Annotated in this window: 53 protein-coding genes and 1 riboswitch (2 of these 54 cut by a window edge); of the genes, 33 read left to right on the top strand and 20 right to left on the bottom strand. The window is 42.3% G+C overall.

All coding sequences use genetic code 11. The features are described from left to right. Positions 1-4, top strand: partial view of a polynucleotide adenylyltransferase PcnB gene (gene pcnB / locus FTU72_RS03740; protein ID WP_180033785.1) — the 3' portion only. The gene continues 1,472 nt to the left of window position 1, outside the view; only the last 4 of its 1,476 coding nucleotides appear in the window; the start codon falls outside the window, past its left edge; its stop codon occupies positions 2-4. Continuing rightward, entirely contained in the window at positions 1-486 is a 486-nt protein-coding gene (gene folK / locus FTU72_RS03745) for a 2-amino-4-hydroxy-6-hydroxymethyldihydropteridine diphosphokinase (RefSeq protein ID WP_159124103.1), read from the top strand. Before pcnB ends, folK begins: the two co-directional genes overlap by 4 nt. A 52-nt stretch (positions 487-538) precedes the next feature. After that, on the top strand, positions 539-1,348 hold the full coding sequence (panB, locus tag FTU72_RS03750; protein WP_180052466.1) for a 3-methyl-2-oxobutanoate hydroxymethyltransferase: 810 nt from the start codon (positions 539-541) through the stop codon (positions 1,346-1,348). Between the two features lies 1 nt (position 1,349). Beyond that, the gene (gene panC, locus FTU72_RS03755) at positions 1,350-2,198 is read left to right on the top strand and encodes a pantoate--beta-alanine ligase (RefSeq protein ID WP_005232104.1); all 849 of its coding nucleotides are present in this window, start codon (positions 1,350-1,352) and stop codon (positions 2,196-2,198) included. 18 nt (positions 2,199-2,216) lie between these two features. Then, the gene (rapZ, locus tag FTU72_RS03760) at positions 2,217-3,068 is read left to right on the top strand and encodes an RNase adapter RapZ (protein ID WP_004782131.1); all 852 of its coding nucleotides are present in this window, start codon (positions 2,217-2,219) and stop codon (positions 3,066-3,068) included. After that, a complete protein-coding gene (locus FTU72_RS03765; protein WP_034169914.1) occupies positions 3,065-3,334 on the top strand; it encodes an HPr family phosphocarrier protein in 270 nt (89 codons plus the stop codon). Before rapZ ends, FTU72_RS03765 begins: the two co-directional genes overlap by 4 nt. A 2-nt stretch (positions 3,335-3,336) precedes the next feature. Next, entirely contained in the window at positions 3,337-3,870 is a 534-nt protein-coding gene (yjgA, locus tag FTU72_RS03770) for a ribosome biogenesis factor YjgA (RefSeq protein WP_005232100.1), read from the top strand. Between the two features lie 649 nt (positions 3,871-4,519). Then, positions 4,520-5,788, top strand: coding sequence for a sensor histidine kinase KdpD (locus FTU72_RS03775; RefSeq protein ID WP_159124100.1), 1,269 nt, complete (start codon positions 4,520-4,522; stop codon positions 5,786-5,788). An 86-nt stretch (positions 5,789-5,874) separates the two neighbouring features. Continuing rightward, a complete protein-coding gene (gene glnE / locus FTU72_RS03780) occupies positions 5,875-8,625 on the top strand; it encodes a bifunctional [glutamate--ammonia ligase]-adenylyl-L-tyrosine phosphorylase/[glutamate--ammonia-ligase] adenylyltransferase (RefSeq protein WP_180052467.1) in 2,751 nt (916 codons plus the stop codon). Between the two features lie 24 nt (positions 8,626-8,649). After that, a complete protein-coding gene (locus FTU72_RS03785) occupies positions 8,650-9,576 on the top strand; it encodes a branched-chain amino acid transaminase (protein ID WP_005232095.1) in 927 nt (308 codons plus the stop codon). A gap of 397 nt (positions 9,577-9,973) precedes the next feature. Continuing rightward, complete coding sequence (locus tag FTU72_RS03790; protein ID WP_180048131.1) at positions 9,974-10,744, top strand: glycosyltransferase; 771 nt, start codon at positions 9,974-9,976, stop codon at positions 10,742-10,744. Between the two features lie 41 nt (positions 10,745-10,785). After that, positions 10,786-11,760, top strand: a complete 975-nt coding sequence (locus FTU72_RS03795) for a Stealth CR1 domain-containing protein (protein WP_180052468.1) — start codon at positions 10,786-10,788, stop codon at positions 11,758-11,760. 9 nt (positions 11,761-11,769) lie between these two features. Then, positions 11,770-12,543 carry a glycosyltransferase family 25 protein gene (locus FTU72_RS03800; protein ID WP_180052469.1) on the top strand — a complete coding sequence of 258 codons (774 nt, stop codon included), beginning with the start codon at positions 11,770-11,772 and terminating at the stop codon, positions 12,541-12,543. Position 12,544: 1 nt separating this feature from the next. Then, positions 12,545-13,333: a glycosyltransferase family 25 protein gene (locus FTU72_RS03805; protein WP_180002346.1), complete on the top strand. Its 789-nt coding sequence runs from the start codon at positions 12,545-12,547 to the stop codon at positions 13,331-13,333. Positions 13,334-13,349: 16 nt separating this feature from the next. Here the strand turns inward: FTU72_RS03805 and FTU72_RS03810 are convergent, their stop codons facing one another. The 4 genes from FTU72_RS03810 to FTU72_RS03825 form a co-directional block, all read right to left on the bottom strand. After that, a complete protein-coding gene (locus tag FTU72_RS03810; RefSeq protein WP_180052470.1) occupies positions 13,350-14,210 on the bottom strand; it encodes a lysophospholipid acyltransferase family protein in 861 nt (286 codons plus the stop codon). 18 nt (positions 14,211-14,228) lie between these two features. Next, a complete protein-coding gene (locus FTU72_RS03815) occupies positions 14,229-14,450 on the bottom strand; it encodes a hypothetical protein (protein WP_005232078.1) in 222 nt (73 codons plus the stop codon). 115 nt (positions 14,451-14,565) lie between these two features. Next, positions 14,566-16,350, bottom strand: a complete 1,785-nt coding sequence (gene aspS, locus FTU72_RS03820; protein ID WP_034704264.1) for an aspartate--tRNA ligase — start codon at positions 16,348-16,350, stop codon at positions 14,566-14,568. Between the two features lie 161 nt (positions 16,351-16,511). Next, entirely contained in the window at positions 16,512-17,276 is a 765-nt protein-coding gene (locus FTU72_RS03825; protein WP_180052471.1) for a DUF4184 family protein, read from the bottom strand. 141 nt (positions 17,277-17,417) lie between these two features. On the opposite strand from FTU72_RS03825, the gene znuD reads away from it, so the two are divergent. Beyond that, complete coding sequence (gene znuD / locus FTU72_RS03830) at positions 17,418-19,544, top strand: zinc piracy TonB-dependent receptor ZnuD (protein WP_180052472.1); 2,127 nt, start codon at positions 17,418-17,420, stop codon at positions 19,542-19,544. Between the two features lie 105 nt (positions 19,545-19,649). Then, a complete protein-coding gene (locus FTU72_RS03835) occupies positions 19,650-21,113 on the top strand; it encodes a phospholipase D family protein (RefSeq protein WP_180052473.1) in 1,464 nt (487 codons plus the stop codon). Positions 21,114-21,189: 76 nt separating this feature from the next. On the opposite strand, the gene FTU72_RS03840 is transcribed toward FTU72_RS03835, so the two are convergent. Then, a complete protein-coding gene (locus FTU72_RS03840; RefSeq protein WP_180052474.1) occupies positions 21,190-21,642 on the bottom strand; it encodes a hypothetical protein in 453 nt (150 codons plus the stop codon). 178 nt (positions 21,643-21,820) lie between these two features. On the opposite strand from FTU72_RS03840, the gene FTU72_RS03845 reads away from it, so the two are divergent. Next, positions 21,821-22,261, top strand: coding sequence for an RcnB family protein (locus FTU72_RS03845; RefSeq protein WP_180052475.1), 441 nt, complete (start codon positions 21,821-21,823; stop codon positions 22,259-22,261). 92 nt (positions 22,262-22,353) lie between these two features. Here the strand turns inward: FTU72_RS03845 and FTU72_RS03850 are convergent, their stop codons facing one another. Continuing rightward, the gene (locus FTU72_RS03850) at positions 22,354-22,851 is read right to left on the bottom strand and encodes a phosphate-starvation-inducible protein PsiE (protein ID WP_005232065.1); all 498 of its coding nucleotides are present in this window, start codon (positions 22,849-22,851) and stop codon (positions 22,354-22,356) included. A gap of 173 nt (positions 22,852-23,024) precedes the next feature. Between FTU72_RS03850 and FTU72_RS03855 the strand changes: the two genes are divergently transcribed. Beyond that, positions 23,025-23,231: a hypothetical protein gene (locus tag FTU72_RS03855; protein ID WP_125279369.1), complete on the top strand. Its 207-nt coding sequence runs from the start codon at positions 23,025-23,027 to the stop codon at positions 23,229-23,231. A gap of 52 nt (positions 23,232-23,283) precedes the next feature. On the opposite strand, the gene FTU72_RS03860 is transcribed toward FTU72_RS03855, so the two are convergent. From FTU72_RS03860 to FTU72_RS03870, 3 genes are all read right to left on the bottom strand, one after another. Beyond that, positions 23,284-25,065, bottom strand: coding sequence for an acyl-CoA dehydrogenase C-terminal domain-containing protein (locus tag FTU72_RS03860; protein WP_005232064.1), 1,782 nt, complete (start codon positions 25,063-25,065; stop codon positions 23,284-23,286). A gap of 169 nt (positions 25,066-25,234) precedes the next feature. Then, on the bottom strand, positions 25,235-27,037 hold the full coding sequence (locus FTU72_RS03865; protein WP_159124145.1) for an acyl-CoA dehydrogenase C-terminal domain-containing protein: 1,803 nt from the start codon (positions 27,035-27,037) through the stop codon (positions 25,235-25,237). A 310-nt stretch (positions 27,038-27,347) separates the two neighbouring features. Further along, complete coding sequence (locus FTU72_RS03870; protein ID WP_180052476.1) at positions 27,348-27,977, bottom strand: hypothetical protein; 630 nt, start codon at positions 27,975-27,977, stop codon at positions 27,348-27,350. 137 nt (positions 27,978-28,114) lie between these two features. Here FTU72_RS03870 and baeS point away from each other — a divergent pair, with 137 nt between their 5' ends. From baeS to FTU72_RS03890, 4 genes are all read left to right on the top strand, one after another. Beyond that, complete coding sequence (baeS, locus tag FTU72_RS03875) at positions 28,115-29,779, top strand: sensor histidine kinase efflux regulator BaeS (RefSeq protein ID WP_180052477.1); 1,665 nt, start codon at positions 28,115-28,117, stop codon at positions 29,777-29,779. Positions 29,780-29,793: 14 nt separating this feature from the next. Continuing rightward, on the top strand, positions 29,794-30,480 hold the full coding sequence (locus FTU72_RS03880) for a response regulator (RefSeq protein ID WP_034704234.1): 687 nt from the start codon (positions 29,794-29,796) through the stop codon (positions 30,478-30,480). Between the two features lie 90 nt (positions 30,481-30,570). Then, positions 30,571-31,077 carry a GNAT family N-acetyltransferase gene (locus FTU72_RS03885; RefSeq protein WP_180052478.1) on the top strand — a complete coding sequence of 169 codons (507 nt, stop codon included), beginning with the start codon at positions 30,571-30,573 and terminating at the stop codon, positions 31,075-31,077. Positions 31,078-31,297: 220 nt separating this feature from the next. Next, positions 31,298-32,650 carry an amino acid permease gene (locus tag FTU72_RS03890; protein ID WP_180052479.1) on the top strand — a complete coding sequence of 451 codons (1,353 nt, stop codon included), beginning with the start codon at positions 31,298-31,300 and terminating at the stop codon, positions 32,648-32,650. A gap of 51 nt (positions 32,651-32,701) precedes the next feature. On the opposite strand, the gene FTU72_RS03895 is transcribed toward FTU72_RS03890, so the two are convergent. The 7 genes from FTU72_RS03895 to FTU72_RS03925 form a co-directional block, all read right to left on the bottom strand. Beyond that, a complete protein-coding gene (locus tag FTU72_RS03895) occupies positions 32,702-33,484 on the bottom strand; it encodes a hypothetical protein (protein WP_227607427.1) in 783 nt (260 codons plus the stop codon). A 93-nt stretch (positions 33,485-33,577) separates the two neighbouring features. Beyond that, positions 33,578-33,952: an MmcQ/YjbR family DNA-binding protein gene (locus tag FTU72_RS03900; protein ID WP_179993264.1), complete on the bottom strand. Its 375-nt coding sequence runs from the start codon at positions 33,950-33,952 to the stop codon at positions 33,578-33,580. 76 nt (positions 33,953-34,028) lie between these two features. Continuing rightward, complete coding sequence (locus FTU72_RS03905) at positions 34,029-35,474, bottom strand: YdiU family protein (protein WP_180052480.1); 1,446 nt, start codon at positions 35,472-35,474, stop codon at positions 34,029-34,031. A 138-nt stretch (positions 35,475-35,612) separates the two neighbouring features. Beyond that, positions 35,613-36,779, bottom strand: a complete 1,167-nt coding sequence (locus FTU72_RS03910; RefSeq protein WP_104495369.1) for an acyl-CoA desaturase — start codon at positions 36,777-36,779, stop codon at positions 35,613-35,615. Between the two features lie 424 nt (positions 36,780-37,203). Beyond that, complete coding sequence (locus tag FTU72_RS03915) at positions 37,204-37,917, bottom strand: glycerophosphodiester phosphodiesterase (RefSeq protein WP_104495371.1); 714 nt, start codon at positions 37,915-37,917, stop codon at positions 37,204-37,206. A 145-nt stretch (positions 37,918-38,062) separates the two neighbouring features. Then, positions 38,063-38,647, bottom strand: coding sequence for a cob(I)yrinic acid a,c-diamide adenosyltransferase (locus FTU72_RS03920; RefSeq protein ID WP_159124153.1), 585 nt, complete (start codon positions 38,645-38,647; stop codon positions 38,063-38,065). A 92-nt stretch (positions 38,648-38,739) separates the two neighbouring features. Then, on the bottom strand, positions 38,740-40,623 hold the full coding sequence (locus FTU72_RS03925) for a TonB-dependent siderophore receptor (RefSeq protein WP_180052481.1): 1,884 nt from the start codon (positions 40,621-40,623) through the stop codon (positions 38,740-38,742). Between the two features lie 37 nt (positions 40,624-40,660). Continuing rightward, positions 40,661-40,871, bottom strand: a riboswitch (cobalamin riboswitch). Positions 40,872-41,014: 143 nt separating this feature from the next. Here FTU72_RS03925 and FTU72_RS03930 point away from each other — a divergent pair. The 3 genes from FTU72_RS03930 to FTU72_RS03940 all read left to right on the top strand — a co-directional run bounded on the left by FTU72_RS03930 (position 41,015) and on the right by FTU72_RS03940 (position 44,238). Further along, positions 41,015-41,659, top strand: a complete 645-nt coding sequence (locus FTU72_RS03930; protein WP_166139520.1) for a phosphoribosylanthranilate isomerase — start codon at positions 41,015-41,017, stop codon at positions 41,657-41,659. After that, positions 41,640-42,884, top strand: coding sequence for a tryptophan synthase subunit beta (gene trpB / locus FTU72_RS03935; protein WP_004782182.1), 1,245 nt, complete (start codon positions 41,640-41,642; stop codon positions 42,882-42,884). Before FTU72_RS03930 ends, trpB begins: the two co-directional genes overlap by 20 nt. Before the next feature lie 361 nt (positions 42,885-43,245). After that, positions 43,246-44,238: a DUF2804 domain-containing protein gene (locus tag FTU72_RS03940; RefSeq protein ID WP_180052482.1), complete on the top strand. Its 993-nt coding sequence runs from the start codon at positions 43,246-43,248 to the stop codon at positions 44,236-44,238. Between the two features lie 63 nt (positions 44,239-44,301). Here FTU72_RS03940 and FTU72_RS03945 read toward each other — a convergent pair whose 3' ends face one another. Beyond that, the gene (locus FTU72_RS03945; RefSeq protein ID WP_180033773.1) at positions 44,302-45,180 is read right to left on the bottom strand and encodes a metal-dependent hydrolase; all 879 of its coding nucleotides are present in this window, start codon (positions 45,178-45,180) and stop codon (positions 44,302-44,304) included. 140 nt (positions 45,181-45,320) lie between these two features. Here FTU72_RS03945 and FTU72_RS03950 point away from each other — a divergent pair, with 140 nt between their 5' ends. Then, a complete protein-coding gene (locus tag FTU72_RS03950; protein WP_180052483.1) occupies positions 45,321-46,358 on the top strand; it encodes an AraC family transcriptional regulator in 1,038 nt (345 codons plus the stop codon). Between the two features lie 40 nt (positions 46,359-46,398). Here FTU72_RS03950 and FTU72_RS03955 read toward each other — a convergent pair whose 3' ends face one another. After that, on the bottom strand, positions 46,399-47,730 hold the full coding sequence (locus FTU72_RS03955) for a Na+/H+ antiporter NhaC family protein (protein ID WP_159124158.1): 1,332 nt from the start codon (positions 47,728-47,730) through the stop codon (positions 46,399-46,401). A gap of 365 nt (positions 47,731-48,095) precedes the next feature. Here FTU72_RS03955 and trpA point away from each other — a divergent pair, with 365 nt between their 5' ends. The 4 genes from trpA to FTU72_RS03975 are packed head-to-tail and all read left to right on the top strand — an operon-like array spanning position 48,096 to position 52,111. After that, positions 48,096-48,896, top strand: coding sequence for a tryptophan synthase subunit alpha (gene trpA, locus FTU72_RS03960; RefSeq protein ID WP_004782187.1), 801 nt, complete (start codon positions 48,096-48,098; stop codon positions 48,894-48,896). A gap of 1 nt (position 48,897) precedes the next feature. Then, positions 48,898-49,794 (top strand): acetyl-CoA carboxylase, carboxyltransferase subunit beta, encoded by an 897-nt coding sequence (gene accD, locus FTU72_RS03965; protein ID WP_166139531.1) that lies wholly within the window; start codon positions 48,898-48,900, stop codon positions 49,792-49,794. Then, entirely contained in the window at positions 49,791-51,074 is a 1,284-nt protein-coding gene (gene folC / locus FTU72_RS03970; RefSeq protein ID WP_180052484.1) for a bifunctional tetrahydrofolate synthase/dihydrofolate synthase, read from the top strand. The genes accD and folC overlap by 4 nt, the downstream gene beginning before the upstream one ends. After that, the gene (locus tag FTU72_RS03975; protein ID WP_373685614.1) at positions 51,065-52,111 is read left to right on the top strand and encodes an SPOR domain-containing protein; all 1,047 of its coding nucleotides are present in this window, start codon (positions 51,065-51,067) and stop codon (positions 52,109-52,111) included. The genes folC and FTU72_RS03975 overlap by 10 nt, the downstream gene beginning before the upstream one ends. Positions 52,112-52,116: 5 nt before the next feature. On the opposite strand, the gene FTU72_RS03980 is transcribed toward FTU72_RS03975, so the two are convergent. Together FTU72_RS03980 and FTU72_RS03985 are read right to left on the bottom strand one after the other, a co-directional pair. Next, the gene (locus FTU72_RS03980; protein ID WP_180052486.1) at positions 52,117-52,707 is read right to left on the bottom strand and encodes a dual specificity protein phosphatase family protein; all 591 of its coding nucleotides are present in this window, start codon (positions 52,705-52,707) and stop codon (positions 52,117-52,119) included. A gap of 585 nt (positions 52,708-53,292) precedes the next feature. After that, positions 53,293-53,934 carry a peroxiredoxin gene (locus tag FTU72_RS03985; RefSeq protein ID WP_159124162.1) on the bottom strand — a complete coding sequence of 214 codons (642 nt, stop codon included), beginning with the start codon at positions 53,932-53,934 and terminating at the stop codon, positions 53,293-53,295. Positions 53,935-54,265: 331 nt separating this feature from the next. Between FTU72_RS03985 and secA the strand changes: the two genes are divergently transcribed. From secA to argJ, 3 genes are all read left to right on the top strand, one after another. Then, positions 54,266-56,992, top strand: a complete 2,727-nt coding sequence (secA, locus tag FTU72_RS03990) for a preprotein translocase subunit SecA (protein ID WP_180031926.1) — start codon at positions 54,266-54,268, stop codon at positions 56,990-56,992. Between the two features lie 153 nt (positions 56,993-57,145). After that, positions 57,146-57,499, top strand: a complete 354-nt coding sequence (locus tag FTU72_RS03995) for a hypothetical protein (protein ID WP_159124164.1) — start codon at positions 57,146-57,148, stop codon at positions 57,497-57,499. A gap of 154 nt (positions 57,500-57,653) precedes the next feature. Beyond that, positions 57,654-57,671, top strand: the 5' end (the start) of a protein-coding gene (argJ, locus tag FTU72_RS04000; RefSeq protein WP_179993244.1) for a bifunctional glutamate N-acetyltransferase/amino-acid acetyltransferase ArgJ. 1,203 nt of this gene lie beyond the right edge of the window; the window shows 18 of its 1,221 coding nt (coding positions 1-18); the start codon lies at positions 57,654-57,656; its stop codon lies off the right edge, out of view.

The raw sequence follows: 57,671 nt of genomic DNA on the forward strand, positions 1-57,671 counted from the left end.
ATGACAGTGACCTATATCGGTTTAGGAAGTAACCTGGGCGATTCACGCCAGATTCTGGCTGAAGCCGTGCAAAAGCTGGCAAGTTTGGGACAGATAAAAACCTCGCATCTATATCAAAGCCCACCTATGGGGCCACAAGATCAGCCGAATTATTTTAATGCTGTCGTACAGTTAATTACGGATCTGGCACCGCTGGATCTGCTGGATCGGTTGCAAGCCTTCGAACAGGAGGCTGGGCGTGTGCGTCTACGTCATTGGGGTGAACGTACCTTGGATCTGGATCTGCTTATTTATGGTGATGAACAGATTCAAAATGAACGGTTAACCGTACCGCATGTGGGCGTGCTGGAACGTGACTTTGTATTGGTGCCATTACTGGATATTGATGCCAACTTGCAGCTGAATGGAAACACATTAAAAGACCTGGACATCGTCAAGCAATCAACCTTAACGGTTTTTGACCGCACGAATTGGGCAAATATTTAATTTTTAATTATTGGCATGTTCGAGAGAACTTCAATAATAGAGGAACATCTTCATGATCAGTCTCAGTGATTTAAGACGATATAAAGCGGAAGGACGCAAATTTTCTTGCCTGACTTGCTATGATGCCAGTATGGCCAAAGCCATGGAAATTGCTGAAGTTGACAGTATTTTGATAGGCGACTCTTTGGGTATGTCGATTCAAGGTCGTGATTCAACCTTGCCTGTGACTGTAGAAGATATGGCTTACCATACCGCAGCGGTACGCCGTGGCAATCAGCATGCACTGATTATGACTGATCTGCCATTTATGAGTTATGCCACTCTGAATGATGCATTACAAAGCTCAAAAACGGTGATGCAGGCCGGTGCACAAATGGTCAAGATGGAAGGTGGTGCCTGGTTGGCGGAAACCGTTCAGGTTCTAACCCGTAACGGGATCCCAGTCTGTGTTCACTTGGGTCTCACACCGCAGTCGGTGCATGTCTTTGGTGGCTATAAGCTACAGGCCCGTACCCGTGAAGCGGCCGATCAACTGATTGCTGACTGTAAGGCAGTGGTTGAAGCCGGTGCAGCAGTGCTGTTGCTGGAATGCGTGCCTGCACAATTGGGTCGGGAAATTACTGAACTTTTCCCACATATTCCAGTGATTGGTATTGGAGCAGGGGCAGCCACTGATGGCCAGGTATTGGTCGTTCAAGACATGCTTGGTCTAACCTTTGGCCATACCGCGAAATTTGTACGTAACTTTATGAAAGAACAGTCTGGTGCGACTGCAATTCTGGATGCATTTAAAGCCTATCATGCGGCTGTTTTAGATGGTTCATTCCCAGCACCTGAACAAACATTCCAAGTCGAGTTGTAACATGAAAACAGAAACAACCATCCAAGGATTATCTGCTTCGCTCAATCCTGCACGTTCTGCGCGTAAAATTATTGGTTTTGTCCCGACCATGGGCAACCTGCATCAGGGGCATCTGAATCTGGTGCGTGAGGCGCGTAAACTGTGTGATGTCGTTGTTGTGAGTATTTTCGTTAATCCGATCCAGTTCGGACCTAATGAGGATTTTGATAATTATCCACGTACTTTAGAGCAGGATCAGCAGTTACTGGCAGATGTAGGTTGTGACATTGTCTTTGCCCCAACGGTAGAGCAGATGTATGGTAACAAGCCACGTCTGACCAATATCAGTGTGTCTGGTATTACTAATGATCTATGTGGCTTACAGCGTCCAGGTCATTTTGATGGTGTAGCGGTCGTGGTGACCAAATTATTTAATATTGTTCAGCCCAACTATGCCTTCTTCGGTCAGAAAGACTATCAGCAACTGGCTGTGATTCGTCAGTTTGTTCAAGACTTGAATATTCCGCTGGAAGTGATTGGTGTGCCGATTGCTCGTGCTGAAGATGGTCTGGCACTTAGTTCGCGTAATGGCTATCTAAGCGAGCAGGAACGTGCAACAGCACCAGTCATTTTCCAGAGTCTGAAAACTGCTGAGCAGCAGTTACATGCAGGTAAAACTTTGGAGGAAGCACTGGCAGGTATCCGTCAAACTTTGACAGATGCAGGTCTGGTAGTGGACTATGTAGAAGCCCGTACACCGGAATTGCAGAAAATTGATGAATTTAATCAGGATGTCGTGATTCTGATCGCGGCGAAATTAGGAAAAACTCGTCTGATTGATAATCTGCAGATCAAATACGCAGCTGGATAGGTAAAAGGATCGTAAGGCATGAAGCGCATTTTAATTGTGACAGGACAATCTGGCTCAGGTAAATCTTCTGCATTGCAGGTACTTGAAGACTTGGGTTATTACTGTATTGATAATCTGCCTTTGGCCTTACTTCCTGAAATTGTGGCGAAGCTGGACTGTGAAAATAATCTGGAACAGTTGGCGCTTGGGGTGGATGTACGTAGTACCCGTGCAGATTTGCAGGAATTCGACCATGTGTTTGAACAGCTGCAACAGCATGGTACGGTGGATGTCATCTATCTGACCACGCAGGATCAGGAGCTGATTGCCCGTTTTAGTGCGTCACGCCGTCCGCATCCTTTGGCTGCCCGTTTCAAGAGCCTGCATCAGTGTATTCAGGAAGAAAAAGTCCTGCTGATGCCAATCCAGCTCCGCTCTACAGTGCATATCGATACCACCGATAAAAGCGTGCATGATCTAAAACATACCTTGCTGTACAAGCTGGGGCAGACCGATAACCTGATTGTGATTCTGCAATCTTTTGGCTATAAGCATGGCATTCCTTTAGATGCTGACTATGTTTTTGATGTCCGTCATTTGCCGAATCCGCATTGGGAACTGGAACTGCGTAAATATTCAGGCCTGGATCAGCCGGTACAGGAATTCCTGGAAAAAAGTGATCAGGTCGAAGACATGTTCCAGGATATTTATCATTTTTTAGACAAATGGCTGCCGACCTTTGCTGAGGGTCATCGTCATTATATGACCATCTCGATTGGTTGTACTGGCGGCCAGCATCGTTCTGTTTATATTGTGGATAGACTAAAAAAAGCGCTTGAGGCAAAATGGTCTATTCAAGTCCTCCACCGAGAAATGAAGCACTGGTCATGATTGATACGACTGTTGACGTAATTAATAAACTAGGTTTACATGCGCGTGCATCAGGTAAACTCATTGAAGTTACCACCAAATTTCGTTCCAGTATCCAGATTGGCAAGTCGGACAAATTGGTTGATGCCAAAAATATTATGTCCTTGCTGATGCTTGGTGCGGGCAAAGGAACAACTTTACGCTTAGTGATTGAAGGTGCAGATGAGGAAAAGGCCTTATCTGAAATTCAGGCACTGTTTGCGGCAAAATTTTATGAGGCAGATTAATCGTGGCACGTCGACCGAGCAGTTTAACTGAAGAAGACTTTGAATCTTTAGAGGGACGCGCAAGTAAAACCGAACAGAAAAAAGCAGTTCAGCGTATGGCTGCTTTAGGCGCACAGTTGGCAGAACTGAGTGCGAAACAAATTAAAAATTTACCCGTTGAAGAACGTCTGATTGAAGCTTTGCTGGATGTCCAGCAAATCAGTTCACATGAAGCACGCCGTCGTCAATTTTCACGTATTGGTAAATTACTTCGTAATGAAAATGAAACCGTGATTCTGTCTTATCTGACTCCGAAACAGGGTTTGAAAAAGACAGCACAATTGCAGCGTTGGGTTGACCGTATTGTGAAAGATGGTGATCCTGCAATTAATGAATTTACCAAAACCTATAATGCGACAGAGCGTCATACCTTACGTCAGCATTATTTACGTGTGCATCGTGATCTAAAAAATCAGGCACCGGAAGAAGAAGTGGCAGCCTCAAAGCAAAAGCTGTTTAACTATGTGCAGCAAGTTGCCCTGATTTCAGATAACTGATTATAATGAATAAAAAAGCGACATTTTGTCGCTTTTTTTATTCACTCTAATTAATTTTTATTTTCCATGAAAATTCAAGAATGTTCCTATAAGTCATTGTTAACTGTAAAAAAATGTAAACTTTTAATATTTTTGATTACGTAAAAAATTGGTTTTAGTGCATAAATAAACTATTTAAATCACTCAATATTTTATGATTATTAAGAATATTTAAAAAATAGAAATAAATTTAGGGCAAATTAATATTATTGGCGATCTATTTTTTCAGAAGGTGACAATAAGTATTTTCTATATATTTGAAAATTCAAAAGCTTTTATTTACCTAAAGATCAGAAGAAAAATGAGCTGTTTTTATCTTCCTCAGATTTCAGAACTCAGATGATATTGAAACAATTTGAAATGAATTCAGGAATTTCAAATAATTATATGTAATTTTTTATAAGAGGAATATTTTCTCAAGTAATTCTTAATATTTAAATATCAAGGTATTGAAGCTATCAATGTATCTTTAGAGAAATAAGTTAACAAATCCTTTGGTCGATAAATGAGATTTTAACGTTGAGTAAATATAGAATCTTTGTTATTGATTGTATTAATTTAGTCGGTTGTAATTTTTATTCTATATTCCATAACATCCAGAGAGGCAGACATGGAACTAAAACTGCTAGAGATCGGTCAGAATACGGAGCAGTTAAGCTCGTGCCGTATATCTCTCATTTTAGGTGTCTATACCTCTGACAATTTATTAGACACCTTCTGTAAGGTCGCCCGTAAAGTACTCGGCGTTAAGACCTGTATCATCGGATTCCATATGGAACCCTATATCTGGTACAGCTGTCCGCTCGGTTTTCGCGGTTTGCACGTACCACAGAATGTGGACATCCCTAAATATCTACAAGAAATGGATGTGATCGATCAAAATCATCCTGCATATGTAGAACTATCAGATCATGTGAACAGCCTTGGCGTAGTCCATCAGCGGCTCGTAGCATTCAATTTGAAATCAGCCCAAGGACAGTCTTTGGGGCAGGTGGTTTTCTTTGACGATCAGACTGAAGTATTTGATCAGGAAGCTATTATTATCGTCCAGCAATTTGCTGAATCTTTAGTAAAACGAGTTAAACTGAATGAGGAACATACACAGCTGAAAGAGTTATACGAACAGCAATGTGCACAAAACTTCAGTAAAACCAAATTCTTCCAAATTATTGCTCATGACCTGCGTGCACCTTTCCATGGCTTGTTAGGCTTCTCGGAAGTGCTGGCACAGGAACGTGACACTCTGGATGAATCCAGTATCCAGAGTATTTCTGATTATTTATATGATACGGCTCAATCGACGTATAACTTGTTAGAAAGCCTGTTGACTTGGGCGATGGCCGAGGGTGGACGTTTCGTTTATCATCCGATTAACTATGAATTAAAACAGTCTACTAAAATTGTCTGTGATGTACTGAAAAGTCTGGCGTTGAAAAAGAATATTGAGCTGATTGACCAGGTTCCTGAAGATATCAAGGTGCATGCTGATATCAACATGATTACTTCGGTCTTGCAGAACCTGGTATCGAATGCGCTGAAATTTACTCCAGTTGATCAGGGTGGCCAGGTGATTCTGGCTGCTGAAATGGAAGGTGAGCAAGTCAAGATTACTGTTCAGGATACTGGTCTCGGTATGACTGAAGAGCAAATGGAAAATCTGTTTAGACCTAATCTCACAGTGAGCTTAAAAGGCACAGACAATGAGAAAGGCGCAGGTCTGGGTCTAGTACTGTGTAAGCGTTTTGTAGACCTGAACCATGGACAGATTGTCGTAGATTCTAAAGAAGGCGCTGGAACCACCTTTACTGTGCATTTACCTAAAGTGACCAATGATCATCAGGCATTGGTACTTGAAGACCTGCATACTGAAAAGTCCTGAAAATCATAAATTTCTATTAAAACCGTTCCCACTCGGCGTGAACTCCTGCTATAACTAAATAAAAGTTTTGAGGGAATCACCGAGTGATGGATGCGGTACAATTGCAGAAAACCTTAAGAGCCAGTCAGTATGCAGAACAGGTATTGGCCAATCATCAAGATCTATTGAATCAGGATTATGCAATTGATCAGTTTCAGGGATCACTCGGCACTGAACAGATTCAAGACTTAATCTATTCCAATCTATTAAATATCAGCGATGAAACCATGTGGATGCGTAGTTTACGTATTCTGCGTGCTCGCCTGATGTTCCGCTGGATCTGGCAGGATGCCAATCAACTCACCGATGTCATCACACTGACCCGCGAGCTGTCTGATTTCGCTGATGCCTGTATCTGTGCTGCCAAAGAGTTTGCCCGTATTCCTCTAGTCGCCAAATATGGCCAGCCAATTGGCTATAACGGTAAAGTTCAGGATCTCATTATTATTGCAATGGGCAAGCTGGGCGCTCAGGAACTCAACCTTTCCAGTGATATTGACCTGATTTTTGCCTTTGATGAACAGGGTGAAACGGATGGACGTAAATGCATTGACGTTCAGCAATTCTGTATTCTGTGGGGACAGAAGCTGATCTATCTACTGGATCATATCACTGCTGAAGGTTTTGTATTCCGTGTTGATATGCGTCTGCGGCCATGGGGTGATGGTTCTGCTTTAGCTATCAGTCATGCCGCACTAGAAAAATATCTTAGCCAGCATGGTCGCGAATGGGAACGTTATGCCTGGATTAAAGCTCGCATCGTTAATCCGAGCCCAGAAGGTGATGAACTGCTGGACATGACCCGTCCTTTCGTCTTCCGTAAATATGTCGATTACAGCGCTTTCGAAGCGATGCGTGAAATGAAAGCAATGATTGAGCGTGAAGTACAGCGCCGCAATATTGAAGACGATATCAAGCTTGGGGCTGGCGGGATTCGTGAAGTTGAATTCATTGTGCAGGTTTTTCAGCTGATTTATGGGGGAGCCAAGCTGGAATTGCAGGATCGGCAATGTCTGGTCAGCCTGAATCATCTGGATGAGGCTGAACTGCTGGATGAACAGGCGGTGACTGACCTCGAAGATGCCTACTTATTCCTGCGCCGGGTAGAGCATGCTATTCAAGCGCTGCATGATCAACAGACCCAGTGTTTGCCGACTGAGCCAGATTTACGTCAACGTATTGTGGATACTTTAGGCTTTGCAGACTGGTCCGCCTTTATGGAAGTGCTGGATCAAAAACGCGCTAAAGTGATTTACCAGTTTGAGCACTTGATCAAGGAAAATGGACCAGAGCCTCAAGGCAAAAGTTTTTCTCAACTCGAACAACAGCTGAATGAAGTTTTAGATGATCATGCGAAAAATCTGGTACATGAATTCTGGCATGGACATGCCTTAAAAAAACTGCCAGCCAAAGCCATTCAACGTTTAAAAACATTTTGGCCTTATCTGATAGAGGCGATTCTGGAATCAGATAAACCGCAAGTTGCACTGGTCCGCCTGATGCCATTGGTTGAATCGGTCATGCGTCGTACGGTATATCTGGTGATGCTGATTGAAAGTAAAGGCGCTTTACAGCGTTTGGTCAAGATGGCGACTGTCAGCCCCTGGATCTGTGAGGAGCTTACCCATTATCCGGTATTGCTGGATGAGTTCCTGTCGATGGATTTTGAATTGCCTAAACGTCAGGATCTGGAAGATAGCCTGCGTCAGCAATTGCTCAGAATCGAAATTGATCAGGTCGAAGACCAGATGCGGGTGCTACGCCTGTTTAAAAAATCCAATGTACTTGCGGTAGCTGCCAGTGATGTGCTGGCGGAAAGCCCTTTAATGAAAGTCTCGGATGCCTTAACAGATATTGCAGAAGTCTCAGTGAATGCTGCGTTGCATCTGGCCTATCAGATTGTGGCCAAACGACATGGTTTTCCGCTGGATGCAGAAGGGCAGCGCTGCTCGATAGAACATATGGCTTTTGCCGTGATTGGCTATGGCAAAGTCGGTGGCATTGAGTTGGGTTATGGTTCGGATCTGGATCTGGTCTTCATTCATTATATGGGCGAGCAGGCTGATACGGACGGTCTCAAGCCGATTAGCGGTTTTGAGTTCGCTATGCGCGTAGCACAGAAGTTTATGTCGCTCATGACCACACAAACACTGGATGGGCGTGTCTATGAAATCGATACCCGCCTACGTCCTTCTGGAGAAGCAGGGCTGCTGGTTACTAGTCTGAAAGCATTTGAGCAATATCAGTTGAAAAATGCATGGTTGTGGGAACATCAGGCCTTGGTACGCGCACGTTCCATTGCCGGAGAAGATAGCCTGAGAGAGACATTTGAAGCACTACGCTGTAAAATTCTTACCCAGAAACGGGATATCTGTCATGTACGTAGTGAAGTTCTGAAAATGCGTCAGAAAATGAAAGATCATCTGGGTTCTTCCAAAGAGCAAAAAAAAGATGGGATTTTTCATTTAAAACAAGATGCAGGTGGTATCGTTGATATCGAATTTATGGCACAGTATGCGGTGTTAGCTTGGAGTGGGACGAATAAAGATCTCGCCCATTACTCCGACAATGTAAGAATCCTTGAGGATGCCGCAAAATCAGGTTGCTTATCCAGCGACGATGCGACTGCTCTGATTCAAGCTTATCTCCGTGAACGCGCCGAGAGCCACCGCTTAGCCCTTGCAAATCAATCCATGCAAGTGTCTGCAAGCGACTGGCACGATACCCGAAAGACCGTTTGCAAGTTATGGCAAAGACTGATTGATCCAAGTGCAGTATTTGCACTGGATAGTGAATAATTGTGAAAAATTGGAGTTTGTGGCATGAATTTGGCTGATCGTGATGGTTTCATTTGGCAAGATGGACAACTAGTAGACTGGCGTGAGGCGAAAACTCACGTATTAACACATACTTTGCATTACAGCATGGGGGTGTTTGAAGGTGTCCGTGCTTATGAAACCCCGAATGGAACGGCTATTTTCCGTCTGAAAGAACACACCAAACGTTTGCTTAATTCTGCAAAAATTTATCAAATGAAAGTTCCATTTGATCACGCAGCTTTAGAACAAGCTCAAATTGATGTGGTTCGTGAAAATAAATTGGCATCTTGCTATTTACGTCCAATTATTTTTATTGGCTCTGAAAAACTGGGTATTGCCGCAACTGACAATACCATTCATGCTGTGGTTGCAGCGTGGAGCTGGGGTGCTTACCTTGGTGATGATGCGATGGCAAAAGGTATTCGCGTAAAAACTTCATCATTCACACACCATCATCCAAACGTGACGATGTGTAAAGCAAAAGCATCTGGTAACTACACATTGTCGATTCTTGCTCACCAAGAAGTGGCACATTCTGGTTATGACGAAGCAATGCTGCTTGATCCACAAGGCTATGTATGCCAAGGTTCAGGCGAGAACGTATTCCTGGTACGTGATGGCGTAATTCACACTCCAGATATCGCTGGTGGTGCATTAGACGGTATCACTCGTCAATCGATTATTACCATTGCTAAAGATCTTGGCTATGAAGTGGTAGAACGCCGTATTACTCGTGACGAATTCTATATCGCAGATGAAGCTTTCTTCACTGGTACTGCTGCTGAAGTCACACCAATCCGTGAATATGATGACCGTCAAATTGGTGAAGGGGTACGTGGTCCAATCACAACTCAAATCCAGAAAGCATACTTTGATGCAGTTCAGGGTAAAGACCCTAAATATGCACACTGGTTAACTTATGTAAAATAAGTTAAATCCATGAAAAAGGGACTCGTTTGAGTCCTTTTTTATTTTTAGTGAACTTTCCTCAGAATATTAAAACTATTAGGTTGTTAGGTAGAGAAGTCAATAAATTGCAGAAAAAAAATGACGATTCTTATATTATGGAAAGTTATATATTCACTATAAAAATAAACGAATAAGCGTAGCGAACAACTAAAATTAGTGTTGCTCTATATTTATCATTCAAATATGAACTTTATTTCGGTTTAAACTGCTGGAAAAATATTCAATTCTTGTGATGAAAAAATGAAGATTATATTTCTTTATGAGATTTGCGGTAAACTGTGCAGAAATGAAAAGCAATAGGCTCAGTCAGTACCAGTAATGGTATGATACTGATATTGCATAGGTGGATGATGGGTGCATGAACGCAAAGCAAAATGACCTTAAGACTCAGAGTGAACAGTCACCTGAACAAAATATTGTGATCTGTATGAAATGGGGCACAAAATATGGGTCTGAATATGTCAATCGTCTTTACAATATGGTGAAGCGACACACAACCGTTGATTTTCAAATGGTGTGTTTAACTGACCGTACTGAAGGGATTGATCCAAATGTGCAATGCTTTCCTATTCCACCGTTGGCTTTGCCAGAAGGTGCACCAGAACGTGGCTGGAATAAGCTCTCTACCTTTGAACCTGATCTCTATGGTTTGAAAGGCAATGCTTTATTTTTAGATCTGGATGTTGTCATTGTCGATAATATTGATGAATTCTTTACGCATCCGGGTGAGTTTCTGATTATCCATGACTGGAAACGACCATGGCGTATTACGGGTAATAGTTCAGTTTATCGCTTTAAGCTCGGAGCTTTTCCTGGTCTTTTGCCATATTTCCGCGAACACTTTGATGAAATCCGTCAAAAATTCCGTAATGAGCAGGCTTATCTTTCTTGGTATGTAGACCAGGAGAAGAAACTTGGTTATTGGCCGGATAGCTGGTGCAAGAGTTATAAATATCATTGTCTGCAAAAAATTCCAATGGCTTATTTCAAGCCACCAGTAAAGCCTGAGGGCGTAAAAATTATTATTTTCCATGGGGAGATTAACCCACCTGATGCCATTAATGGTGGTGGTGGTAAATGGTATCGCTATGTGTTGCCATCCCAATGGATCAAGGATGCTTGGCAGTAAGTCCTAAGACTTACATAATCTGATTATTGATTAGAAAAATTATGGAAAAAATAGATTTTGTTATTACTTGGGTTGATGGTAAGGATGAAAAACATCGACTTAAAAGACAACAGTTCCAACCTGCCAATATTGCCAAAGGTGCTGCAGAGGAAACTCGATTTGCCAGTAATAATGAAATCTACTTTTCAATTGCTTCAATTCTTAAGTATGTTCCCTATTGTGGAACAATTTATATTATTACTGATGAACAACAACCGGCAAATATTTATGATTTCGTCGAACAGGGATTATGTAATCCAGGTCAGATAAAAATAATTGATCATCGAACGATATTTACTGGGTATGAGCAATATTTGCCTACATTTAACTCTTTAAGTATTGAAACTATGCTTTGGAATATTCCAGGCTTATCTCGCTATTTTATTTATTTAAATGATGATTTCTTCTTCAATTCACCTTCTAAATTTGAGGATTTTTTAGCGAATGACCAAATTAAAATTTATGGGCATTGGGAACGGAGTTCATTAATTAAAGCAAAATTTAATCTGCGCAAAGGCCTCAATAAATATTTTGGTAAGTCTTTACAGCCTAAATATACAATTGCCCAAATGCTTAGTGCTGACCTTTGTGGATTAAATCAATATTATGAAATTCATCACCGTCCCCACATAATGGATCGTGAATTTTTGAAAGAGTATTTCACAAAGTATCCTAAAATATTACATCAACAGATTAAATACCGTTTTAGAAGCGCTTTACAGTTTTTACCGGTTGGATTAAATAATCATTTAAAAATTCAAGCTAGTAAAGCGATATTATGTGATGATATAAATATTGCTTATCTTAAAAATGAAACCTCATTATCTTCATTTCTATCTGACTTGAATGACACAACTATTAAATTTGGCTGTGTACAAAGTTTAGATCAATTAGATCCTGAACAATCGTTAAAGATAACCTCTGCTTTAATAACCAAATTTAAAGATTATTTGCCTTTATCTATTTATCATTATTAAGAGCTAGCCATGAAAGTTATAACTTATTTAATTAATTTAGACGGAAGTGATCAACGGCTGGCTGATGCAACTCTACAACTTAATAGTGTCGGTTGGGAATTCGAACGTTTTGCTGCATATGATGGACGAGGTAAAGCTCTCTCTGAATTCACACATTATAATGATGATGAAGCGAACCAGATATTAGGTCGTAGTCTAATGAGTTCGGAGCTAGGTTGTTATTTAAGTCATTATGGTTGTGCAGAAAAGTTTCTTGCTACTGATGCGGATTATCTTATCGTACTTGAAGATGATATGAAGATTGAACCAGATTTTAAAATAAAACTTGATTGCCTGATTGAGTATCTAGACCAGCATAAAAACTTAGATTGGTATTTAGTGAATATTGCAGCTAAAAAGAAAAAGCTGGCAAAAAATATTACTCAAATTGAGAATATGAGTATATGGCATGCTTATTATTTTCCAATTCGTGGCTTGGGATTGATTTGGTCTCGTCAGGGAGCACAGGCTTTCGTTAACGCTGGAAAAACTATAAATATGCCAGTAGATATTTTCTTTCAAACTTGGTTAAGTAAAAATGGTAAAGGATTAGGAGTTTGGCCACCATTAGTGAAGCCAGCGGGGGTAGATAGTGATATTTTGGGGACAGTTGCAGCTCAAGGGGTGTCACGTAAAGAGAAAGAAAATCGTGATCTATCGTATGGTTTAAAAAAACAGAAACGTATGTGGCGTGATCGTTATTATGCGGTTAAGCATTTATTAAAATCAAAAAAAGTTATGTGATATGAAAAATTTTGTTATTAGCCTAAAAACTGCTACTAAACGTCGAGAACACATTTGTAAGGAATTTGGCGAAAAAAATATTGATTTTGAATTTTTTGATGCTATTACTCCTGATCAGAATCAATATTATGCTGAAAAATTTGGATTAAATTTGAATTTTTTTGATTTGAAACCTACAGAAATTTCTTGCTTTTTAAGTCATATTTATTTGTGGTTTTATGCGGAAGAAAATAATTTAGAATATATAGCTATTTTTGAAGATGATATTTATTTAGGTGAAAATGCTAATTTATTTTTAAATAACTTCAATTGGATACCTAAAAATACTGATATTTTAAAATTAGAAGCTTTTGATGATTATATAGAAGTAAATAAAAGTACTCTTTTAAAGACTGTAGATGGGAGGGAAATCTATCACTTAGTCTCTAAGCATATTGGAGGTGCTGGATATATTATGTCTCATAGAATAGTTAATAAAATTTTGGTTAGATTGAGACATGAACAAAAAATTAAACCTTTAGATCATTACCTTTTTGAAGATTTAATTCTTGATAAGGATATTAATATTGTTCAGATTTTACCTGCATTATGTATTCAAGATTTTATCAAAAATAATGCCTATGAAAATTTTTCTAGTTCTTTAGAGGAAGAAAGACGTAAGCGATTTAATAGTCTAAAAATTAAGTTATCGATTCCTCAAAAAATTAAAAGAGAAATTTTGAGATTATTTTCCCAATTTAAAGGTATCTTCAGAAAAATTATGTACCGGAAGAAAGTTATATTTAGATAGTAAAACTCTATATTATTCAATAAAGATTTTTACGATTTTCTAATTTCCTAAATCTTTTATAACCCCACAAATACTGCTCTGGAGCAATGTTAATCATTCGCTCCATTTCCTTGTTTAAGGTGTCTATAGAAAGCTGTAAGTCTTTAGAGCGAATATCTGTTGATAACTCAGTTACATGAATATCAAAGCCATCCAGATCTTCATGACGTAAACAACTTAAGCCAATCACAGAGCATTGGGTTTTTGCAGCTAACTTAGACAGTAGGGTAGAAGATAGAGCATTCTGTCCATAAAAAGGTGAGTAAATACCACCACTTTCTTTGGGTACATGGTCAGGAAGAATGGCAGCGAATCCACCCTGTTTTAAATGCTTGAATAAAGCCCGTACTCCCGTTTCATCAGTTGGAACAAGGGTAGCATTTAAACGCTGCCGTGCTTCGAGCATAAACCGATCGACATCAGGATTTTTACTTGGCTTATACATGATGACAGGGCTAGTGTGTTGATTCACCCAGGCATTAAGTAGCTCCCAAGTGCCAAAATGAGGAACGACTGCCAAAGTTCCATTCGGATTTTTTAGTGCATCAGTAAAAATTTCTGGATGATGAATATTCCGGATTTGTTTTAATGCGAACTCAGGTTCAGAACCCCAAATTTTGACTGACTCGGCATAGGTCATGCATTGGCTTTGAACACTTCGTTTTGCCAGTCGTGTACGTTCTGATGCTGACAGTTCAGGATAGGCAATTCCTAAATTAATTTCTGTAGTACGGCGAATCGATGAATTCGTGATATAGAGAAGTGATCCAACACTTTTCGCCAAATTTTGAATGAATCTTAACGGGAGTTTGGAGAGGTTCTTGAGTAATGCGTACATGGTGGGCAGCTTGCCTGATTAAGATTCTTGATCAGGATTGCCTTTAAGCACCATATAAATCAAACCTACAAAAATGACAAGTGCACCTAAAATACTGCTCAGGCAGAAGTACACAATACGGTCATTGGTGTCCAAGTTAAACAGGTTGTTTGCAAGGATATAGCGCATGAACAGCCATTGTACGACTGAAAACACAATCAGCATGATGCCACGGTTACGAACAGCAGGACGCATCGCCATTGCCAAATTACCTAAAAATAGAAACTGAAGCTATTATGCCACTGTCGTGCAGGCTTCTCAATGCAATAAAAAAGCCCTGTTAGAACAGGGCTTTTTTACTCAAATCATCAAGAAATTATTCTTGAGATTCGGCTTTTGGTTTTTCACGTAAGCGAATACCCAAATCACGCAGTTGAGTTGATTCAACTGGTGCAGGTGCTTGAGTCAATGGACATTCAGCAGTTTTGGTTTTCGGGAATGCAATCACATCACGGATTGAAGATGCACCAGTCATCAACATCACCAGACGATCCAGACCGAATGCCAAACCACCATGCGGAGGCGCACCGAATTTAAGCGCATTTAGCAAGAAGCTGAATTTCTCTTCTGCCTCTTCTTCAGAAATACCCAGCGCTTCAAAGATCGCTTTTTGCATTTCTAAAGTATAAATACGCAGTGAACCACCACCGATTTCAGTACCATTCAATACCATGTCATAAGCAACAGACAATGCTTCGCCTGGATTATTCTTCACATCTTCAACGCTTGATTTAGGAAGCGTGAACGGATGGTGAACAGAAGTCCATTTGCCATCATCAGTTTCTTCGAACATTGGGAAGTCAACTACCCAAAGCGGAGCCCATTCGCAAGTTGCAAGGTTCATATCATGACCAATTTTCACACGAAGTGCGCCCATTGCATCATTCACAACTTTGGCTTTGTCTGCACCGAAGAATACGATGTCGCCATTTTCAGCACCAACACGTTTCAACAGATCCAGCACGATTGGCTCGATGAATTTAACGATAGGTGATTGAAGACCTTCAATACCTTTCTCAAGTTCATTGACCTTGATGTAAGCCAGACCTTTCGCACCGTAAATACCAACGAATTTAGTATATTCATCGATTGCGCTACGTGGCAGTGAGCCCGCACCTGGAACGCGAAGCGCAACGATACGGCCTTTAGGATCTTTAGCAGGACCTGCGAATACTTTGAACTCGACGTCTTGCATCAAGTCTGCAACGTCAACAAGTTTCAAAGGAATACGTAAGTCTGGTTTGTCAGAAGCATAGTCACGCATTGCTTCTGAATAAGGCATACGTTGGAATTTGTCGAATTTGATGCCAAGAAGTTCGTCGAACATCTTAACAGTCATGCCTTCCATCAAATCCATAATATCGTCATCGCTCATGAACGATGTTTCGATGTCGATTTGAGTGAATTCAGGCTGACGATCCGCACGTAAATCTTCGTCACGGAAACATTTAGCGATCTGGTAGTAACGATCTACACCACCTACCATCAACAACTGTTTGAACAGCTGTGGTGATTGTGGAAGCGCATAGAAGCTACCATTAGATACACGGCTTGGAACTAAGTAGTCACGCGCACCTTCAGGGGTCGCACGAGTCAAGATCGGAGTTTCAACGTCTAGGAAACCGTGATCGTCTAAATAGTTACGGATCAGGTTGGTCACTTTAGAACGGAAACGTAAACGATCGATCATTTCAGGACGACGGATGTCCAGGAAACGATATTTCAAACGAATTTCTTCAGAAATGCTTGTGTTTTCGTCATTTAATGGGAATGGAGGAGTTTCAGACTGAGCAAGAACTTCAATTTCTTTACCCAATACTTCGATTTGACCACTCACCATGTTGGCATTTTCAGTACCCGCATAACGGCGACGTACACGGCCTGTAATTTTTAATACGTATTCAGAACGTGCTTTATCTGCTGTTGCAAACGCTTCAGGTGTATCTGGGTCGATAACCACTTGAACAAGACCGTCACGGTCACGCATGTCAAGGAAAATGACACCACCGTGGTCACGGCGACGGTGTACCCAACCGCATAATGTTACGGTCTGGTCAATTTGAGCTTCGGTTAAAGAACCGCAGTAATGAGTTCGCATCATAGCGTTAAAAATCCAACTATATGGGTTAAGGAAGCGTATACGTAAACAGCGTACCGCCTTTAGCAAAGGTAGGATTATGCCTCTTTGGGCATGTTGTCACAAGAACTTGAGGCAAAAACAGTATCATTTTAAAGTGAATAAGCAGGAAGTGAGAGATTTTCCTAGCCCATACGCCGATCACGATCCAGAAATAAAAATAGCAGACAGCCCAGACTAAAGGTGATTAAAAAGCCCTGGCTAAATTCATTGATAGAGCGGCCGGTAAAATAATACAGATCAGATCGCCAGACCTCATCCGGAATGTAGCGCATATAGTCCCATGTCGAAAATAAACCTGTGAGCGTAGATAGACCGAATAGACCCCAGCAAAATAGGAGGATCTTGTGACTGACGCTTAGATATTGCCGGTGAGTTTTATAGTAATGCAGACTCATCCACAGAATAAAAGGTAGAGCTAGGGCAGAAGTCCCGATCTGTAAAATCCGGTGTAGGGGATAAGTTCGCCCTAAAATTTGATACTGCTGGCTGAGAATGTCATAAAAGGCAAAGGTTCGAAAATCCACATGGGTGAGACCATCCCAAATAATATGGGTTGCTGTCCCAATCATCACTGCAATACACATAGCGCAAATAAATCTGAATGCTGAAAATAGATTATGAATATTTAAATCATGTTGTATGCCAATAAAACGATAAATCACTGGCCGGTAAATCAGGTACCAGACCGCACAAAAAATAAGACCAATCCATAAATCAGGGTGAATCAGCGAAGACCATAAATGAGTAATATTAGAATTCTTATGGGTAAAAAGACGGTACAGATCAGGAACCATACTGCCAATCGCTAGCGCAGCAACAGGTAGCCGATTGCCAGTTAAATATGAAATAGGTGGAGCCAGTACAGCATGTGATAAAGTAAAGGGCATAAAAAATAGTGTTTTACTACAATGAAAAATATTCAAATGACATTCTAATAAAATATTCAGCTCATTATCGTAAAGGATTGCAAAAGCAATGAAATGTTATATTATAACACTATCCGAAATTGCTGAATTTGAGCTTGGGTCATGTCCTTTTCTAAGAATCTAATAACACTCTCAATTTTTGCTGTAGTTGCGCCTACAGTATTTGCTGAACAGTCATCTTCTTCTATTCCTGTACAAACCATGGATACCATTCAGGTACAAGCTCATCCATTGGTACAGACTGCGGCAGATTTTGCAGTTGCTGATCTAATGGTGGACCAGAAAGCTTTATCTGAACGTGCGACGACTATTGGTGATGCGCTGGCAGATGAACTTGGGGTGTATTCAAATCAGTATGGAACCGGAGCGAGCCGTCCGGTAATTCGAGGCCAGGATGGTCCACGTGTCAAAGTTTTGCAGCATGCCTCCGAAACGGCTGATGTATCTACTCTATCTCCTGACCATGCAGTGACAGTCGATCCGATTCTAGCCAAACAGGTCGAAGTGATTCGTGGCCCATCAACTTTGCTTTATAGCGCGGGAACCGTCGGTGGTCTGGTCAATGTCACTGACCAGAAAATCCCAACCCAAATGCCAGAAGATGGTCTGGAAGGGACTGCTGGACTACGTTACAACTCGGGCAGTGATGAAAAACTGGCAAGTGCAGGCGTGACTGCTGCAGTCGGTGAAAATTTTGCCCTGCGTGTAGAAGGCACTAAACACAAAGCCAATGACTATATTGCGCCTGATTATGTAGTAGAAGAACCTCATGGCGATCATTCACATTTTCACAAAGAACGTCGTGTAGGTAATACCTTTGCTGAAGGCCAGACCGTGAATATTGGTGGATCATGGATTCATGATCGTGGTTTCGTTGGCCTGTCTTATAGCAACCGTCAGGATGAATATGGCTTGCCGGGGCATAGTCATGAATATCATGGCTGTGTATTGCATGGTGATCATTTCCATGGCTGTCCAAAGCCGGGTGTTGCCGCAGAACATGAAGAAGAGCATGGCGGACCATGGGTAGATCTGAAATCTGAACGTTATGAAGTACGTACTGAACTGGAACAGCCTTTTGCCGGTTTTGACAAGTTACGTGCCCATGCCAGTTTTACCGATTATGAGCATGATGAGCTGGAAGAAAATGAAGTCATCAGTAATTTCAAAAGCAAAGGCTACGATGGCCGTCTAGAACTAGTCCATGTTCCGGTTGCTGGTTGGGAGGGCGTAATTGGCACCCAATATAGCCAGCAGAAAATCAATCTGGCTGCTACAGAACATGATCATCATGAAGATGGTGACGAGGATGATGAAGAACATCATGTCCATGGTTCAAGCGTGGTCATGCCAGATACCAAAACTGAAAAATACAGTCTGTTTGCTTTAGAGCATAAACAACTCGGCGATGTGCATGTCGAATTGGGTGCACGTGTTGATCATCAAAAAGTACAGGTTGAATCTGAACAGAAAAATTATTCAGGCACGGGCGTCTCTGCTTCTGCTGCTGCGAATTGGGAATTTGCCCCGAACTATAAGTTATCCATTGTAGGTTCACATCAGCAACGTTTACCACTGGCACAAGAGTTGTATGCCAATGGCCTGCATTTTGCCACCAATACCTATGAAGTCGGTAATCCTGATCTGGAAAAAGAAAGCTCGAATAACCTGGAACTAGGTTTCGAATATGAAGGTGATAAGCTGGATTATCATGCGCATATTTACCATAACTGGTTTGATGACTATATCTACGGCGCGACTACGGCGAGAAATGGAAATTTGCGTGGGGTAGAATATACCCAAGATAAAGCCCGTTTCTATGGGGCTGAAGCAGAAGCTACTTATGCATTAAATGACACATACAAGTTAGGTGTGTTCGGTGATTATGTACGCGGCAAAATTGAGGGTGAAAATGCACCACGTATTCCAGCAGGCCGCTTAGGGACCAAGGTTGAAGCAGACTTTGCCGATGGCTGGTCAGGAATGGCAGAGTATTATCATGTCTTTAATCAGGACAAAACGGCCAGTTATGAAGATGAAACCCAAGGCTATAACATGGTCAATGTCGGCCTAAGCTACACCAATAGCATTGCTGATAAAAATGCCTATCGGGTTTATTTTAAAGCCAATAACCTGCTCGATGATCAGGTCTATTCACATAGTTCATTCCTGTCGAATATTCCGCAAGTCGGACGTAATTTCACAGTCGGCGTACAATATGATTTCTAGGATTCAGTTGAAATAACTGACCGAATCCAAGTACTGTCACTGAAATAGACTTGAAAAATCATCAGATTAAACCTAGCCTGAGTATATTGGGTTAGGTTTTTTCTTATGCGTATCTTTCAACGAATTCACAATAAACTGAACTGGTCAAACCGCCGTTATGCGGCCTTGATCATTGGTGTGCTGATGGCCAGTTATCTGGCTTCAGCAATTTATCATACTTATAAACCCTTACCTGAAGGGCTGAATTACACGGGTAAGCTGCGCCATGCACAGGTGAAATTTCTGGTCGATCAGACTTATCTGGATGCACAGGGCAAGCAACAACTGGATCATCAGATTTTTAATGAAATGCTGAAGATGATTGAAGAGGCAAAATCCCTGATCGTGCTGGATATGTTCCTGTTTAATCAGCAGACCGGTGCCTCTAAACAGGAACATCAGGCACTCAGCAAACAGCTTACAGATGCTTTACTTAACAAGCGATTAATGCAGCCTGAAGTGGAAATCAAATTTATTACCGATCCGATTAATTCTGTCTACGGTGGAATTACAGCACAGCATTATCGTGAACTGCGTCAGGCGGGAGTAGATGTAATCGAAACCAATCTGACACCGCTGCGTGCTTCTAATCCAAGCTGGTCAGGTTTCTGGTATCTGTGCTGTCAGGGGATTGGCAATAATCCGGAAAAAGGCTGGTTGCCGAATCCGTTTGGTCCAGAAAAAGTGACCTTACGCAGTTATTTCGACCTGTTTAATTTCAAAGCCAATCATCGTAAAACACTGGTCGTCGATACAGATCAGGGCTGGAAAGCACTGGTTACCTCAATGAACCCACATGATGGCAGTTCACGGCACTCCAATATTGGTCTACTGGTCTGGGGCAGAACAGCGATTGATATTCTTGCGACAGAACAGGCGGTCGGGATCATGTCTCAAGCCAATATGCCGGCTGTGATTGCAGGTGAGTTTGAAGCAGAAAAAAAACAGCCTCAAGTTCAGGTGCTGACTGAAAAAGCCATTTATGAGGGGGTTCTAAAGCTGCTTGAAACGGCGAAAGCAGATGAGCAGATTGATCTGGCCATGTTCTATCTGTCAGAACGTAAGATTGTGAAAGGGTTGATTGCAGCGCATGAGCGCGGAGTGAAACTTCGGATTTTACTTGATCCAAATAAAGATGCATTTGGTCGTGAAAAAAATGGCATTCCTAACCGGCAGGTGGCTTCAGAACTGCATAAAGCTGGTATTCCGGTACGCTGGTGTAATACTCAAGGCGAGCAATGTCATAATAAAATTCTGATGAAATATGGTGCCCAGCAATCTGAAATGATTTTAGGTTCCGCCAATTTCACGGCACGTAACCTAAAAAATTATAATCTGGAGACCAATCTGCGTGTGGTGGGACAACCTCAGGCGGAAGTCTTTAGCGATGCGCAGCAGTATTTCAATACGGCCTGGTCTAATTTGAATGGCCGTTCCATGAGCGTGGACTATGCTCAATATGCTGAAGAGTCATTCTGGAAATACTGGTTATACCGTTTTATGGAATGGAGTGGTTGGTCGACGTTTTGATTGGCCTCTCCCTAGCCCTCTCCTGAAAGGAGAGGGAACTCCTTCTCCCTATGGGAGAAGGTTGGGATGAGGGGAGTTATTTTTCTGGATTCGGCGGAACCAGTTGATCCAGTTCTTTATCTGTCAGCTCATCCAGTTCAGAAATATCAGTTTTGATTTTCCATTGTGCTTCATCATCCACCGGATTTGGTAAACGCGCCTCTAGCCAGTCACATACTACATCTGGTGGGAAGTCAGCATGATTGCACTGGATCACCCAAGACAGGAAATCTTTGGCTATACCATTCATATAAGGCGGTGGAGAAACTGGAAGAAACTGAGTCGGCAGGCGCTCATTTTTAGAAATATAGTTCAGAACATGACCCAGTTCCTGTACAGTTTGCCATGCTAAAGGATGATCAACGTTGATCTGAAATTTAAACCACCAGGCCTGTTTCCCATCTGAGCCATAGCTATCAATCAGTCCTTTTTGAACACTGGGTACCTTGCAAAAATATTCATATAAACGATCGAAATTTAAATCAGACACAGTATGCAACTCAAAGCATTAAAAAAGTGATATTAGCATACGCACTTCAGCGCTCATCACGCAAGCCTGTTAAAGTCATGGAATCAATTACAAAACTTTGCAGCAGCAGGGAATTTATCCATATTTTCTGCATGGATTTTGGTTAAAATATGGGCACAAACTTTTGGAGGACGCACTTATGAAAATATTAGCTTCAGGTGCATTGCTGGCTTCATTCCTGTTCGGTATTGCAGTGCCCGCTTGGGCGGATAATGCCTGGGTAGGCTACACAGGTGTTGATCGTTCTAAACCTCAACATCGTCCTCCATCACGTCCTCATTATGCACCGCAGCCCCCTCATTCGCAGCGGCCTTATTCTCCGCAACGTCCGTCCCATGGCGGCTATTATCCTCCTGCGCAGAGCCAAAGCGGGTTCAATATCCAGTATCAGGCACCGACCACGATTTACCATAATTCCAATAGCTATAGCTGGGTCAATGGTGATCCGAATGTAGCCCACATTGAAAGTTCGAGATATACAGTGATTACTGACTGGCAGCGTTTGGGATTACCTGCACCACCACGCGGAAGTTACTGGATTTATGAAAATGGACGTTATGTGTTGATGAATAACCGTTAAAAGAAATTCCCTCTCTTGTTATGAGAGGTGATTAATTACCCTCTTGCGAAGCAGTGCTTCTCACCTTTTGCAAAGGGGGGACTTTTCTATGACTATGCCAACTCATCATCTTCAGGACGTGGAGTTTTACCTTCTGGTAATGGCTTTTCGCTATGCTTGTCGCGAATAACGGATGGATAGGTCCAGGACGCATAACGGACCACCAGAATGGCAAAAGCCAAAATCAGAATCGAACCGGTAATAATAACCTGATCCATGCTGGCTTTGTGTGTATGCTGAATATCAGAAATCAGTAAACGGGTCAGGGCAGTAATCGCAATATAAATCAGGAACCGAACCGGCATATGATTGGTCTTGAAATAGATGCCGACCATGGCACCAAGTTCCAGATAGATAAACAGCAAAAGAATATCATCAATGGTGGCAAACTGTTTGACGGTCAAAATGTCAAATACGGTATGACCTGCGGACCAGATCACCATACAGCCAATAATGAACAGCGCAAGATAATGGAAACTTTCAACGGCAAGGTTGCCAAAACGGTCGAGGAGAGTTTCTATTCTTTTTACTTTAGACTCAGATTTACTCATGTTCTCCTCCAGATTTTTCATGTGAAATAACATATGAACAGGAAAGAACTAGCAAAGATCATGCACAAAAAGAGAAAAATAAAATAAAAGTGAAATTATTCGAACTTTTGCACTTTTTTTGCACTAACTTGTTATATTGTATGAGAACTACATTGAATAAATAGGAGAAAAAAATGTTGGACAAAATTCAAACAAAAATTAGTCAATTAGAAGCAGGAAAAAAATTAATCCTGGGCACGGGGATCAAGGCTGAAGAGATGCAGAAGGTACTTGAACTGTGTGAATCTTTAGAGTCGCAAGGGGGAATTAAAATAGTGAATAAGCATTTCAATCCTAAAATAACGACGCAACCAGATACGATCTTGATTGAAAAAGTATAGTGCATAAAAAGCCCTGCAGATGCAGGGCTTTTTATATGGATTCACGTCAAGATTAAGCTTGAGTCGTGAAGTAATCTTCAGAGAAATTCATCACTACTTCGCAACCAGCTTTCACTTTAGTGATACGCAGTGCAAGTTCAGGCAAGATGCGTTGCGTGAAGTAACGCGCAAGCGCAAGTTTGTTTTGGTAGAACTCGCCATCTTTGTCTTTTGCAGCATTGGCAATACGTGCAAACATATAAGAGAAGCTCAATAGGCCTACTGCGTGTAGATAATCAACCGCTGCAGCATTCGGGAATTCTGCATTTTCGCCAGCAGCTTCAAGCACAAACTGAGTCAATGATTCTACTTCAGTAGCTGCATCTAAAGTTGCATCTTTAATGAAGTTCAGGTCTGCATCTAACTGGTTCGCAAAGTCGCGGATTTCTTCGATGTATTCACCGATGTACGCACCGCCACATTTAATGGTTTTACGGCCGATTAAATCTTGTGACTGAACGCCATTGGTTCCTTCGTAAATCTGTGAGATACGCAGGTCACGGATACACTGTTCCATACCCCATTCACGGATATAACCATGTCCACCAAAGACCATTTGTGCATCTAGGGTTGCTTGGAATGCAGTATCCGTCAGGTAAGCTTTCGCAATTGGTGTCAACAGTGCCACACGGTCATTGGCTTTTTTTACGGCTTCAGGATCAGTCGAGAACTTAGTAATATCCAGTTGCTGACCGACATACACCGCAAATGCACGAGATGCTTCGTTGTTCGCACGAACATTCAGCAACATACGACGTACATCACCATGTACTAAAATGCTGTCTGCCGGTTTAGCTGGTGATTGAGCACCAAGGGCACTACGACCCTGTAAACGATCTGTCGCATATTGCGCAGCATTTTGATAAGCAAATTCTGAAGCACCTAGGCCCTGGATGCCCATAGACAGACGTTCGTAGTTCATCATCACGAACATGGCGGCCAGACCTTCATTTTCTTTGCCCACCAGGTAACCTTTGGCACCATCAAAGTTCATTACACATGTTGCAGAGGCCTTGATCCCCATTTTGTGTTCGATTGAACCAGGACCAACTGGATTACGTTCACCAATTGAACCATCTTCATTGACCAGGAACTTTGGTACAATGAACAGGGAAATACCGCGAGAGCCGGCAGGCGCATCAGGTGTTTTTGCCAGCACCAGGTGAATAATGTTTTCAGCAAGATCGTGGTCACCACCCGTGATAAAGATTTTGGTACCGGTAATGCTATACGTGCCATCTTCATTACGTTCAGCTTTGGTTTTGATAATACCCAGATCAGTACCGGCATGTGGCTCAGTTAAGCACATGGTGCCTGACCATTCACCAGAATAGATTTTAGGAAGATAGGTTTCTTTTTGCTCTTGAGATGCATAGCTGTTTAAAGCCATACCTGCACCCACAGAAAGAAGCGGGTAGAGCATGAAAGATGGGTTGGTTGCAAACAGCATTTCATCAGAAAGTACGGTAAGCATTTTCGGCATTTCCTGGCCGCCCCATTCTGCATCGGCACCCAGACCGATCCAGCCACCTTCAGCATATTGTTTGAATGCTTCTTTAAAGCCAGCAGGTGTGGTGACATTGCCATTTTCATATTTTGCGCCTTCTTCATCACCGGTACGGTTCAGAGGAAGCATGACGTTTTGCGCAAACTTCGCCATTTCTTCAAGAATGGCTTCTGCTGTGGCAGTATCCAAGTGGGCAAGATTTTCATTCGCCTGCCAGAACTGTTCTGCATTGAAAACATCATTCAGGATGAATTTCATGTCAGCAAGTGGCGCGTTATAAATTGGCATAGTATGTCACCTGTTTTATTGTTTAATTGGATTGTTTTGGCTCAGTCTAAAGCATTAAAAATCTGAATGTTAGACGACTAAAGGTTAATTCTGTAACTCTTTATAAAGAAAAAGGACTGCCTGAAGATGGCCGTCCTTTTTCTTATTATGCATTTAAAACTGCATCAGCTTAGAATGCGAAATGTTCAGCATCTAAAGACATAAGCGGTTCTACACCAGTTGCAATCACGTCAACGTGTGAACGAACACGTGGCAGGATTTTCTTGAAGTAGAAGCGTGCAGTCGTCAATTTAGCATTGTAGAAGTCTGCATCAGTGGTACCTGCAGCAAGAGTCTCTTGAGCAACCAGTGCCATACGAGCCCACAGGTAAGCCAGTGTTACATAACCAGAGAAGTACAGGTAATCTACTGCAGCTGCACCCACTTCTTCAGGGTTTTGCATCGCACGCATACCAATCTGCATGGTCAGGTCACCCCATTCTTTGTTCAATGCCGCAAGCGGTTCAACAAATTCTTTCATTGCAGAATTGTCTTTGTTCGCTTCCGCAAATTTGTGGATGATCTTAGTGAAGTCTTTCAACATCGCACCTTGAGTACCCAGTACTTTACGGCCTAACAGATCCAGTGCTTGAATCTCAGTCGTACCTTCGTACAGGCAGGCAATACGTGTATCACGTACGATTTGTTCCATGCCATGCTCAGAGATAAAGCCGTGACCACCGAAGACTTGAACACCATGTTTCGCAGCTTCTGAACCAGTTTCAGTCAGGAATGCTTTTGCGATTGGAGTTAATAGCGACAGGATATTGTCAGCGAACTTGCGCTCTTCTTCAGAAGTACCTTGTTCAACCACATCAGCATATTGAGCCAACAGGTAAACCAGTGCACGACCACCTTCAGCAAATGCTTTTTGAGTTAAAAGCATGTTACGTACAGCTGGATGAACAATAATTGGATCAGCTTCTTTTTCAGGTGCTTTAGGACCCGAAAGAGAACGCATTGCCAGACGGTCTTTAGCATAAGTTAAAGCGCCTTGGAACGCCGCTTCAGATGCAGACAGACCTTGTACAGCAGTACCGATACGTGCAGTGTTCATGAAGGTGAACATGCAGTTCAGACCACGGTTTTCAGGACCGATCAGGAAGCCTTTGGCGTTATCGAAGTTGATGACACAAGTTGCGTTACCATGGATCCCCATTTTGTGTTCGATTGAACCACAACGTACGCCGTTACGCTCACCGATTGAACCGTCAGCATTCAGGTTGAATTTTGGTACGATGAACAGAGAAATACCTTTAGTACCTTTAGGCGCGCCAGGCAGACGAGCAAGTACGATATGAATAATGTTCTCTGCCATGTCGTGTTCACCAGCAGAGATAAAGATTTTCTCGCCAGAGATTGCATAGCTACCATCAGCTTGTGGTTCAGCTTTAGTGCGGATGATGCCGAGGTCAGAACCTGCATGAGATTCAGTTAGACACATGGTACCTGTCCATTCACCTGAAACCAGTTTAGGCAGGTAAGCGTCTTTTTGTTCTTGAGAACCGTGGTGTTCTAAAGTACGAACTGCACCATGAGACAGACCAGGGTACATACCCCATGCCCAGTTCGCAGTACCCACCATTTCAGAAAGAGTGATACCTAAAGAATTTGGTAAGCCTTGACCGCCGTATTGCTCTTCAGCAGAAAGAGAAGGGAAGCCTAGCTCGATGTATTTTTGGTAAGCTTCTTTAAAGCCAGTCGGTGTCGTTACAACGCCGTCATTCCAGGTACAACCTTCACGGTCGCCGACCTGATTTAGAGGAGATAATTCATTTTCACAGAAGTCAGCTGCAGCTTCTAGGTACTGATCAACCAACTCACGGCTTACGTTTTCTTGAAACGCAGGAAGTTTTGCGTAATGTTCTTCAGCATTTAATAATTCGTGTAGAACGAATTGCATGTCACGTAAGGGCGCTTTGTATTGTGGCATATCGGTTTCCTCAATACTGGTTTAGACCAGCGTTATCATCCTAAATTAATTGAAACGTGCCTTCAGTGACACGTATTGCTATGAATCTAATCGTGCAACATCTTGCCCGGCCATACAAGCTTTCAGGCGGCCTTCTTGGTGACTATAAAGTCAAAGATTAATCTGCACAGAACAGTAAACATGTTGACTGCAAAGACTTTTGTAGAAATTAGCAGAACATGAATGGTCAAAAGAGGACTGAGGAGTCAGCTATAAAAAAAAGGCACCCGAAGGTGCCTGAATTTGAAGGAATAAGAAACGTAGAAGAAGATTAAGATGCAGCTTTAGTCATCTTAATGGGTGCATTCGGCTGGAAGTGCACGATACATTGACCATCAATAGTTTGAGTACCCGCTTTCACTTGAACGGCCTTGCCGTGGGTTTGACCTTTACAAGCGTTGGCAAACGCAGTTTGTAGAGCCTGACGTTCTGATAAACGCTGATCATACTGTTTAACCATTTCTGCACGTTGACTATCCGTTAATGCTTCTCCACGGTTCATACCACCTCGGAATTCACCACGCATTGGACGATGTTCACCGCGCATACTACGGAATTCACCACGTTGACCTGTGATGCCTTTATGGTCAGGTTTGAAAGAAATCTTGCATTGCCCATCAATGGTTTTATCACCCGCCTTGATTTGGACTGCACTACCTACAGCTTTACCGTCACAGGCCTGTTGAATCTGTTTATGCAATTGCATGCGTTCTGCACGAGCGGCTTTGAATTGTTCGCGTTGCTCTGGAGTGAGACGATGCTGTTTTTGACCTTCATGATGTTTCATCATACGAGAATGATCTTTCTGCTCATTCACGTTGCTCGTAGATTGACAGGCGGTCAATGCACCCATCGATAAAACACTGGCACTGATTAAGGTGATTTTTGTCATTGCTTTCATGTTTTTACCCCATTCAAGAGCTGATTCTTTTTGATGAGTAAAGATTAAATAATAAAGATGAAGAAACAATGGAGAGTTTTTTAAGTCTGTGTTCGCTACAATAATGAATATAGAGAAGAAAAACTGAGATTTTTACTTTGAAGATTCGCCGTATTCCGATTGCATTACGTCTGTTTTTGACTGTTTTATTGACTACTCTGGTAATTACCACGGTGAGTCTGGGCGTATTGCATCTGAATATGCAGCGCAACTTTACCCGCTATGTTGCAGATGTAGAAATGCAGAAGCTGGATCATGTGATCGAGAATCTGGCTGATGTCTATACGGTATATGAAGACTGGGGTAACGCTATTCAGGCGCAGATTCTGCAAATTGAAGGTGAAGCTGCACCGGATGATTATGACCGTTTATCGCGCTGGTGGTTGCGCCGTCAGTATGATATTGCCTTACAGCAGCGTTACTTTCAGGAGCAAACTTTAGCCACTGTAGCGCCTTCAAGTATGGTTGAACCAAATCTGACACCGCGTTCAGTGAATGAAGAAGAATTGCGTATTCTGGCATCTAACCTGCCTTCACAATTCCAGCCCTTTGAAGGTTTAAGATTTCCACTTAGTTCCAATCAGAACCTGTTTAGAACCGACCGTAAAGACAATAATGGCGGTCAACAGCCAGTTCAGCAGCCTACCGGCAAGAAGCAGTTTATTCAGATGCCAGACCGTCTGGGTCTAAGTTCACGCTTATCACTCTATGATGCCAAACGTCGTTTTGTAGTAGGTGAAGCATCTGATGAGCAGATTTCCTATCGTCCGATTATGGTCGAAAACCAGGTGGTCGGTTATCTCGGTTTGAAACCGGTTTTAGACCAAGATGATGCTTTAAGTATTAATTTCTTTAGTAATCAGAAACGTTACCTATTTTTAGTTTATGGTTTAAGTATTCTAGCCAGTCTGATTGCTGCATTATTACTGGCAACTTATTTTAAAAAACCGATTCAGCGTTTGTTGAACGGAACACGTGAATTGACTCGCGGTAATTATCAACATCAAGTGAAAGTGAAACGTAATGATGAGCTGGGTGATCTGTCTAATGAGCTGAATCAATTGGCAGTGATTCTGGATCAGCATGAAACTTCACGCCGTCAGTGGGTAGCAGATACTTCACATGAGCTGAAAACTCCGCTGGCAGTCTTGCAGGCACAGATTGAAGCGATGCAGGATGGAATCCGTAAACCGACACCAGAGCATTTTGCGTCGATGTTGGCACAGGTAACCAGCCTGAAAAAACTGACTCAGGACTTGGCAGCTCTAGCGCAGGCTGATGCCCAGCAATTACAGTTTTACTATGCAACTGTAAATCCATGGGATGTGGTGCAGCAGGAATTAATGAACTTCCAGCCTAAATTTGAACAGGCTGATCTGAAAGTGACTATTGAAGGTGACGGTGCTGAAGTCGAGCTGGATCTGGACCGTTTCAAGCAGATTGTAGCTAACCTGCTTAGCAACAGTATCCGTTATACAGAAGCCGGTGGTCAGGTACATATCCATACCGAACAGAATGAGAAAGAATGGACTTTATATGTCGATGACAGTCCATTCGGTTTGACTGATGAGCAGCTGGCCCGCATTGGTGAGCGTTTCTATCGTGTTGATGATTCGCGTACCCGTGCCACCGGTGGGACAGGCTTGGGTCTGGCCTTATCTTGTAAAATTACTCAGGCTATGGGTGGTAGCTTAAGCTTTGCACATTCACCATTAGGTGGTTTACGATGCAAACTGAGCTTTCCTAAACAAATGAAACCATAAAGGAAAATATATTCATGAAACATATTATGCTGGTTGAAGACGAAGTCGAACTTGCCCTGTTGGTGCGAGATTATCTAGAGGCTGCTGGTTTTGAAGTCAGCGTGTTTCATGATGGGCAAGAAGCATATAACAGTTTTACCCAGCGTAAACCGAGCCTGATGATCCTGGACTTGATGGTGCCGCGTATGGATGGTCTGACCATTTGCCGTAAAGTACGTGAGCAATCAGACTTGCCGATCATTATGGTGACTGCGCGTACTGAAGAAATTGACCGTGTACTTGGCCTGAATATGGGCGCGGATGACTATATCTGTAAACCATTTAGTCCAAAAGAACTGGTTGCCCGTGTACAAGCCGTATTACGCCGTTTAGACCGTAAAGCTGAGCCGGAAAGCAATGATTTATTCCGTATGGATAAATCACAACAGCGTATCTGGTATCAGCAAAAAGCCTTGAACCTGACCCCGACTGAATTCCGTTTGCTGGAGCTGTTCCTAGAGCATGTCGGCCAGGTGTATTCACGAGCACAATTACTAGATCATATCAATCCAGACAGTTTTGATGTGGCAGACCGTGTGATTGATAGTCATATCAAAAATTTGCGCCGTAAAATTTCAGATGCTGCGGAAACCGGAAACCGTCATGAGTGGATTCAGGCCGTTTATGGGGTAGGTTACCGTTTTGAATATCCTGAAGACTGATATTCGAATTCGTTAAAGAAAAGCGGATAGACTTCTTGGTTTGTTCGCTTTTTTATTTCTGAAAATGATCAATATAAGAGAGCCAAAATAATGAAAATCATCATTCGGGATGAACGGCTAGAAGATATTCTAGCCATTGCTAAATTGACCCGAGCGGCTTTTCAAAATACTGACCATTCAAGTCATACTGAACAATTTATTGTCAATGCTTTGCGCACGCATGGGCAGTTAACGATTTCTCTAGTTGCGATTGAAAATAATCAGCTGGTTGGCCATGTGGCTATTTCACCTGTCACTATCTCTTCAGGTGAAACTGGCTGGTACGGTCTTGGCCCAATTTCGGTATTACCTGCAAAACAAGGACAGGGAATCGGCACTTTACTTATACGGGTAGCTTTAGATCGCCTGCAACAGTTGGGGGCTCAAGGATGTGTAGTGCTCGGTGATCCTCAATATTATGGTCGTTTCGGGTTTAAGGCTTTTCCAGAACTTTACCTCAAGGATGTTCCATCAGAATATTTTCAAGTCATTGCATTTAATGGATCTATTCCACAGGGAGAAGCGGTTTACCATGAGGCGTTTAATGCGACACAATAATTCATCAAAAAAGAGCTATTTCTATTGAAAAGTTATGGAGTTTTGAAATGTAAAATAGCTTTTAACTAGTATCTATTATGAAATCAATTATTTATATTTCTTTTTATCTGAGTAGATACAAAAAATAAAAGTTTAATAATTAATAACTTAAATTTATGTATTGGTTGATTAGTTGGAGACCCGCTACAATTCGGTTTTTTATTCATCATGAGAGCGTGTCTTGGAGAGTGAAACACCGCAACTACAGCGCCGTTTAAAGAACCGTCATATCCAGCTGATTGCTATGGGCGGGGCCATTGGAACCGGATTATTCTTGGGGTCCGCACAGATTATTCAGTCCGCAGGACCTTCCATTATTCTGGGCTATTTGATTGGTGGTTTGATTGCATTCCTGATTATGCGCCAGTTAGGTGAGATGATTGTGCATGAGCCTGTGACTGGTTCATTCAGTTATTTTGCATTTAAATACTGGGGTAAATTTCCAGGCTTTTTAACCGGCTGGAATTACTGGATTTTATATATTCTGGTCGCAATGACAGAGCTGACCGCCATTGGCAAATATATCAATTACTGGTGGCCACATATTCCAGCCTGGGTATCTGTACTCATTTTCTTTTTGGCGGTAACCCTTGCCAACCTAGCCAATGTCAAAATTTATGGTGAGTCTGAGTTCTGGCTATCGATGATTAAAGTCTTTGCCATCATTGCAATGATTATCTTTGGCATATATTTGCTCCTCACTGCTGATGCAACCTCAACTGCTTCGATCAGCAATTTATGGATTCATGGTGGATTTTTTCCGAATGGCTTTGATGGGCTGTTTTATATGCTCGCCTTTATGATGTTTGCCTTTGGCGGCATTGAGCTGATTAGTATGGCAGCGGCAGAAACCGAAAATCCTGATAAGAACATTCCACGTGCTGTAAATCAAACTGTGATTCGGGTATTTTTATTTTATATCTGCTCGCTTGCCGTATTACTTTCACTCGTACCATGGAATCAGCTGAATTTAGGCGATTTAGATCATAGTCCATTTGTAATGATTTTCAGCCAGATGGGGATTGAATGGGCTGCACATTTACTGAATTTCATTATTTTAACTGCTTCACTTTCAGTCTGTAATAGTGGCATGTATGCCAATAGCCGTATGTTGATGGGGCTGGCTCAACAAGGAAATGCACCGCAATTATTTAAGAGCGTGAATAAATGTGGTGTGCCTGTGGCTGCGGTATTGTTCTCAGCATTTCTGATCTTTGGCTGTGTGATCCTGAATTACTTTATGCCTGAAAAAGCATTGAGTTACCTGATTTATATTGTGGTAGCAGCTGCGGTATTGAACTGGATGATGATCAGTTTGATTCATTTGAAATTTAGACAAGCCATCAAACGAAAGGGGATTCAAACCAGATTCCCAGCGATCGTTGCGCCGTTTAGTAACTATTTTGTTTTAGCTTTTATGCTGATGATTTTATACATCATGTGGACGCAAGGCTTTATGTTGTCAGTGTTGATGTTGCCGGTGTGGATTGCGGTGTTGTTTGGCGTGTTTAAGTTGGTGAAGAAAGAGGCTTAAACTAGCAAATGGACTCGGATGAGTCCATTTTCATATGTATACATCTAAGCATTACTTTAATTTATGGTGAATGACTTCTTTAAACTCAGCCATAGTTTCACATTGATCAAAAATTTTAAAATATTCTAAAGCAACATTTCTAGCTTGATTAGAAATACGACTAAAATGTGCTGGGTGAGGGACTCTTAGAATTAAAATCTCGTCGTTCCAAATTTTCATGCTGAATTTATCAATAGGTTCTTTTAATAACAATCGATCATTTGAAGTAAGGTGTAATTTTTCCTCTAATTTAGGGAAATTATTGTGGTACTGCCCAACAAAAAAAATAACACGTGGTTGAGTATCTTTGATTTGCTGGGATAAATTTAGAATAGACAATTCTTGAAGATACAAGAAAATATCCTTATATGTTTTATTTTTACTTAAAGTATTGAATGAGGCTTTTTTATAGTCAAATAAATAAAAATTTAGCCATTGAATAGGTTCTTGATGATTTTGAATTTTAATTTTTTTTAGAAATTGTAAAAAACTACTATGCTTAGGTGATTGAGAGTAAAGCTCTTGATGACGACGAACACTATTTTGAATCACAGTGTCGAAATTAATATCTTCATTTAAAAAGTTACTTAATCGACTTTGCCAACCTTTTGTTTCTTGACCAACCAGCAACACCTTATTCTTTGATGAATAAAAATTTTCATCCAAGAATGGAATAAATGGATAACTTAAATGATGTAAACATTCTTTTTGTTCTGTCGGGATTTCAATTAATTTTGATCTTAAATCAATTAATGTGCTGTGTTGGTTAATCATAGTTTGAGTGATTTTTAACATCTTAATATTATTTGATTTAATCACGTTATCTTATGATTGAACAAGATAATTGTAATGGATGAGAGGCCATTTTATAAGGTTGAAGTTCCAGACTTATTTTTCTAATGTTCGTAATAAGTCAATTCGTACTTTTTCTGCTTTCTTTAATTTCAATATTACTAATTCATAAGAATTCTGTACTAGATCCTCAACCAGAGATTCATCCAGTTCATTATCTTCATACACTGAAATCCAGTGTTGTTTATTCATATGCCAGCCAGCATGGATATAAGAATAAATATCTCGCAGCATAGCAGCATGATCAGGCGCTACTTTTAAATTAATGACAGCTTTGCCTTGAAGATAAAACTGAAGCATAAAGACTTTATCTAGCACTTTGAATACATCACAACCTTCACCGAAAGGCTGAGTCACAGTGACTTCAGGTAAACTTATCGCTATCTGTGTTGAGATTTGATGTAGGGTCATAAGTTGTGAATAAACTGAAATAAAACTGTGGATAATGCTTAAATTATCCACAGTTTTTGGTCGTCTTATGAATAAATTAAGATGAACAACTCACCATGACTTCAGGCACATCACTCGGCAATGGTCCTAGATCTTCAGGGTGTTCCAGATCTGGCTGTTTTAAATAAGGCTGACTTAATAATTTAAACAGGCGATCGACTTCGGAAAAGTCATCCCGCTCAGCTAGTTCAATGGCTTTCTGTGCCATATGATTGCGCAGGATATAGTGTGAATTGACGAGTTGCATGGCGGCATCTAATTCTCCAGTATCCTGATGTTCGCGGATCGCTTCATATTGAGTCAGGAATGCTTCAAACTGACGGCGATCCAAACAATCATCCTTGATTGCTTCATATTCATGATTCTGCAGGCGAATAAAGCTTTGCGTATAGTCGAGTTGCTCGCTTTGCAAGATTCTGAGAAAAGCCATGGCGCAGTCAAAGCTGTCTTTGTGAAAACTCGGTAAGCCCATTTTCTGGTTTAGGCCATGCTTATAATGTTCCAGGAAGGTCGGTTCATAATGTTCCAGACATTGGGCCAGATCCTGTTTCCATTGTTCTTCATCATAGTTTTCAGGACATAATGGAATCAGGTTATTCAGCCACATCCACAAGTTCCAGTGGCCGATGCTTGGTTGCTGCTGATAAGTATAGCGACCCTGATAATCCGAGTGGTTATTAATCCAGTTGGGACGGAAACGCTCCATAAACCCATACGGGCCAAAGTCTAGCGTTGAACCGGTAATATTCAGGTTGTCGGTGTTCATGACACCATGTGCAAATCCAACCAGTTGCCATTTGGCAATCATCACTGCTGTGCGCTGAATGACTTGAGTGGCAAATGCCAGAATAGGCTGTTCTGCTTGCAGACATTGCGGATAATGCCATTCCATACATTTTTGTGTGAATACAGGCAATAGGTCTGGCTGATACTGATTGATCCATTCAAAATGTCCAAACCGGATATGACAGTCAGACGTCCGTAATAGCATTGCACCCGGTTCCAGTTTTTCACGCTGTACACCTTGAGCGGAAGAGGTAAAACCAACCGCATTACTGGACTCTACACCTAGTGCATTTAAGGCGTGTCCGGCTAGGTATTCCCGAATCACCGAGCGTAACACTGCACGACCATCTCCCATACGTGAATAAGGCGTTGCACCAGCACCTTTTAAATGCAGATCAATGGTCTGATGATCTTTATCCAGAATCTGAGCGATCAATAAACCACGTCCATCACCCAGTTGTCCTGCCCATTGTCCAAACTGATGGCCAGCATACACCATGGCCAAAGGTTCAAACTCGGCAAAGGTTTTTTGACCACTACAGATTTCGACCCATTGTGCTTTATCTTCCTCAGACCATTGCAGATGCTCAGCAAGCGCAGCATTAAAATGTCCCACTTTAGCACCTTTTAAAGGCAGTGGGGGCTGATGATGGTAAAGGCGAGGAGGGAGAGTTTGATATCGAGAATTAAAATACATAGCAGTCAAAATATTTAGGCAATAAAAGCAATATAACAAAGATCTCTGTTTAAAACTGTTGTAAAAGGAAAGTATAAGTAAGACAGACAAAAATAAAAAAAGCCCCTGATTTCAGGAGCTTTTTTGAGAATTCAAATCTTATTGAGAGACAGGCGCTTTTTTCAAATTACGTACTAACAGATTCAGTGTTTCACGATGATGAGAAAGACGCTGTTCAACCAGCTGGAATTCAACTTTAAGCTTGTCATCCATCTGGTGAATCTTTTCTGCCACAGCAGCCTTTTTCACCTGAATTTCCTGTTCTTTCAGTTTGGCCCAGTCATTCAATGTTTGAGTAAAGGCTTCATATTCCTGAGCGATTTTACTTTTCACATTGATAATGTCTTCATTGACATTATGGCCGTATACCGCCAGATCCTGCTCGGCATATTTAAACTTCATTGCCAGTTCAGCTTTTTTGATATTAAAGCTTGGAATACGGCGCAGATTTTTAGCCAGACCCAGTTTAGAGCAAGTCCAGATTAACCATTTAGTTGGGTCATATTGCCACCATTTTACGCCATTACGGTAATCGTACTGGAAGATGTGATGGTAGTTATGATAACCCTCACCCCAAGTTGCAATTGCTAACCAGAAGTTGTCACGTGCAGTGTTTTCATCCGTATAAGGACGTGAACCCCACATATGGCACAGTGAGTTAATGAAGAAGGTCACGTGATGGCTCAGGATTAAACGAACCAGACCACCCAATAATAATACACCCCAGACATCGCCTACAGCCCAGCCGATTGGCAAGAGAATCGCAGCGTGTACTGCAATTACTAAAGGCACATAGTATTTGTGCTGGAACATAACGACTTTGTCGTTTTGCAGGTCTGGTGCATTCTTGTAGTTTGGTTCTGCAGCAGGATAGTCACGCAGCATCCAGCCCAGGTGTGCATACCAGAAGCCGTTATTAATTGAATATGGGTCTTTTTCCACGTCATCGACATGACGGTGATGGGTACGGTGACCTGAACCCCAGTACAGAATACTGTTCTGCACGGCAAAGGTACCCATGATCATTAAAATGATTTTTAAAGGTAAAGTCGCTTCATAAGCACGATGTGCCCAAAGACGATGATAGCCCGCTGTAATCCCCAGGCTGCTAACGCCGAGCAAAACAAACATACTGATCCAAGCGGCAAGGCTAAAATCATGGTGATACGCATATAACGGAATCGCGATAACAGCTACAATGGGTAAAACTACCAGAGCAAACACAGCGACCCAGTTAATTGGGGCTTGAGGTAGGGGAGCATTCATCTCCAACAGCACTCCTGGAACCTGGGAAGGTATAACAAAAAGCAGAGGCCGCTATTGTTTATTTTAACAGCGGTTAAGTCATTCATATTAGCACGCCCCCTAGGGCATCACTAGCATTATTGTACGGTTGTATTGTACTTATCGGTAACAGAATAAGTAGGATGAAAACTACCATTCTCGCAGGCTAGATAGGCCCTGATTTCCGAGTAAATCACTGAGATTTTTGAAGCTTTTAATCAAATTTATTTTCTTAAAATGAGTTAAGTGAATGTTCATTTTTTCTACTAGATTGCAGAGAAATAAATTTGTAAGCAAACCCGTAACCCAAAGTTAAACAAGATTACAGACAGGCATTCTTCTTTAAATTATTTTTCAAGGCTTAAAGAAAAATAATCTATATAAAGAATCTTGCATTTTGGGTCATTTAAAGATGTTGCATCATTAACTTCGGATAATCGGTAATGAGACCCTGAATACCCCAGTCGCGTAATTCTTTGGCACGATTAACATCATTTACGGTCCAGACGCTGATGGTGAGTTCGGCAGCTTGTGTGGCCTGAATAATATCTTTGCTGGCCAGTTCATTCATCCAGCCAATCTGACAACAGCCAAGTTCTAAAGCTTGATCAATCGCCTGATATTTCACATCTGTTTCAATCAGAAGGCCGCGTTTTAAACTGGAATTTTGCTGTTGCAAAGCCTGATGGATTTTAGGATCAAAACTGGTAATCACGACTGACTGCTCATAACCCTGTAACTGCTGTTCAAGCTCAAGCGTGATTTTTTCAGCATCGGCCTGGCTCGCTACACTTTTGACTTCAACTTCAATATGGTCAAAGTTATGAATCACGGTTAAGGTCTGATCCAGCATAGGAGTGGCTTCGACCTTGTTCCATTCTGACCATTTTACTGCGTGATTATATTGACTGAGATCCTGACGGCTACATTCGTAGAGGGGCTTTTGCAAACCGGTAGTGCGTACAAAATTATCATCATGCATGATGATCAGGGCATTGTCTTTAAGCTGGCGTACGTCAAATTCGACTGCGCGAATCCCGATATCCTGAATATATTGAAAACCGCCTAGTGTATTTTCAGGTGCTTCCCCACGCGCACCGCGATGTCCAATTATGCGCATGCTGCGATAACCTGAAGAAGTGAAGATGAAAACATAATGATGAAGAGTTGTGACAGGAGTATTGCAATATTCTGCGCCTGAAACACTTTGTTGCAAATACTGTTGGCGCAGAATTTTCCGTGCAATTTAATACATTTTAGCGGATTTATTGATCAATGGTTTCGTTGATATTTTTTTGCCATAACACCTCAGAACCACCTTCAACACGTTGCAAGGTGCGTGAAGCCACAAACAGCCAGTCAGATAGGCGATTTAATAGCTGCAGGGAAGTCGCCTGAATATTCTGGTCGCGTGAGTGAACTGACATCACGCTGCGCTCTGCACGACGGCACACGGCACGGGCTTGATGAGCAAAACTGCAAACTAAAGTACCCGCAGGCAAAATAAAATCTTTCAGCATCGGCAAAGCTTCATTCATACGATCGATGTCATTTTCCAGAAAATCAATCGAGACTGGTTGAACCAGGTTAAAGCCAGGGATACACACTTCACCACCCAGATCAAACAACCAGTGCTGGATCAGGCTTAAAGATTTATCCCAAGTCGCTTTATCCTGAATGCTGCTTGCCGCGATTTGTGCGCGTAAAACCCCAATGATGGCATTTAGCTCGTCCACATCACCGAGCGCGGCAATACGCAAGTCATCTTTGGCTACACGTGAACCATCACCCAGACCTGTGGTGCCTGAATCGCCTGTGCGGGTGTAAATTTTACTTAAACGGTGGCCCATTTGAATTCCTTAATTTTTTAAATGCTGAATATAAAAAGAATCATGCCATAGGCATGACATGATTCTCAAAAGTATTTCTAAAAAGGTTGAACTTAGTATTTAAAGGTCACACCGGCAGAAGCAAGACGACCACCATTTAAGTAGTAGTTTCCATAATCTTGATATGAAGTTTTGAATTTAGTGTCGCCCATATTCTGAATATTTGTGAAAAGCTTAACAGATGGATTTAGATTCCAATGAGCATTGAAATCTGCTGTCATATAACCTGGATTATCATGTTTGTAGTCCCAATCTTTGGAACTAGATTTTGCATTTAAAGACAAGCCCAAGCCATAGTTTTCATTCGTCATACCTACAGTTGCAGTAGCATGGTGACGTGGGCGACGAACGAGATCACGATTATCTGAGTCATCTTTAGGTTGAACATAGCTATATGATAGACGTGTATAGAATTGATCAGCTTGCCATTTCAATGCTGATTCAAATCCTGTCAGAATCGCTTTTTTAATGTTTTGATTTTCGCCTGCTTTATAGGTGATCAAGTTTTCAATTTCATTACGATATAAGCTAAATTCAGAGCTAAAACCATGTGAATAATTTTGATTTAAACCAATTTCATATGAAATGCTTTCCTCTGGTTCTAAATTTGGATTACCTGATGAGCTGTATAAATCATTTGCACTTGGTGCTCTAAAAGCAGTACCGATATTGGTATATACACTTGTATCTGATGTAAGTTTATAACGAAGTGCAGCTTGACCTACAGTATGTTCGCCAAACTGCTTATTATCTTCTAAGCGAATACCCAATTGAGTATTCAATTTATCATTATTAAATTGATGTTGAACATAATATCCATTTGAATCTAATGACGTATTATATTCAGTTCCATAACTTAGACTATTAACATCTGATTTGTTAATCGTTCCACCAATTAATATATTTTGATGCGGTGTTAGCTTCCATCGAGCATTCAGGTCATATTCTTGACGTTCATTTAAAGTGTAGTCAATTTCTGAGCCAACATAGGTAGAATTCCAATCACCTGTAATTTCATCTTGTACCCAATTATATATATCAGTTAAATCATTTTGGACAAGGTTGTCTTCAAATTTAGAGTAGCGCGCATTAAGCTCCCACTGATCATTTAATTTGAGTGCACTCTTTGCAGTGAATAATTTATTTTCAAAGTTATGAGAGCGTTGTGCACCATAATCATCGTATTGGCTTGAGCCTTGATTTTCACTGTATTCGATACTTGCGTTGTATTGGGCTTTATCAATGCCTAATTTGGTGGTAAAACCTTTTTGATCAAAACTTGCTTTGGGGGTGTTGGGAATATCTGTGACAATCGTACCATCAGTTTCAAGGCGTTGACCGCGGATTTGAGTATAGATCCCATTTTCTGCTAAATCAGCCCCAACTACAGATTTATACGTTTTATTTTCACCGATTTCGCCTGTAACAAATCCACCCGACTTTTTAGGGGCTTGGGTAATGATTTGAACAACACCGCCAATCGCATCTGAGCCATAAAGTACAGAGGCAGGACCTTTTAATACTTCAACTTGTTTAATATCAGTGGTATCAATAAAAGCCAAAGATGCTGCGTTAGATGTTGCTGTGTTAAGTCGAACACCATCACGTAATACGAGGGTATGATCTGATTCAGTACCACGTAAAAAGATCGATGATTGTTGACCAATACCTCCTGCTTGAACCATGTTGATAGATGCATCATTCTTTAATAGTTCTGGAAGTGATGTAATCGATGATTGCTCAAGAATTGCAGGTTCAATCACTGAAATTCGCGCAGGTACATTTTCAATGTTTTCTGCAGAACGAGTTGCTGTAACCACAATGGTATCTAAAGATGCTTTCGCAACTTTTTGCTCGTTAGCAAAAACAGATGAAGTGGTACCCAACGCAAGTGCGATCGCACCTACCAAGGCAGTAGGTTGAAATGGAATAGACATGAGATGTGCTCCATACATTCACTCCCCGTGAATGATTGAGTTAAAGAACACAACAAGCAGGTATCCGGACTTAAATGCAGTATTGAAACATACTTACTTATCCACCTTCCCACATATTGATGCAGTGGTGTAAATCCTGAGGATTTATAAAGACAAGCTTTTCATTTTTTACCGTTGCGGGGGCAGCGTTGGATTTGCACCAACTTCCCTAAAGCCTTAAGGCCTTGACTCGTTGCAAATTGTGGCAAGTATAAAGTCTGCTTATGACTTAAACAATCAAGATCAAGAATAATCCGTATGAACTTTACGCAAGATCGATGATTTGCATTACAATGATTCACCCCAATCTTATAGATTACTTGATATCTTGGTAAATCAGAGCCAACACTATATGCGAACCCGTGCCAAAATCTGTGGAATTACCCGAGTTGAAGATGTCCAAGCTGTTGCTGATGCCGGCTGTGATGCCATTGGATTCGTGTTCTATTCACCGAGCCCACGTAGCGTGACTCAGGCACAGGCTGAAGTGCTGGTCAAAGCAGTGCCAGCTTATATTCAAGTGGTGGGCTTATTTGTTAATAGTACGGCAGATGACATCCAGGATATTTTAAAAACTGTTCCGCTGGATATTCTGCAGTTTCATGGTGATGAAAGCCCTGAACAATGTCAGGTTATCGCAAAGCAGGTTGGGCGTCGCTGGTATAAAGCGATTCAGGTCAAACCTGATCTGGACGTAGTCGCTGAGATTCAACGTTATCAGACAGCAGGGGCCAGCGCAGTACTGTTAGACGCATGGCATCCTGATTTAAAAGGTGGTACCGGCCACAGCTTTGACTGGAGCACCTTTCCTCAATTAGATATTCCCTTGATCCTGGCTGGGGGCTTAAACCCGGACAATATCGAGCAAGCAATTCACACCACACAGGCTTATGCTGTTGATGTTAGTGGTGGTGTCGAATCCGCAAAAGGTATAAAAGACCAACAACTCATAGAACGCTTTATGCAAGGAGTCCATCGTGGATCAGCAAAGTACTAATCACAACAAGCCCGTGATTGACTATACCCAATTCCCGGATGAGCGTGGACATTTCGGTATCCATGGCGGGCGTTTTGTGTCAGAAACTCTGATGGCGGCTTTACAAGATCTGGAAAAGCTTTATTTCCGCATGAAAGATGATGAACAGTTTCTGGCAGAATTCGACCGTGATCTAGCCTACTACGTAGGTCGTCCTAGTCCTTTATATCATGCTGAACGATGGTCAAAAGAGTTGGGTGGTGCGCAAATTTACTTGAAACGTGAAGATCTGAACCATACTGGCTCACATAAAGTAAATAACACAATTGGTCAGGCTTTACTGGCTAAACTTTCAGGCAAAAAACGCATTATTGCAGAAACTGGTGCCGGTCAGCATGGTGTAGCAACGGCAACCATCGCAGCACGTTTAGGTCTTGAATGTGTGGTGTTCATGGGTGCTGAAGACGTGAAACGTCAGGCGATGAACGTTTACCGTATGCGTCTGCTGGGTGCAACAGTTGTCCCTGTAGAAAGTGGCTCTAAAACATTAAAAGATGCCATGAACGAGGCAATGCGTGACTGGGTCACCAATGTTGACTCAACTTATTATGTGATTGGTACCGTGGCAGGTCCACATCCATATCCACAATTGGTTCGTGACTTCCAGTCCATCATTGGCCGTGAAGCACGCCGTCAGATTCAGGAACAGGCAGGTCGCCTTCCAGATGCGTTAGTCGCTTGTGTCGGTGGTGGTTCAAATGCAATGGGCTTGTTCTATCCATTCCTGAACGATCAGGATGTGAAAATGTATGGTGTTGAAGCCGCAGGTTTAGGGATTGAAACTGGCAAGCACTCTGCACCACTAAATGCGGGTCACGTCGGTGTACTGCATGGTAACCGTACTTATCTGATGTCTGATAAAGAAGGCCAGATCATTGAAACGCATTCAATTTCTGCCGGTCTGGATTATCCGGGTGTAGGTCCGGAGCACAGCTTCCTGAAAGATATGGAACGCGTGAACTATGTACCGATCAATGATCAGGAAGCGTTACAAGGTTTCCGTGATCTAACCAAGATCGAAGGGATCATTCCTGCGCTTGAAAGCTCACATGCGATGGCTTATGTCACTAAACTTGCCCCAACCATGGACAAGGATCAAATCATTATTGCGACCGTTTCTGGTCGTGGTGATAAAGACTTGATGACTGTTGCCCGTATTGATGGCGTAGAAATGGTTGAGATGTAAAATTTTCTCCGATCCCTCTTTTTCAAAGAGGGGTGAAAACCCTCCTATCTAAAAGGAGAGTAAGGTGGATTAAAAAAATCGTATTGAAGCTATTCAGTACGATTTTTTTATTTTTATAGATAAGAAAATTTTTAAAGATGAAGAGGAAGGATCAATCTGGCTGGAAGTGGTATAAAAATTATACAAGTTCTGGATAAAACAGCAAAAAATCAGTTTCTCATTCAGAAAATTAAAATGGTTATTTTAAGCAGAATTGGCCGGAAGAGCTGACGAACGGTTTTAAAAAATTCTTTATCAAATCTCAATAATCGGCATAATAGCTTCAAGCAAAAATAGTTTTTGATTGAGATGGAATGTCTTAATGGATTTAATTCAGGAAAATGGACAACCACGTTACGGACGTTTCAAGGAAATTCCAAAAAGTATTGATTACAATGCGTACCAGTACAAAAATCCCTATGGTGATGTACTCAAGGGATGGCGTAAACAACTAAAATATAAAAAATTTAAATTCTGTAGTATTCAACACGAACATTATACAATTGGCCTTGCGATTGCGGATATCGCTTGGGCTGGGCACAGTTTTTTCTACATCTATAACCATAGTACCAACGAAGTGCAGGAATGGAATGCGATCAATTTCTTCTCGCGCAATACGGTGCTAGACGAACAGCCATTATTTAATCATAGTTATTTTCACAAATCTCCCTTTCAGATTGATATCCAGCATGCCAATGGGGTGCGTTATATCCATGTGACCAAATATGGTGAAATCAAGCTTAGTGCCCGAATTTTCTGTGCAGGTACAGATCCGCTGAGTATGTGCAGTCCGACCGGAATTAATGGCTGGACCTATACCCAGAAATTGACCACTTTGGGTTGTGAAGGTTATTTCGTAAATAAGCAAGGTGAAACCATCCAGTTTAATGAGCGCACCTTCGCCTCTCTGGATGATACCTGTGGCTTTTTGCGTCCTGAAACTGCCTGGTTCTGGTTGTCCTGTAATTTCTGGGATGCCAATCGTAACCGTATCGGGATCAATCTCGCTTCCGGTGTCAATGAAAGCTTTGGTAATGAAAACTGTTTGTGGGTAAATGGCAAAATTTATCCTGTGGCGGATGTGTTATTTCAGCAGGAATCTGACGAACGCTGGAACATCCAGTCATTGGATGGCTGCTTGAACCTGAATGTACACACGGGCTGGCGCCGTTATGAAAATCTGAATCTGCGTCTGGTCGGCAGCCAGTTTAGTCAGTGGCAGGCAAAAGTATCCGGCACCATCCGGCAAGATGGTCAGGAGATTGTACTGGTCAATGAATATGGACTTTTAGAACAGCACTATGCCAAATGGTAATTCATTTTTCTAACCTCTAAATCTAAAAAAGCCTTCAATCTCGAAGGCTTTTGATTTCGAGGTTTAATCTTCTGCAGCTTGCCAGAAGGCTTCTCCTGCCTGAATAGGGTCGCCGGTTTCTGCCAGCGTTTTTACCCAAACCTCATATTGAGCAATCACTGGGTGTTGGGATGGATGGAAATCCTTTTTAAACCAGTCACGATACTGTTTACCCATACGAGTCAGAGTCCCTTTTTTGCCAAAGAACCAAGGTAAGCCCCGGATATTCATTTGCAAGCGTTGCAGCGGACTAAAGCCATCATGTTTAAGCATGACATTGGCACGGTAAATGGTAAAACCAAACATCAGCAAAGTCGTAATGAGCAAAGTATATTGACGCAGCCATTCTGGCGTTTTTGCCACATCTTTCATCACATCAAAAGCAACATCACGATGTTCCATTTCCTCAATCGCATGCCAGGCAAACATGGCGCGAACAAAAGGATGGGCATTTCTTAAAGTATCTTTTTGTCCATAAAAAGTTTCAGCCATGAGCGCGGTCAGATGTTCTGCGGCTGCAGTGACTGCAATATTGTACTCAGGTGAACGGTTCTTCAGGTCATAGTTCATCATGTAGTTCAGACGCTGAATAAACTGATCAACCGGCATGCCTTGTTCCCGCATCATGTTATTCATCTTGTCATGGGCAATGCCATGCTGGGCTTCCTGACGGATAAAATCCGCTACCCGTTTTTGTAGGTCTGGATCTTTGATCTGGTCGCGGAACAGACGCACACTCTGAATGAAATAACGTTCACCATCTGGAAAGGTCAGACTCAGTGCATCAAACATACGGGTCAGGAATGGATCGCCACCAAACCAGTAACGCGGAATTTCACTCAGCTTAAAATCAAGATTACTGCGTACCACAGGCTGTACGGAAGATTTTAAAGGTGCGTTCATCTGCTTTCATTCTTTTTCTGAAGATGCTGACAGTATGTTCAGAATTGCACAAATTGTTTTGACAGATATGGCCAATTTTTATACATTTTACGCCAGAGAAAAATAAAATATACATTCGCAGCGGAGACAGGGACGCGCTTATGCAGGACATCAAAATCTCCAATGGCTATATCCAGCTATGGGCCACCTATTTACGTAGCTTAAATATAGAACCTTTAACCGCAAAGTTTCTTGCAGATCTACGACCTCAGCTCATTGGACTGATTGATCAGCCTTTTGATGCACAAGTTCCGCTGGATTTTCTCAATAGCATCCTGTTAAGAACCCAAAAACAGCTAGCGTGTCCACAGTTAATTTTTGAAATTGTGCAGTGCATTCGGCCAGAACATTTTGGTGTGCTGGGCTATATGGTATCTAAAAGCAGCAGTATTCCTGAGATCATCGGCTATATCATGCGTTTTCAGCGACTGGTCATTGATGGGAGTGAATTTGTCCCATTGCAACTAAGACAGCATGCACAGAGTATTGAATTGTATTGGATCTATCAGGATGAGCGTTATAACCTGCTGAATGAGCTGACCATCGCAGCCATGGTGCAATTGGGACGTTTTATTTTGCAGGATCATCCTTTACTCTTGCGTCGGGTGCGTTTTGCCCATGCGCCAGAAATTGCCCGAATTCACTATCAAAAATTCTATGCTGCAGAAGTGCAGTTTTCACAGCAGGATTATGGCTTTGAACTGGATATACAGGGACTGAACCTGAAATCGGAACAGGCCGATCCAATGTTATTACAGTTATTGATTCGTCAAGCTGAAGAAGCGATTGCAGCCAAACCACCTGTAGAAAGTATTTTGACTCAGGCTCAAAAAGTGGTTGCGGAGCATCTAAGAAGCAGACAACAGGCGATTAAAATTGAACAGCTGGCCGAGCAACTGTTTGTATCGACTCGAACCTTGCAGCGTCAGCTAAATGAGCAGGGTAGTTCTTTTAAAAAACTGTTGGAACAGGAAAGGATCAGGCGTTGTGAAAGCTTATTGCATCAGCCCCTAAGCCTGACCGAAATCGCCCAACAACTGGATTATTCTGACCAGTCCGCTTTAGCCCGCGCTTATAAGGCAGCAACAGGCAGGACTTTATTGCAATATAGAAAACAATTAAAACAGGATCAGGCATAAAAAAACGGCCATCATTGGCCGCTTTATCTCATGACTTAATTTAAGCTGTTTTTAATTTAGGGTATCGGAAAGCAATCGCGATCACTGCAAAGATTGCCAGAATCCAGCAATAATACACGCCCCCGATTAGCTCGACTGGAGAAAGTTTGGCAATCGAACAGGCCAGTAATAATTGTGCGCCATAAGGGATCAGCCCCTGTACCACACAGGAGAAAATATCCATCAGGGCGGCGGCACGTTTCGGATCAACCCCATATTCTTTCGCCACTTCACGGGCCATATCACCAGCCAGAATAATCGCGACAGTGTTATTTGCTACAAACAGATTCGAAAATACGACCAAGAAACTGATCCCGATTTCACCGGCCCGCTGACGGCCCACTTTAAATAAGCGGGTCAGCGCGTAGATGCGTTCGATCAGCCAGCGTAAACCACCTTCACGTTGCATGATCGCAGACAGGCCACCCAGGAACATGGATAACAATGCCACTTCAAACATGCCGACAAAGCCATCATAAATGGAAGTGTTCAGCTTGAGGATATTGAAATCTGGCGTAGCAAATAGCCCGAATAAACCCGATAACACGACACCGATGGTTAAAACCGCCAGAACATGCAGACGGCTAAAAGCCAGTAAAAAGACCGCAATATAAGGCAGGACCAGGATCCAGTTAAAGTCCTTGTATTCCACTGGACTAGAACTACCAGTATTGAAGATATAGATCAAAATCGTGACGATAGAAGCCGGCACAGCAATCCAGACATTGACGCTGAATTTGTCACGTAACTGCACTTTCTGGCTGCTGGTTGCAGCGATGGTAGTATCCGAAATCATGGACAGGTTATCACCGAACATTGCTCCACCGACCACGGCGCCAATTGCATAAACCACCGGAATCTCGGTCACTTGTGCAAAGCCAAAGGCAATGGGTGCACAGGCGGCAATGGTTCCCATAGAGGTACCCATCGCCGTCGCAATAAATGCCGAAATCACAAACAGCATCGGTAAGACAAAACTCGGAGGAATGACAGACAGGCCCATCTGTACGGTGGCATCAACACTGCCAATCGCACTGCTAACACTGGCAAAAGCACCGGCCAGCATAAATACCATGAACATCAGAATCAGGTTAGGATGGCTGGCACCTTTAAGAAATTCTTCAATACCCTGATTGAGTTTGCCACGATACACTAATGCAGCCAAGATAATCGCGGGCAGGGCAGCAACAGGCGCTTTAATCTGATAAAACGCAAATTCAGTTCCGATCAGAGAATGATAGATCCCGCTACCTAAAAAGATGGTTAAAAATACAATAAGCGGCAACAGTGCAATGGCGCGTGCCTGCACTGTACCTTCAGAGTCAGTCTGCATAGGAGATAAAAAAATAAGAGAATGGGGCTAGTATAAAACAGGTTTTGCAATTTCAGAAAACTTTAAATGAATGCGCTAACATCTGCATTTTTATTAATTTTTCCATGATAAAAATAAGTTTATCTAAATATTCAACATTTTAGGGAATGCCAAAATTAGGCATCTTTGATCATTGAGAAAAAAATCAAAATAATCGTAAATAGATCCCTTCGGGTTGTTCTGAAATCCTCGCACAGGAAATGAAATGCCAGAGGTCGATGTTGCACACTGTTCAATGTACAAAAAATAGCGTTACAATGCGATGTCTTGTATTTCTACATAGTCAATGTCTCAAGTTTGAAACACCTTAAGGAAAGCTCAGCCCTATGTCACGTTTAGCCACACGATTTGGACAACTTAAATCTCAACAGCGTAAAGCTTTAGTTTCTTATGTTATGGCTGGTGACCCGCATCCAGAGGTAACCGTACCTTTGCTGCACCAGATGGTGGACGCTGGCGTCGACGTGATTGAACTGGGTCTCCCTTTCTCAGATCCAATGGCAGATGGTCCGGTGATTGCTCTGGCCGCTGAACGCGCGCTGGCCGGTGGCACTAATACCTTGGATGCCCTGCACATGGTGAAAGAATTTCGCTTGAAAGACCGCGAAACACCAGTGGTACTCATGGGTTATCTCAATCCGGTTGAAGTCATTGGCTATGAAAAGTTTGTGGCTTATGCCTATGAATGCGGTGTCGACGGCGTGCTTCTGGTCGATCTTCCTCCTGAAGAAGCTCAAGATTTGGGGCAGGTGCTGGAAAAATATGAAATGGATCAGATTTTCCTGTTGGCTCCGACCTCAACTGATGAGCGTATTCAGCATGTAGTGAAACAGGCCAGTGGCTTTATTTACTATGTGTCGTTGAAAGGTGTGACGGGTGCTGCAACATTAGATGTATCTGAAGCAGCTGCACGTATTCAGAAAATTAAGGCAGAGACAGATGTTCCTGTAGGCGTGGGTTTTGGTATCAGTGATGCTGCATCTGCGAAAGCGATGGGTGTTGCTGCCGATGCAGTTATTGTGGGAAGTGCGTTTGTAAAACAGTTTGCAACCCTCGCGCCAGAACAAGCCGTTATTGCGACGGTGAATAAAGTCAAGGAGCTTCGAGCAGCGCTCGATGAGTTATAGTATGAGTCAACAAGTGAAATCAGGCAAAATTCTGAGCCCATCGACCCCATGGACGGAGCGTATTGTTCCGGGCATTCATGTACCTGATGAGCAAACCACCCTAAAAGCGACATTCACAGAGCCAACCATTGAGTGCCCTGAATGTCATGCTTTGGTGACACGTACTGCAATGTCATTTAATGCTTATGTTTGTCCACAATGCGATGAACATCTGAAAATGAAAGCACGTGACCGTCTGAACTGGTTCTTTGATCAGGTACAGACTGAAATGGGTCAGGAATTTACGGCCAAAGATCCACTGAAATTTGTCGACAGCAAAGCTTATCCAGACCGTATGTCGGAAGCACAAAAGAAAACAGGTGAAACTGAAGCACTGATCGTAATGCAAGGTCTGCTGAAAGGCGTGCCAATGATTGCAACCGCATTTGAGTTTGACTTCATGGGCGGCTCTATGGGCACTGTAGTGGGTGACCGCTTTGTGCAGGCAGCGGAGCGTGCGATTGAAATGCATCAACCTCTGATCTGTTTTGCAGCATCTGGTGGCGCACGTATGCAGGAAGGTATGCTGTCTTTGATGCAAATGGCACGTACTTCAGCAGCGATTCAGCGTTTGAAAGAAGCAGGTCTGCCTTATGTGGTGGTATTGACCCACCCAGTTTATGGTGGTGTAACTGCGTCTTTAGCCATGCTGGGTGATGTGCATCTGGCTGAACCGAAAGCCATGATCGGCTTTGCGGGTAAACGTGTGATCGAACAAACTGTACGTGAAAAACTGGACGAACCGTTCCAGCGTGCTGAATATTTGCTTGATCATGGTGTAATCGATCAGATTGTTCACCGTCATGCATTACGTGATACAGTTTATCGTATTATCACGAAATTGATGAACCTGCCTTGAACACAGCACCATTAGCAACTGATTCACTTGATACATGGCTCGATTATTGGAGCCATGTTCACGTTACGGGGATTGATTTAGGCCTGGAACGTGTTATTCCTGTGGCTGAAAAGCTGGGCGTGATCAATCCGGAGGCTAAAGTCCTGACGGTTGCCGGAACCAATGGTAAAGGTTCAACGACCACGACTCTGGCTGCCATTCTCAATGCTCAGGGTTTTAAGGTCGGACTGTATCAGTCTCCTCATGTATATCGTTTTAATGAACGGGTGAAATTACGTGGGGTTGAAGTCGAAGACCAGTTGCTGATTGATGCTTTTGTTGAAGTCGATCGGGCACGTCGCGAATGCGATTTAAGCCTGTCATTCTTTGAAGCAACCACACTTGCTGCATTTGTGATTTTTAAACATGAACTGTGTGATGTGTGGGTGCTGGAAGTCGGATTGGGTGGCCGTCTGGATGTCGTGAATGTGGTTAATCCGGATGTTGCAGTCATCACCAATATCGGACTGGATCATACCGACTGGCTCGGTGATACCATTGAAAAAATTGCTTTTGAAAAAGCTGGTATTATCCGTCCGAATATTCCCGTGATATTTGGTGGTCAGCAAGATATTCCGCAAGCCATTCTGGATAAAGCTGCTGAATGCAATGCGCCGTTGTATGCTATCAACCGTGATTATTTCTATGAAGCCTTTGAAGATGGCAAAACCTGGGCTTTTGCATCGTCGGGTACGACTTTAAAATTGCCAACAGGTTCACTGGCGCTGGATAATATTTCGACAGCGGTTGCAGCGATCTTGCTGAGTGGTTTGGAAGTCAACCAGACAGCGATTGCGGAAGGAATTCAGGCAGCTAAATTGCCGGGACGTTTTGAAGTCCGAGAAATTCAGAATAAGACCGTAATTTTTGATGCCGGACATAACCCGCATGGGATAGAGTTCCTGTTAAAACAATTACGCAATTATTTAAATTACAAAAAGAAATATAAAGAAGTCATTTGTGTATTTTCCATGCTGGCAGATAAAGATATAAATTCTGTCGTCAAGTTGTTGAAAGACACTGTTCATTTGTGGAAAATTGCACCATTATCTGTGCCACGTGCGGCAGAGGTCACACTTTTGACTGATGCATTGCAAGGTGAATTGATAGAACAATTTGACAATGTAAAATTAGCTTTTAAATCAGCGCTGGATGAAACAGAGAATAATCAGCTGATTTTGGTATGTGGATCATTTCATACCTTAGAAGCGGTATGGGAGTATTTGGAAGAATGTCAATGAATAACAAACAACGCTGGATGGGTGGCGTTGTTTTACTAGGTGGTGGTGTTTTATTGGCAGCATTACTCCTGAAAGGCCAAAATGAAATTCATCAGAATCGTCAGCAAAACCCGGCACTGGCTGCAGAAGTAGAATCAAAAGATACAGTCAACAATTCATTAGGTTCTTTAACAGTCGATGTGGAAACAGAAAAACGTCTGCTGGAACAGCAGCGTCGTGACCGCGAAAAAGCAGTAGCTGAACAGGAAGCTCGTGCAGCTGAATTTTTAGCCATGCAGCAGCAGGCTGAGGCAGATGCAGCACGTCGTGCGGCTGAAGAATATGCCGCTTTGAATGCCCATCGTATGGGACAGCAAAGTTCAGACAATATTCCACCTGAGCTGGCAGAAGATGAACAGACGAAGCAAAAACGTCTGGCTGAAGACAAGGCTGCTACACAAAAAAAGTTAGAACAGCAGAAACTTGAGCAGCAAAAAGCCCAAACTTCAGCTGATACTGCCAAGAAACAGGCAGAGCAGAAGGCTGCAGAAGAAAAACGTAAGCTAGAAGAGAAACGTAAAGCTGAAGAAGCGCATAAGGCAGCTGAAGCAAAACGTAAGGCCGAGGAAGAGCACAAAGCGGCTGAAAAGAAAAAAGAAGCTGAGCATAAAGCTGCTGAAGAAAAACGTAAGGCAGAAGAAAAACGTAAGGCAGAAGAAAAGCGCAAAGCTGAAGAGAAACATAAAGCAGAAGAGGCCAAGAAAAAGGCTGAAGCTGAAAAAGCCCGTAAACTTCTTGAAGGTGAAAGTGATAAACAGTGGATGGTGCAGGTGGCCCTGGCTGCCAATGAAGCCAATGCTGATGCCATTGCGGCCAAACTGCGAGCCAAAGGCTACAAGGTCACCAAGAGCCAGACATCTAAAGGTGTGCGTATCATGGTCGGTCCATCTAAAGACCGTGAAACAGCAGATGCACTGCGTAAGAAAATCGCGTCTGATGCCAGCCTGAACATGAAATCAGCCTGGGTGAATGACTGGGTGCCGCTAGATAAGCGTTAATTCTCTTACTTAACCGAAGTTTCTGTAGATGGATTCGTGAGTTGCTCGCGAATCCATCTTACATTTTCAGGGATAAATAATTTTTCAATATTGCGCCAAATGGAATGAAAGCCATAACCGCCATGCTTCATTTCCCGTACTGCGTCTTCAATGCGCCAGTTCTGGAAAATAATCCGGTACATGGCCACACTGGCACCGGTACGGTCTGAACCATGATAACAGTGTAAAAGTATTTTTTCATTATTTTGCCGTGCCTGTTGAATCAACTGCATTACGTTCAGTAAATCCTCGCGATTCATAGCCCAGGTAAGAATGGGAACATGTTTAAGCTTGAGGTCTTCATTTGACAAAATATCCGTATCTTTATCGCGTGAACGCAGGTTGATCACCACATTAATGGCATATCGTTTTAATAAGGGCGTCAGTTCATCGCTCGGCTGTTCACTCCGGTAAAGTTCATCGCTAATCTGATAAAAATTATGTTCTTCATGCAGTCCCTGTCCCCAGTGCATTGGGCGTTCCTGTTCAGGCAGCGCTGGAGTACAGCCAGATAAAACAAACGCGGAAACCAGAAGAAGTACATAATTATTTTTCATTGCGCGTTAAACCCTCTTTTTAATCATTCTCTTCAACAGCATATCGGCTTTTGCAAAAAAAAGCCTGTCCGAAGACAGGCTTGATGGGAAAAGTTCGAAAACCCGGCTCGTCGGTGGGTATCAAACTAAACATGAAAATGATGGTTGATGCATGATGATCTTCATTTTCATGGTGGAGAGTTTTTTCTAAATTTTCGGTGTCATGGTTAAAGAGCAGTAACTTTGCTTATCCGTATAACTTTAGCATAGCTGAGGTTCTTGAGCGAAAAAGTACCACCTTTTAGAGACTACGCGTTTCGCTTGTCTTACGAATAACTAAAGCAGTGCTTTCAAATTATCACTCGAAGCATAGCTTCTCGTCTTGCATTCAAGCAAAGCGGTGTTTTGGAAGCTACGCGCTGCGCTTGTCTTGTCACAAATTAAAGCAGTGCTTCAAATACTGCGCACTTCGTTTGCTTTGCGCAAAACTGAAAAGCAGTGCTTTCAGTTTTGTCACTCGAAGCATAGCTTCTCGTCTTGCGCAAGGGCAGTACAATGGAAACTGCGCGCTACGCTTGCCTTGCGCAAAATTAAAAAGGAGTCCTTTTAATTTTGCTCAGGCTGTGGCGTAAGACGTAAATAAGGAGTTACTGCCTTATAACCTTTAGGGAAGCGTTGTTTAATTTCTTCCTCATCTTTTAATGAAGGCACAATCACTACATCATCGCCATGTTGCCAGTTTGCTGGAGTTGCAACTTTATGATTGTCGGTTAATTGCAGAGAGTCGACTACACGTAATACTTCATGGAAATTACGACCTGTTGATGCAGGGTAGGTAATAATCAGACGCACTTTCTTGTTTGGATCAATGATTACCAGAGAACGTACAGTTAGGGTTTCGCTGGCATTTGGGTGAATGAAACCATACAGCTCAGACACTTTTCGGTCCTGATCAGCAATGATCGGGAAGTTAACGGTCGTACCTTGAGTTTCATTAATGTCTTTGATCCAGCCATGATGCGATTCAACATCATCAACAGAAAGCGCAATCGCTTTCACGCCACGTTTTGTAAACTCGTCTTTCAGTTTCGCGGTAAAGCCCAGTTCAGTGGTACATACAGGTGTGTAGTCTGCTGGATGTGAAAATAAAATGCCCCAACTATCGCCTAGAAAGTCATAAAAGTTAATTAAGCCTTCGCTAGATTGCTGTTCAAAATTCGGTGCGGTATCGCCTAAACGTAAACTCATTTTCTTGCCTCAATTGATCTTGTAATGTGTCGATGAGAATAAATATGAACCAATTTTTTTATGATTAAAAATAGTGTTTTTAGAATTTCTTATGAATAAACCGAATAAAGAAGTAGGCTGTCGATTCAGAATCAGACAAATCAGTCGTCTAATTAACTATATTGCATGGGTAAAATTTGCTACATTACTTTGCCTTAGGTCTCAGGGCTAGGACGAAGGATGAGTTTTTTTCATTGGTTTTCTGGCAAAACCCTTGTAGTTCAAATTTCTAGCACCATAATAACGACTAAGAACATATTTATTTGACAAGCAAGATTTAGAGAGTCTATTCATGTTGGCAAGTCTGATCGGAGGAATCTTCGGTACCAAAAATGAGCGCGAACTCAAACGCATGCGTAAAATCGTAGACAAGATTAATGCGCTCGAGCCGACGATATCAGCCCTAAGCGATGCAGACTTATCTGCAAAAACTGAAGAATTCAAACAACGATATAATAAGGGTGAAAGCCTAGATAAGTTACTTCCTGAAGCATTCGCAGTCTGTCGTGAAGCTGCAAAACGTGTTATGGGAATGCGTCACTACGACGTACAGTTGATTGGTGGTATTACCCTGCATGAAGGCAAGATTGCCGAGATGCGTACCGGTGAAGGTAAAACCCTGATGGGGACGCTGGCCTGTTATCTTAATGCATTGAGCGGGCAGGGTGTCCATGTCATCACGGTGAACGACTATCTGGCACAACGTGATGCCGAGTTAAACCGTCCATTGTTCGAATTCTTGGGTTTAAGCATTGGGATTATCTATTCCATGCAGAATCCGATAGAAAAATCTGAAGCCTATAAAGCAGATATCACTTACGGTACCAATAACGAATTCGGTTTCGATTATCTTCGTGACAACATGGTGTTCTCGTTGGCTGAGAAAAAACAGCGTGGTCTGACCTATGCCATTATCGATGAGGTCGATTCGATCCTGATCGATGAAGCGCGTACACCGCTGATTATTTCTGGTCAAAGTGAAGACTCCTCCCAGCTTTATGCAGCGATCAACAGCATTCCACCGAAGTTAAAAGCACAGAAAGAAGAAAAAGTACCGGATGGCGGTCATTTCTGGATTGATGAAAAACAGCGTTCTGTTGAAATTACTGAAACCGGTTTTGAAACCATTGAAAGTGAATTGATTGCAATGGGCTTGCTGGCTGAAGGTGAAAGCCTGTATTCAGCTTCTAATTTGAATTTGCTGCATCATGTGACTGCTGCGATTCGTGCGCACTATCTGTATCAACGTAACGTGCATTACATCATCCATGAAGGTGAAGTGATCATCGTCGATGAGAACACCGGTCGTACCATGCCAGGTCGTCGCTGGTCTGAAGGTCTGCACCAGGCAGTTGAAGCAAAAGAAGGTCTGGAAATCCAGCCGGAAAACCAGACCCTTGCAACTACTACATTCCAGAACTATTTCCGTCTGTATAAAAAATTATCCGGTATGACCGGTACTGCAGATACTGAAGCTGCGGAAATGAAAGAAATTTACGGTCTGGATGTGGTAATCATTCCAACCCACCGTCCAATGATCCGTAATGACCAGAACGATTTGATCTACCTGAATCGTGAAGGCAAATACAACGCGATTATTCAGGAAATCCAGCGTGTTCATGAAGCTGGTGTTGCGCCAATCCTAATTGGTACGGCCACTATTGAAGCGTCGGAAATTCTTTCTGACAAGCTTAAAGAAGCTGGTATTGAACATGAAGTCCTGAATGCCAAACAGCATGAGCGTGAAGCAGATATTATTGCCCAAGCGGGTGCACCGCGTGCTGTAACGATTGCAACTAACATGGCCGGTCGTGGTACCGATATTTTGCTGGGTGGTAACTGGAAAGCGCTACTGGCCAAAATTGAAAACCCAACCCCTGAAGATGAAGCACGCCTGAAAGCAGAATGGGAAGCGAATCATGAAGCAGTTCTTGCTTCTGGTGGTTTGCATATTATCGGTTCTGAGCGTCATGAATCTCGCCGTATCGATAACCAGTTGCGTGGTCGTGCGGGCCGTCAGGGTGACCCGGGTGTATCGCGTTTCTACCTGTCTCTTGAAGATGACTTGATGCGTATCTTTGCGGGTGACCGTGTGGTTGCCATGATGCGTGCAATGGGCTTAAAAGAAGATGAAGCGATTGAACACAAAATGGTGTCACGCTCAATCGAAAATGCACAGCGTAAAGTAGAAGCACGTAACTTCGACATTCGTAAGAACCTGTTGAAATACGATGACGTGAATAACGAGCAGCGTAAAATTATCTATAGTCAGCGTGATGAGATTCTGGCTGAAAGTTCATTGCAGGATTATATCGAAGAGATGATCCGTGAAGTGATGCAGGGCATGATCGCCAACTATATTCCGCCTGAATCAATTCATGATCAGTGGGATATTGAAGGTCTGGAACTTGCACTACGTGAAGACTTATCGATTGATCTGCCAGTTGCACAATGGTTAGAGCAGGATCGTCGTTTAGATGAAGAAGCACTGGTTGAGCGAATTACTGAAGAAGTGGTAAATCGTTACCGTTCACGTCGTGAACAAATGGGTGCTGAATCTGCAGCATCACTTGAACGTCATTTCATGCTGAACTCTCTGGACCGTCACTGGAAAGAGCATCTGGCTGCGATGGATTACCTGCGTCAAGGGATTCATTTACGCGGTTATGCACAGAAAAACCCAGAGCAGGAATACAAAAAAGAAGCCTATAACCTGTTTGTAAACATGCTGGGCGTGATTAAATCTGACGTCATTACTGATCTGTCACGTATCCATGTACCAACACCTGAAGAGCTGGCTGAAATGGAAGCACAGCAGCAGGCACAGGCTGAAGCGATGCGTTTGCAGTTATCTCATCAGGAATTTGATGGATTACTGGCTGAAGAAGATGAAATCACTACTGAACAAAATGCGCAGGCCAATCCGGTTGCACCAGTCTTTGAAGCACCGGCAAGCCGTAATGCACCTTGTCCATGTGGTTCAGGTCTGAAATACAAACAGTGTCATGGCAAGATCTAATTTCTGCTAAGTTTCTAAACTATAAAAAGATCAGGGCTATTTAGCCCTGATCTTTTTATGTATATGGGCTTTTCAGCTGATGAATACTGTTTGCACTGTACCGGATTAAATGGTATTTAATGGCAGATTGAACACCGCAAAGTGGAAGAAACAATGACAAAAGTATTAAAAACGATGATGGTTGCTGCTTTGGTAATCCCGACTTTAAGTTTTGCTGAAACAGCAACAACGACACCTGCTAAAGTTCAGCAGGCCATTGGTCCAACTACGGCTCAGGTTCAGACGGGTACAGATGGTCAGGTGACCATTGCAAGTCCGCGTACTGGCATTCGCTATACCTTTAATAATTCAAACCGTCCAATCGTTTTGCAGACTGCAGCGATTGCAGCAGCCAATGCAGCGAATGCTGACCGTATTGTTGCTTCTAACCCAGCGCTTTCTGCGGCAAGTCAGCAACAGGCGAAACAAGCTTTATTGAGTGAATCAACCCAGCTGGCTAAAAACTAAGTTTGATCCAGTTTAATAAAACCAGTCACCATGACTGGTTTTTTATTGTGAAAAACCATAAGAAAAGTGAGTGTTCATCTGGCTTTGGCTCGATTTTTTAATGAAGATCAACTAAGCTGTATTTTTCTGAAACTTCAATATTGGACATTTAAAAATGGCAGTTGGTGACGTA

This window comes from Acinetobacter sp. YH12137 (assembly GCF_013418535.1).
Lineage (GTDB): Bacteria > Pseudomonadota > Gammaproteobacteria > Pseudomonadales > Moraxellaceae > Acinetobacter.

Excerpts from the sequence above, each read along its gene's own strand:
- accD (WP_166139531.1), top strand. The coding sequence starts at position 48,898 with ATGAGTCAACAAGTGAAATCAGGCAAAATTCTGAGCCCATCGACCCCA.
- FTU72_RS03865 (WP_159124145.1), bottom strand. The coding sequence starts at position 27,037 with ATGCCACAATACAAAGCGCCCTTACGTGACATGCAATTCGTTCTACAC.
- FTU72_RS03915 (WP_104495371.1), bottom strand. The coding sequence starts at position 37,917 with ATGCGCATAATTGGACATCGCGGTGCGCGTGGGGAAGCACCTGAAAAT.
- FTU72_RS03825 (WP_180052471.1), bottom strand. The coding sequence starts at position 17,276 with ATGCCCTTTACTTTATCACATGCTGTACTGGCTCCACCTATTTCATAT.
- znuD (WP_180052472.1), top strand. The coding sequence starts at position 17,418 with ATGTCCTTTTCTAAGAATCTAATAACACTCTCAATTTTTGCTGTAGTT.
- FTU72_RS03975 (WP_373685614.1), top strand. The coding sequence starts at position 51,065 with ATGTCAATGAATAACAAACAACGCTGGATGGGTGGCGTTGTTTTACTA.
- FTU72_RS03910 (WP_104495369.1), bottom strand. The coding sequence starts at position 36,779 with ATGAATGCTCCCCTACCTCAAGCCCCAATTAACTGGGTCGCTGTGTTT.
- aspS (WP_034704264.1), bottom strand. The coding sequence starts at position 16,350 with ATGATGCGAACTCATTACTGCGGTTCTTTAACCGAAGCTCAAATTGAC.
- trpA (WP_004782187.1), top strand. The coding sequence starts at position 48,096 with ATGTCACGTTTAGCCACACGATTTGGACAACTTAAATCTCAACAGCGT.
- FTU72_RS03920 (WP_159124153.1), bottom strand. The coding sequence starts at position 38,647 with ATGGGCCACCGTTTAAGTAAAATTTACACCCGCACAGGCGATTCAGGC.
- FTU72_RS03845 (WP_180052475.1), top strand. The coding sequence starts at position 21,821 with ATGAAAATATTAGCTTCAGGTGCATTGCTGGCTTCATTCCTGTTCGGT.
- folK (WP_159124103.1), top strand. The coding sequence starts at position 1 with ATGACAGTGACCTATATCGGTTTAGGAAGTAACCTGGGCGATTCACGC.
- FTU72_RS03860 (WP_005232064.1), bottom strand. The coding sequence starts at position 25,065 with ATGCCAATTTATAACGCGCCACTTGCTGACATGAAATTCATCCTGAAT.
- FTU72_RS03855 (WP_125279369.1), top strand. The coding sequence starts at position 23,025 with ATGTTGGACAAAATTCAAACAAAAATTAGTCAATTAGAAGCAGGAAAA.
- FTU72_RS03895 (WP_227607427.1), bottom strand. The coding sequence starts at position 33,484 with ATGTTAAAAATCACTCAAACTATGATTAACCAACACAGCACATTAATT.
- FTU72_RS03955 (WP_159124158.1), bottom strand. The coding sequence starts at position 47,730 with ATGCAGACTGACTCTGAAGGTACAGTGCAGGCACGCGCCATTGCACTG.
- FTU72_RS03985 (WP_159124162.1), bottom strand. The coding sequence starts at position 53,934 with ATGAGTTTACGTTTAGGCGATACCGCACCGAATTTTGAACAGCAATCT.
- FTU72_RS03995 (WP_159124164.1), top strand. The coding sequence starts at position 57,146 with ATGACAAAAGTATTAAAAACGATGATGGTTGCTGCTTTGGTAATCCCG.
- FTU72_RS03800 (WP_180052469.1), top strand. The coding sequence starts at position 11,770 with ATGAAAGTTATAACTTATTTAATTAATTTAGACGGAAGTGATCAACGG.
- FTU72_RS03870 (WP_180052476.1), bottom strand. The coding sequence starts at position 27,977 with ATGAAAGCAATGACAAAAATCACCTTAATCAGTGCCAGTGTTTTATCG.
- FTU72_RS03835 (WP_180052473.1), top strand. The coding sequence starts at position 19,650 with ATGCGTATCTTTCAACGAATTCACAATAAACTGAACTGGTCAAACCGC.
- FTU72_RS03775 (WP_159124100.1), top strand. The coding sequence starts at position 4,520 with ATGGAACTAAAACTGCTAGAGATCGGTCAGAATACGGAGCAGTTAAGC.
- FTU72_RS03815 (WP_005232078.1), bottom strand. The coding sequence starts at position 14,450 with ATGGCGATGCGTCCTGCTGTTCGTAACCGTGGCATCATGCTGATTGTG.
- FTU72_RS03790 (WP_180048131.1), top strand. The coding sequence starts at position 9,974 with ATGAACGCAAAGCAAAATGACCTTAAGACTCAGAGTGAACAGTCACCT.
- panC (WP_005232104.1), top strand. The coding sequence starts at position 1,350 with ATGAAAACAGAAACAACCATCCAAGGATTATCTGCTTCGCTCAATCCT.
- FTU72_RS03810 (WP_180052470.1), bottom strand. The coding sequence starts at position 14,210 with ATGTACGCATTACTCAAGAACCTCTCCAAACTCCCGTTAAGATTCATT.
- panB (WP_180052466.1), top strand. The coding sequence starts at position 539 with ATGATCAGTCTCAGTGATTTAAGACGATATAAAGCGGAAGGACGCAAA.
- FTU72_RS03905 (WP_180052480.1), bottom strand. The coding sequence starts at position 35,474 with ATGTATTTTAATTCTCGATATCAAACTCTCCCTCCTCGCCTTTACCAT.
- FTU72_RS03850 (WP_005232065.1), bottom strand. The coding sequence starts at position 22,851 with ATGAGTAAATCTGAGTCTAAAGTAAAAAGAATAGAAACTCTCCTCGAC.
- FTU72_RS03765 (WP_034169914.1), top strand. The coding sequence starts at position 3,065 with ATGATTGATACGACTGTTGACGTAATTAATAAACTAGGTTTACATGCG.
- glnE (WP_180052467.1), top strand. The coding sequence starts at position 5,875 with ATGGATGCGGTACAATTGCAGAAAACCTTAAGAGCCAGTCAGTATGCA.
- rapZ (WP_004782131.1), top strand. The coding sequence starts at position 2,217 with ATGAAGCGCATTTTAATTGTGACAGGACAATCTGGCTCAGGTAAATCT.
- FTU72_RS03880 (WP_034704234.1), top strand. The coding sequence starts at position 29,794 with ATGAAACATATTATGCTGGTTGAAGACGAAGTCGAACTTGCCCTGTTG.
- FTU72_RS03980 (WP_180052486.1), bottom strand. The coding sequence starts at position 52,707 with ATGAAAAATAATTATGTACTTCTTCTGGTTTCCGCGTTTGTTTTATCT.
- FTU72_RS03885 (WP_180052478.1), top strand. The coding sequence starts at position 30,571 with ATGAAAATCATCATTCGGGATGAACGGCTAGAAGATATTCTAGCCATT.
- FTU72_RS03925 (WP_180052481.1), bottom strand. The coding sequence starts at position 40,623 with ATGTCTATTCCATTTCAACCTACTGCCTTGGTAGGTGCGATCGCACTT.
- FTU72_RS03945 (WP_180033773.1), bottom strand. The coding sequence starts at position 45,180 with ATGAACGCACCTTTAAAATCTTCCGTACAGCCTGTGGTACGCAGTAAT.
- FTU72_RS03785 (WP_005232095.1), top strand. The coding sequence starts at position 8,650 with ATGAATTTGGCTGATCGTGATGGTTTCATTTGGCAAGATGGACAACTA.
- secA (WP_180031926.1), top strand. The coding sequence starts at position 54,266 with ATGTTGGCAAGTCTGATCGGAGGAATCTTCGGTACCAAAAATGAGCGC.
- FTU72_RS03950 (WP_180052483.1), top strand. The coding sequence starts at position 45,321 with ATGCAGGACATCAAAATCTCCAATGGCTATATCCAGCTATGGGCCACC.
- FTU72_RS03805 (WP_180002346.1), top strand. The coding sequence starts at position 12,545 with ATGAAAAATTTTGTTATTAGCCTAAAAACTGCTACTAAACGTCGAGAA.
- FTU72_RS03795 (WP_180052468.1), top strand. The coding sequence starts at position 10,786 with ATGGAAAAAATAGATTTTGTTATTACTTGGGTTGATGGTAAGGATGAA.
- FTU72_RS03940 (WP_180052482.1), top strand. The coding sequence starts at position 43,246 with ATGGATTTAATTCAGGAAAATGGACAACCACGTTACGGACGTTTCAAG.
- FTU72_RS03930 (WP_166139520.1), top strand. The coding sequence starts at position 41,015 with ATGCGAACCCGTGCCAAAATCTGTGGAATTACCCGAGTTGAAGATGTC.
- FTU72_RS03900 (WP_179993264.1), bottom strand. The coding sequence starts at position 33,952 with ATGACCCTACATCAAATCTCAACACAGATAGCGATAAGTTTACCTGAA.